Genomic DNA, 56,809 nt, shown 5'->3' with positions numbered 1-56,809 from the left:
CCAGGCGATTCCCCACGGCCAGTAGACCAGCCTGGAGTCGGGCTCCAGCCGAGTCGCGGTGGCCGCCTGCTGGTCACGGATCAGCCGGAGCGCGGCTGCGGCGTCGGTGGGCGGCGGATCATCGTCAAGTTCCACGCAAACTACTTTACGCCGCAAAGTCGACGCGCGGTGTCCCGCTGAGTGGTCGGGTCACCGACAGCGGCGCGCAGTGCCTATGGTGGGGAGTCGTTGCGGCTGATTCGTCGCACAGGACACAGGGGAGGATCCGTGTCGAGCCCGAGCAGTGAGCTGGAGGTCCAGCCGGAGGCGCTGGCGGCGTTCGCCAAGGCATCCACCGACCGGGCGGCCCGCTTTCGCGAGCTGAACCGTTCATTTGGCGACGGGCACGTGCCCCGCCACGCGTTCGGGGTGATGCCGGCGTCGTTCGGCCTCGCGGCGGCGTACGCCGAGCAGTTCGAGGCGTGCCTGCAGGGGCTGGCCGACGGCGCTGAGGTGATGGCGGACATCGCCGAAGGGCTCCGCGACACCGCCGACGCCTACACCGGCACCGACGTGGCCAACACCGACATGTTCGTACCCGGCCGCCCGGCCGCGCCCGACGTCATCGCCCCCGGCCCCTGGTCGCCGGGCGCCGGAAACCCGACCGGGCAGGTGCCGGCGTGAGCACCGAGGCGTTGCAGCGCAACAAGACCTACTTCGAGCAGATCGTCTCGGGCACGCCCGACCCGTTCAAGCCGCTGTCCAACGCGGTGCTCTGGCCCTTCGAGCAACTCCTCGAGTTTGTCGCGGGTGAGCCTGACGACCTGATGCGCGCCGCCCAGCTCTGCCTGAGCACCGGCGAGGCAGTCCGCGAGATCGCCGGTGAGCAGATGCAGGACCGGGCCCGACTGAGGGGCCACTGGACGGGTGACGCCGCCGAGAGCTTCCACGCCTCGATGGACTCGGTGGAGAAGGCGATCGAGGAGCTGGCTCAGGGGTTGGATGGCACCAAGGAAGTGCTGGTCGAGGCGGCCAACGCTGCGGTCGACGCGTTCAACCTGCTGGTCGAGCTGATCCTCGAGTTCCTGCTCTGGTTCCTCACCGAGGTGATCATCGCGGCGGTAGCGGCGGCCCTCAGCGCCGGCGTCTCGCTGGCCGCCACGGTGGTCCGGGTGCTGGCCAAGCTGGCCACCACCGTCGGCCGGATGGTCAAGATCGTCGCGCGGTTCGCCGAGGTGCTCACCCGCCTCGCCACCCGGCTGGCCAAGGTCGCCGGGCAGCTACGCAAGTACGCGGACACCGTCATGGAGCTGAAGCAGCGGAAGAAGCAGTACAAGATGTTGAGCAAGAATGGCTGGACGCCTGCGGGGCGTGCCTTCCAGGTCGAGAAGTTCAAGACTCTCTTTCCGGGCAAGTTCGTCATCAACCAGGTCTCGCCGGTCAACATCCCCGGCTTCGGCGGCGCGCTGCTCGACACCGGGGTGGGGCTGCACGACATCTCCGACGGGCACAAGGACCGCAACTACCTGGTGGACGGCACGTACCGAGAGGACCTGGGCCCGTACACCAGCGGTGTGCAGAATGTCTTCGACTCCATCGTGAACTGAGAGGCAGCCATGACCTTCCCCGGCCTGGACCGAATCGAGGCGCTGGCCCGCAACCTGGACGGGTGGCAGCGGCAACTCGCCGACCGGATGGCGGAGCTGGAGCAGACCAGCGCCGAGGGGGTGAGCGACTCCGGTCTGGTGCGGGTCACCGCCGCCGCAGACGGGAAGATCGTTTCTGCGGAGCTGAACGCGCGGGCAATGCGACTGGACTCCTACAGCCTGGCCGAGGAGTTCACCACCGCCGCCAACCGGGCGCAGGAGGCCGCCGCGGCACGGGTCCGGGAACTGGTCACTGAGGTGATCGGCGAGCCGGGTGGAGGCCCGCGCCAGCCCGACGGCCACGACGGGCACTGATGATGGCCGACGAGGTGCAGGCGCGGTACGTCGAGGGGGTCACCCGGCTGCTGCCGGCCGGAGAGCGGTTGCGTGCGGTGGCCCGGGTCCGAGCGGGCGGAGGGCTGACCCCGTCGGCCCCCCCGCAGCCGGCGGCGCCACCTGCCTCGGGCGGGCCGGGCTTCCTGGGAGCCCTGCTCAACGTGCTGTCACCAAACATCACCTTCGGTCGGGCGGACGATTTCGTCGACTGGCTCTTCTTCGGTGTCGGAGGTCGAGGCGAACCAGGTTCGGAGGCATCTTCGCTGCACCACGCCCTGACCGTGGCGGCGAAGGGTTCCGGTGTCCGGGACATCCTGCTGGCGGTCACCGACCAGCGGTTGCTGCTCGGCGCGACAGCGCCGGTCGGGCTGCTCTCCAGCGCCGCGACGGACGAACGGGCGCAGACCGACATCGAACTGCTCGGGTCGGTGCCGCGCACGACCGTAGCCGCCCGGGTCGGCCGGTACCGGTTGAACTGGAAGCGGCTGCGGCTCGACTTCGCCGACGGGTCGTGGCTGTCGTTCCACGTGCCGCTGGCTGACTCCGGCAGCCCACTGCGGGAGGTCGCGGCGGCCCTGTCAGCCGGCTGACCCGCCGACGAGCGGCGCGGGCAGCGGCTCCCGATGTAGCACCGTCAGCCGGGACACCGCCCGAGTGAGCACCACGTACAGCCGGTGCAGCCCACGCGGCTCGGCCGCGACGATCGCGGCTGGCTCAACCACCACCACGTGGTCGTACTCCAGGCCCTTGACCAGCGTCGCGGGCACCACGGTGACCCGCTCCGCGGCCGCCACGTCGTCGGCGGTCGCGGTCGCGACACCGGCGGCGGCCAGCGCCGCGCGCAACCCGTCGACCGCGTCGTCGGCGGCGATCACACCGACCGAGCCGTCGTGCGCGAGCGCCGCGCGCACCTCGGCCACCGTCGCCGAGGTCAGGTCGGTCACGGTACGCACGTCCAGGCCGCCGTCGTGGCGCAGCGACTCGGCCGGGGGTACGTCCACCGCGAGCGCGGGCAGCAGCAGGTTCGCGAACGCGACCACCGCAGCGGGCACCCGGAAACCGATCGTCAACGGGACCACCACGGCGTTCGGCTTGCCCAGGTGGGCCAGGGACTCCCGCCAGTCCGTCGCCGCCCACGGCGCGGTGCCCTGGGCGAGGTCACCGAGAAGGGTGACCGAGCCGTGCTCGCTGCGCCGGGCGATGGCCCGACACTGCATCGGGGACAGATCCTGCGCCTCGTCCACCACCACGTGCCCGAACCCGGAGGGCCGTTCCAGCAGGCCGGTCGCCTCGTCGATGAGCACCGCGTCGGCGGCGGTCCAGCGGGTCGCCTTCGCGGTGCGAGCCGGCTTCACCCAGGTGAGCAGCGCCTGCTCGGCGTCGCTGAGCAGCCCGTCCGCCGCAGCGGCGAGCCGAGTCGGGTCGGCCAGCAGGGCGTACACCAGCCCTTCGGGGGTGAGCGCCGGCCAGACCGCGTCCAGGAAGTTGGCCACCGGTTGGCAGCGGCCCATCCGACGCAGCCAGGCGTCGCTGGGCGACTCCGCTCGCCGCGCCTCGGCCTGCCGTTGCAGCAGGCTCACCACCCGAGCCCGAACCCGCTCCCGACCCGTGCCGTACGGCAGCCCTTCCCGCCGGGTCTCCTCGACGATCCGGTGCAACGGCTCCAGCCCGATCCGCCACCGGAACGAACCGTCCGACACGGTGATCGACTCGGTCGGCGTGCCGATGTGTGCCTGCACCGCGCGGCGCAGCACGCTCGCCATCCGTACGTCGTGCTTGAGCGCGGCGACCGTCGACGGCTCGACCGCCCGGACCGGCACCCGGGAGATCAACTCCTCCACGGTGGCCTGCTCGACCTCGACCTCGCCGAGCGCCGGCAGCACCGCCGCGATGTACGACATGAACGCCCGGTTCGGCCCCACGATCAGCACGCCCGCCCGCCGCAACCGCTCCCGGTGCAGATAGAGCAGGTACGCGGCCCGGTGCAGGCCAACCGCCGTCTTCCCGGTGCCCGGCGCGCCCTGCACGCAGATCGAGTCGGCCAGGTCAGCACGGACCAACTCGTCCTGCTCCGGCTGGATGGTCGCCACGATGTCCCGCATCGGCCCGACGCGCGGACGCTCGATCTCGGCGGTGAGGATCCGACTGGTCGTGCCCAACTCCTCGCCCCGGTCCAGTCGCTCATCCTCGAAGCTGGTCAGCACCCCGTTGCTGAACCCGAACCGGCGCCGGACCGCCACCCCCTGCGGATCGCGCGCACTGGCCCGGTAGAACGACCGGGAGACCGGCGCCCGCCAATCCAGCACCAACGGCTCGCCATGCTCGTCACTGACGTGCCGCCGCCCCACGTGATATCGCGGACCGTCATGATCGCTGCCGCTGCCGCTGCTGGTTGTGCCCGCGCGGCTGGTCGTGCTCGCGCCGCTGGTTGTGCTCGCGCCGCCGGTTGTGCTCGCGCCGCTGGTTGGGGCCGCGCTGCCGCCCGCGTCGCCGGTGGTGCCTGATCCGGCGGTCGCGATTGCGTCCAGGGTTGGGCCGCTGTCCGTGGTCGTGCTGTCCGTGGTCCCGCCGAAGTCGAGCCGGCCGAAGAAAAGGGGTGTGGTCGGGTCGTCGGCCAACTCGGCCACCCGGCGGGCCAGGGTGCGGCCGAGCGTCTCCGCCGCGTACGCATCGCCGGCCACCTGGTCACCGGTGGAGAAAAGGGCTTCGGCCCGCTCCCGCATCCGGCGTAGCGCCGCCCGAGAGGCGGTCAGGTGTGCGCGTTCGGCCGCTAGATCCGTGTCGAGGTGGGTGTGGAGGTCAAGTGCGGGCATGCTGACGTCCCATCGTTCACATCTGCTGCGCGCTCGCGTGTCCGGGGGCGGATGGCCGGCCGCCCGGCGCGGGGACGTCCGTTCCGGTGCAGATCACCTCGGCCGTCAAGCGGCCTGCAACCCTACGCTCCCAAACCCGCCCCTTCCACCGAATTACCCAAGCCACCACCCGTTAGAGACGGCGTGGCGGGCGGATGGCGCGGCTTAGCCGCGTGGCGCGGCGTGGCGGGGCGTAGCCGCGTGGCGGGGCGTGGCCGCGTGGCCGCGTGGGGCGGCGTGGCCGTGTGGGGCGGCGTGGCCGTGTGGGGCGGCGTGGCCGCGTGGCGTGGCATGGCCGCGTGGGGTGGCGGCGTGGCATGGTTTGGCCGTGGCGTGGCGCGGACCGCGTGGCATGGCCACGTGAGGTGGTGGCGCGGCGTGGGGTGGCGGGAGGGGCGGAGTCGCTGCTCCTCGGCGTCAGCAGCGCCGGTGGTAGAGATTGCGCCGTGGCGTGCGCAGTGGGTCGAGCCAGCGTGGCGGGAGGAAGTCGGGCCGGCCATCCGGCGCGATGAGGACCTCCCAGTCACCGCGGTGGACGAGCCGGTGGTGGTAGCCGCAGAGCAACACCGCATTGCCCAGTGCCGTTGCCCCACCGTCGGCCCAATGCCGAACATGGTGACCATCGCACCATCGGGATGGCCGGTCGCAGCCCGGGAATGCGCAGCCACCGTCGCGCAGCACCAACGCGCGGCGTAGTGGGCCGGTGAAGAGCCGGCGCTGGCGCCCGACGTCCAGGACCTGGCTGTTGCCGCCCAGCACGGCAGGCAGCACGCCCGCATCGCAGGCGAGGCGACGGACTGCGGACGGCGTGAGCCGCTCACCGGTCTCCAGAGTGCCGGCACGGACGCCGTTGACCAGCGCGTCCATGGAGACGGTCACCACGAGCTGTGGGCGGTCGCCGCCGCTGTCGGGCAGCTGGCCGGTGCGCAGCGCCAGCCGACAGACCTCTCCGAGCGCATCCGCTCGGCGCTGACCGGGACTGCGGTCGTCGTGCTCACCGGTCGGCGCGCAGAGTGGATCGATCGCCTCACGTATCAGGCTGGCGGTCTCGGTGTCGAGGCTCCCGCTGAGGCGTACCTGCCCATTCTGCTGCTCGGAGAGGGTGACGTGCCGGCGGGCCTCGGCCCGCTCGGTGGCCCGGTCAAGGGCTGCCAGCTCAGCCTGGTCGGCCAGGTCGGGCGCGACGTGTGTGAGGACGCGCTCGCCGAGCCGGCTCAGGGTTGTCGGGTCGAAGCGGTCGGCCCAGGCGACCAGGAGTTGGGTGGCCTTGTCCGCCACCTCCGGCCCGGCCTCGACCGGGAGGGCCGCGATCGTCTCTGCCACTACCCGGCCCTGCTCGACGGTGATGGCACCACTGAGCAGCGCGTCGCGCACCGCAGGTGGGGCGGCATCGACGGTGGCGGCGAGCTGGACCAGTTGACGGGCGGAGCGACCGGTGAGCCGGAGCCGCTCCCGTAGCCAGGCGGCGGTGGATGTGGCGCCCTGCGCGACCGCCAGGCCACGGGCGTCCAACTCGCGCACCAGGCCGAGCTGCACGGTGGCCAGCCGTTGCGCCAACACGTGTGCCGCATCGAGAGACGCGAGTAACTCTCTGTCGGAGAGCGCCCAGAGCGCCGCATCAGCGCAGTCGTCGACCGCACCGCCTGCCTGCGTAAACGCGCTCAACATAAAGACAGAATAGAACAGGTGTACGACACTTTCTGCCTGTCTGGACCGCAGGCTCGGCGCGCACTGGCCGCGTCTTTGCCGCTGCTCCAAACCCGGCCGCTGCCACCCGTGCTCGCTCCCTCGGCGGCGTCGAGCCGTCTGACCAACTCTCGGCACGAGTGGGTCGCCGCCGAGGATGCGGGGCGGTTCGGCGCGGAGCCTGTGGTGATGGCGGGTCGGGGGACCTGGCGGGATCATGGGGTCATGACCGAGGCCCGTCCTGAGTCGCGCCGGATGATGATCAGTGACCCGCAGGTGATGCGGGCGCTGGCCCATCCGGCCCGAATCGCGATCATCGAGTACCTGAGCAGTCGGGATGGTGGCGGGACTGCCACCGAGCTGGCGGAGATCGCCGAGCTGTCGCCGAGTGCGACCAGCTACCACCTGCGAGCGCTGGCGAAGTTCGGCCTGGTCGAGCAGGCGCCGAGTCGGGGCGACGCGCGGGAGCGGGTGTGGCGTGCGGTCAGCCCGGGCGTCATGTTCGACGCGGGCCGTGCGGCCGGGCCGGAGGCGCGCGCGGCCGAGCAGGCGCTGGTCGAGGCCCATGCGGCCCGCGACATGGAGCGGATCCGGGACTGGTTGCGGCGCGCCGGGAGCGAGCCGGCCGAGTGGTACGAGGTGGCGCTGTTCAGTGACACGTTGCTGCTGCTCACGGCGGAGGAGATGGCTGGGGTGAACGAGGCGGTTTCGGCGGTGCTGGAGCCGTACCGCCAGCGTCGGCGGCGGGCGGATCCGCCGCCTGGTGCGCGGACCGTCTCGGTGCAGTTCCACGCGGTGCCGCTGCCATAGGGGGTTGCGTCGATCAGTTGTGAAGGCTTATTTTCGAAGTATGTCCTTCACAACTGCTGAGTCGCGCTGGCCGGACGTCTGGCTCGCCGCCACCGCTCGGGGCACCACGATCTGCGGCGACTTCCTCGCCGCCACCGCGCTCGCGTTGGCTCTGCAGGGCGCCGGCGCCAGTGGGCTCGCCGTGTCGGGGCTGCTGCTCGCGGCCACCCTGCCCCTGGTGGTGTTCGCCCCACTCGCGGGCCGGCTCGCCGACCGGGTGGACAGCCGCACCCTGCTGGTGACCGTCGGGCTGGCCCAGGCCGGGATCTGCGTGCTGCTCGCCCTCGCCGACCACCCGGTCCTGGTGGTCGGGCTCGTTGCGCTGCTCGCGTGCGGGCTCGCGGTGACCCAGCCCTGTCTGGCGGCGCTACTGCCGGCGATGGTCCGCCCCGACGACCTGCCGCGGGCGAGTGCGATCAGTCAGACGGCCGTCTCACTCGGTGCACTCGGCGGGCCGGTGCTCGCTGGGCTGCTGGTGGGGCAGTTCGGCACCCGCGTACCGCTGCTGCTCGACGCCGCGACGTACCTGGCGCTGGTGGTCGCCGGCCTGCTGCTGCGGACCCGGCGCGGCGGTCGGCGGACCGCCACCACGCCGGCAAACCCACGCGGTACGGCTCACGGCTGGCGGCTGCGCCGGGACCCGCTGATGCTCGTCATGGTGGTCAGTACCGCCGTGGTGATCGCGGCGATCGGCGGCATCAACGTGATCGAGGTCTTCTTCATCCGGGAGACGCTGAACGGTTCAGCCACCACGTACGGCCTGGTCAGTGCCGCCTGGATGGCCGGCATGCTGCCCGGTGGCTGGCTGGCCGCCCGGCTCGCCCGCCGGCTCACCGACGACGCGGCGCTGGTCCGTGGGGTGCTGGCCACGCTGGCTGGTTGCAGCCTGATGGTGTTGTTCGCCGCGACGGTGCCGGCGGCGGGCCTGTTGGTGCCCCTCTGGCTGGTGGGCGGAGCGGCCAACGGCGGTGAGAACGTCTTCGCCAACCTGCTCACCGCTCGCCGGGTGCCGGAGACGATGCGCGCTCGGGCGTACGCCAGTTATGGCGCGGCGGTGCAGGGAGGCTCAATGGCCGGCTTCCTGATCGGCGGTGCGCTGCTCACGGTCGTCCCACCTCGGCCGCTGATCGCCGCCGCCGGCCTGGCCGGGCTCCTGGTGGTGCTGGTCTTCGTGCCGGTCGTTGCCCGGGCGGTACGCCGTCCGTCGTCGGACGGCCCAGCGGGACGACAACACCAGCTTCCGGAGGCGGCGGATGCGGGGTTGGCCACTTCCGGCCGGCCCGCCGAGCCGGCGCCGGAGGCCGGGGATACGGTCGGGTCATGGCTGAGCGCATCGCACGTCCCCGGGTCGGGCACATCCAGTTCCTGAACTGCCTGCCGATCTACTGGGGCCTGATGCGCTCGGGTGCCCTGCTCGACGTCGACCTGCACAAGGATTCGCCCGACCAGTTGAACGCCGCGCTGGTCGCCGGCGACCTGGACATCGGGCCGATCTCGCTGCTGGAGTACCTACGGCACGCCGATGAGTTGCTGCTTCTGCCGGACCTGGCGGTGGGTAGCGACGGGCCGGTGCTCTCGGTCAACGTGGTCTCCACCCGACCCCTCACCGAGTTGGACGGCGCCCGGGTGGCGCTCGGCTCGACCTCGCGTACCGGTGTGATGCTGGCCCAGTTGCTGCTCGGCGAGCGTTACCACGTGCGTCCCGACTACTACCGCTGCCCGCCGGACCTGACCCAGATGCTGCTGGAGGCCGACGCCGGGGTGCTGATCGGGGACGTGGCGCTGCGGGCGCTCCACGAGGCGCCGCAGCGGGGCCTCACCGTCACCGACCTCGGCCAGGCATGGCGTGAGTGGACCGGCCTGCCCATGGTCTTCGCGGTCTGGGCGGTTCGCCGCGACTTCGCCGCCGCCCATCCCGGCCTGGTCAAGGAGGTGCACGAGGCGTTCCTGCGCTCGCGTGACCTCTGCCTGGCCGAGCTGGACCAGGTCGCCGAGGCGGCGGCCCGGTGGGAGACGTTCGATGCGGCCACGCTGGCCACGTACTTCCGGACCCTGGACTTCTCGCTCGGCGACCGGCAGGTCGCCGGGCTGCGCGAGTTCGCTCGGCGCGCGGCCGCGATCGGCGCGGCCCCGGCACTGCCGGACGGCGGTCCGGAGTTCTTCGCCGGCTGAGCCCTCCGAGGGTGCCCGCTGCCGGCGGGGGCGGCCCCAGGCCAGCCAAGCGAGCCAAATCAGCCGAGAGGGCGAGTCGGAGACGCCGGGGCGGAGCAGCGCCAGAGGGCGAGTCAGACGCCGGGGCGGAGCAGCGCCTCGGTGATCTTCTCGCAGTTTTGCATGCCGTAGTCGTAGCCCTTGTCGATCGGGTACTTGACCATCACGCCCATCGTCCAGGTGTCGCCGATGGCCAGGCAGTTGATGTGCATCTCCTGCTCCCTGGTCCGGTCGATCCACCCGTTCTTGATGGCGATCTGCTTCTGCTCGGCGGCGGGGAAGGCCTTGCGGATGCCGAAGTCGCCCGCACCGCGAACCAGCTTCATCTCGTTGAGCAGCCACTTGGTCCACTTTGGGCCGGCGGCGGTGCCGGTGGCGATGCAGTTGCCGAGGCGGGCGGTGTCCCGGGGGGAGAGCGCGGTCCGGCTCCAACCCTTGTCGGGGGCGACGCTGCTGTCGGTCAGCTTGCACATGGAGATCAGCCTTTTGATCGAGGCGTCCCTGCCGACCAGGTTGTAGAACTGCTCGGCCCGGGTGTTGTCACTGTCCCGGATGATCCGCGTCGCGTCGGCGAGCTTCGCATCGCTCGGCGTCTGGCCGGCGTCGGCGGCGCGACGCAGGTAGTCAGCGACGATCCAAGACTTGATCATCGAAGCGGTGGTGCTGGTCTCGCCCATGTTCTTGGAGCCGATGATCTTCCCGGTGCGGCGGTCGAGCACGCTCCAGGAGTACCAGCCCTCGATGTCCAGGTTGAGATCCTTGGCCACGAACGGCAACGGCTCCACCGACGGGCTGGGGCTCGGCGATGGCGAGGACGGTTGGCGGGCGCTGCGATCGGTGGCCGCACCCGTGGACCGATCGTTGGTCGTCGTGCCGGCGTTGCCCCACTTGGCTGCGGCGGCGGACTCGAGCGGCGAACCGGGCAGCAGCCGCAGCGACACCAGTACCAGCCCGATCAGGATGACCGCGATGGCGATCAGCCGCAGGGGAGAGGCCTCGCCTCCGCCGCGCCGGTCGGCTCGACGATTGCCGGCCATCAGAGCTTCCCGACCGGCTGCTGCGGCACCTTGAGCGCGGCGCCGGGCTGCGGGGTGACCAGTTGGGTGGCCACGCTGGCGCAGACCTGCGCGCCGTCGTCCAAGCCGAACTTGACCGAGTAACGCAGCATCACCGCGAGGCTCCACTTGTCGGTGACCGCGAGGCAGTTGACGTGCCAGTTGCCGTCGTAGTTGAGCCGCGTCCAACCGTTCTTCATACTGACCGGGCCCTGCGAAGTGATCGATTTCGGCAGGCCGTCGATGATCCCCCAGCGCCCACCGCCCGAGCTGGACTTCTGGTCCTTGTCGGCGGTGCTGCCGCTAACCTGACTCATCTCGCTGAGCACCCACTTGGTCCATTTCGGGCCAGCGGCCTTACCGTCGGCGATACAGTCACCGAGCCGGACCGCGTCGCGGGGAGACATTCTGGTGAAGCTCCACCAGCCCTCGAACTTCGGCACGTTGCCCCGCTTGGTGTCGGTCAGCCCGCAGATCTTGATCGCTCGCTGGATGACCGGCCCGGGCTGTCCGTTCGGCGGTGTCCTGTAGGAGCCACCTGCCGCGGCGTAGACCAGGTTGGCCGCGTCGTCGTTGCTGTCCCGGATGGCGGTGCTGGCGGCCTTCTTGAGTGCCGCGGTCGGTTGCTTGTCGCCGAGCTGCCGCAGATAGTCCGAGACGATCCACGCCTTGATCATCGACTCGGTGGAGTTGGTCGCGGTCATGTTCGGCGACCCGGAGATCTTGCCGGTCTCCCGATCCATCAGCGCCCACGAGAAGAACTCACCCTTGAAGCTCACCGACACCGGGCCGGCCGCCAGCGTGGGCGGTGGTGGCGGGGTGGGTGAGGGTGCGGCGACGCTCGCGGCACCGCCGCCACTGCCTCCGCTGCTGTCGCCATCGGAGAGCCGGGCGTACGCGGCGGGGACCAGTAGGACGCCGCCGAGCAGCACCGCCGTGATGGCGAGCACCATGGTCACGCGAGATCGCATGAGTGGGTGAGCTCCAGGTGTCAGGGCCGGGGGGACCGGCTTGTTGTCCGGAAGATCGGCTGATCGCCGAGGCCGGGGGACATGGCCTCTGTCTGGCGGCGATCGTCTACAGCCGATCGGTGTGACGGCGGAAAGTCTACGTCCGGTTGCGGAACCCGCCAGGGTTCGACACTAGGCAACCTGCGATAAAGGCCGGATATGCAACCGGTATGCGGTTCTTGCGGTGATTCACCTTTGTTTCGTGGCCTAAGTCACGACGACATCCGACTGCCCGGGTAACGCAAAGCGCCCATTCCATCACGGATGGGATCCTCGGATTCCTGTTACACGCTCTGGTTTCTTAGGCCGCAAGCTGTAACACTTGTCCCCATGTATGGCAACGACTTCTCGACCCCGGCCGACGCCGCGGGTGACGCGCCGGGCGGCGGCCTGCTGGGCGAGGTCGAGGCCGCCGAGGCCGACCTGCGAGCGGCGGCTGCGCGCGGGCGGCGTGGTGGACCCGCACCGGACGAGGACCTGGCGGCGTACTTCGCCGAGGTGGTCGACGCCGAGCAGAAGATCGAGCCACGCGACTGGATGCCCGACGCGTACCGCCGGACGCTGATCCGGCAGATCGCCCAGCACGCCCACTCCGAGATCATCGGCATGCAGCCGGAGGGCAACTGGATCAGCCGGGCGCCGTCGCTCAAGCGCAAGGCGATCCTGCTGGCCAAGGTGCAGGACGAGGCGGGCCACGGCCTCTACCTCTACGCCGCCGCCGAGACCCTCGGCATCAGCCGCGACGAGCTGGTCCGGCTGCTGCTCGACGGGCGGCAGAAGTACAGCTCGATCTTCAACTACCCCACCCTGAGCTGGGCCGACATGGGCGCGATCGGTTGGCTGGTGGACGGCGCGGCGATCGTCAACCAGGTGCCGCTGTGCCGCTGCTCCTACGGCCCGTACGCGCGGGCGATGATCCGGGTCTGCAAGGAGGAGTCGTTCCACCAGCGTCAGGGCTACGAGATCCTGCACACTCTGGCGCACGGCACCCCTGGGCAGCAGGCGATGGCCCAGGACGCGGTGGACCGCTGGTGGTACCCGTCGCTGGCCATGTTCGGCCCGCCGGACGGCGACTCCACGCACTCCACCCAGTCGATGGCCTGGAAGATCAAGCGATTCTCGAACGACGATCTGCGTCAGCGCTTCGTCGACATGTGCGTGCAGCAGGCCGAGATCCTCGGGCTGCGCATCCCCGATCCGGACCTGCGCTGGAACGAGGAGCGGCAGGCGTACGACTACACCCAGCCGGACTACGACGAGCTGATGCGGGTGATCTCCGGCGACGGGCCGTGCAACCGGGAGCGGATGGCGCACCGCCGGGCCGCGCACACCAGCGGCGCATGGGTACGCGAGGCCGCCGCGGCGTACGCCGCCAAGCGGGCCGAGAACAGGGAAAAGGTGGCAGTCGCGTGAGTACCGAACATTCGCCTCTCTGGGAGGTCTTCGTGCGGGCCCGGCGCGGGCTGTCACACACCCACGTCGGCAGCCTGCACGCCCCCGACGCCGAGCTGGCCCTGCGCAACGCCCGGGACCTCTACACCCGCCGCCAGGAGGGCGTGTCGATCTGGGTGGTGCCGGCCGGCGCCATCACGGCGTCCAGCCCGGACGAGAAGGACGCCTTCTTCGACCCGGCCGCCGACAAGGTCTACCGCCACCCCACCTTCTACGAGGTGCCGGACGGGGTGGCACACCTGTGAACGGGCCTTTCGACTTCACTCTCGCCCTCGGCGACGACGCGTTGATCGCGGCCCAGCGACTGGCCGAATGGACAACGCGCGCCCCGGAGATGGAAGAGGACATCGCGCTGGCCAACATCGCCCTCGACCAGCTCGGCGCCGCCCGCCTGCTGCTGTCGTACGCGGGTGAGCTGGAGGGCGCCGGCCGCGACGAGGACGCGTTGGCGTACCTGCGTGACGACCGGGAGTTCCGCAACGCGCTCCTGGTCGAGCTGCCCAACGGCGACTTCGCGGTGACGATGGCGAAGCTGTTCTTCCTGGCGGCGTACCAGGTGCCGCTCTACACGGCGCTGGCTGGTTGCTCGGACGAGCGGCTGGCCGCGATCGGCGCGAAGGCGCGCAAGGAGTCGGCGTACCACCTGGACCATGGCGCGCTGTGGGTGAAGCGGCTCGGCGACGGCACCGAGGAGTCGCACCGTCGGATGCAGACCGCCGTCGACGAGGTGTGGCCGTACACCCATGAGCTGTTCGTCGCGGACCCGGCGGCGCCGGTCGACCCGGCCACCCTGCGGCCGGCGTTCGACGAGAGCGTCGGCTCGGTGCTGGCCGAGGCGACGCTCACCCGGCCGGAGAGCGGCTGGGCCCCGGCCGGTGGGCGGACCGGCGTGCACACCGAGCACCTGGCCTACCTGCTCGCCGAGATGCAGGTGTTGCATCGCGCCCATCCCGGAGCGAGATGGTGAGCGCGGCGCAGCGGAGTTCCGCAGTGGTGGACGGCACCGACCCGAGAACGGCCGTGGCGAGTGTGGTGGACCCGGAGATCCGGGTCATCACCATCGACGAGCTGGGCATCCTGCGGGCGGTCGAGGAGGATCCGAGCAGTGGTCGGGTCACCGTCACCATCACCCCGACCTACACCGGCTGCCCGGCGATGGACGTGATCCGGGCCGACATCCGCCGGGCGCTCGCGGTCGCGGGCCACCCCGACACCGAGGTCCGCACCGTCTACAGCCCACCGTGGAGCACCGACTGGATCTCCGAGGGTGGGCGGGCCAAGCTCGCCGCCGCCGGGATCGCCCCGCCCGCCCGGGTGCCCGCCGCCGGCGTGGTGTCGTTGACCCTCGCGGTCCGGTGCCCGCAGTGCGGCTCGCCGGAGACCGAGCAGGTCAGCCGGTTCGGCTCCACCGCGTGCAAGGCGCTGTGGCGTTGCCGCTCCTGCTCCGAACCCTTCGACCACCTGAAGGCGCTGTGACTGTCACCATCACCCGACCGGTCCGCCGTCGACCGGTCTTCCACCCGCTGTCCGTCGCCGCCGTCGACCGGCTCACCGACGACTCCGTGGCGGTCACCTTCGCCGTACCCGAGGAATTGCGGGAGACCTTCGCGTTCCGCGCGGGCCAGCACCTCACCGTGCGCCGGGTGACTGACGACGGCACGGACGTGCGCCGGTCGTACTCGATCTGCTCCACCCCCGACGACCTGGCCCGGCACGGCCGCCTGCGGATCGGGGTGCGGGAGATCCCGGGGGGCGCCTTCTCGGCGTTCGCGTGCGGGGCGCTGCGCGGTGGCGACACCGTCGAGGTGCTGCCGCCGCTGGGCACCTTCACCACGGCCTTCGCGCCGGACCGGGTGCGGCACTACGGCGCGGTCGTCGCCGGCTCCGGCATCACCCCGGTGCTCGGGCTGGTCGCGACCGCCCTGGCCGTCGAGCCGGCCAGCACCTTCACCCTGGTGTACGGCAACCGCACGGCGAACACGGTGATGTTCGCCGAGGAGTTGGCCGACCTGAAGGACCGCTACCCCACCCGGCTGCACCTGGTGCACGTGCTCTCCCGGGAGCAGGGTGAGTCGCCGCTGCTCTCCGGGCGGATCGACGCCGAGAGGCTGAGCCGTCTGCTGGACACGATCGTGCCGGGCGACGTCATCGAGGAGTGGTTCCTCTGCGGCCCGTACGCCATGGTGGTCGACGTCCGGGACGTGCTGACCGCACGCGGGCTGCCCGAGGCGGCGGTGCGCACCGAGCTGTTCCACGTCGACGCGCCACCGGAGCCGGTGCGCCGTCCCGTCGATCAGGCGGGTGCCGGTGCCGAGGTCACCATCGTGCTGGACGGCCGGTCGTCGAGCTTCACGATGGGCCGCGAGGAGCGGGTGCTGGACGCCGCGCTGAAGGTGCGTGGCGAGCTGCCGTACGCGTGCAAGGGCGGTGTCTGCTCGACCTGCAAGGCGAAGGTCGTCGACGGGGCGGTCACGATGGCCCGTAACTACGCCCTGGAGCCCGACGAGCTGGCCGCCGGCTACGTCCTGACCTGCCAGTCCAGCCCGACCACCGACAAGCTCACGGTTGACTACGACGCGTGAGGACGCCGAACGACCGGCAGTTCGTCGAGCGGTTCGCCGAGGTCACCGGCGGCCGAGGCCCCACCGGCTACGTGGAGGGGTGGGAGCAGTTCGTCGGGTTCTGCGAGGAGGGCTACCACGACAACCTCGACGAGTACTGGTTCGACCTGAGCGTCCGGCACGCGATCGAGAACGTGCTGACCGACGAGCGGTTGCGCGGCTTCCCGCAGATGGGGTGGTTCCGGGAGCAGGTCGGGGCGGTGGACGAGCGGTTCCGAGCGGTGCTCTCCGAGGAGCGGTTCCCGGCGCGGGCTGAGCTGCCGTGGTGGGAGGCGTACGTGCCGGCCTGGGCCGGCCCGGTGCTGGCGGCGGAGCTGTGGGACACCTACGGCGTACGCGTCGAGGTGCGCGAAAGCTGACGGTCGAAGGTGCGCGGTGCAAATCTTGGACACTAACCGTTCCGAGCTGACGGAAATTCTCCAAGGTCTGCTGTCCTGGGGCGCGCGTCACCGGCGGCGGAGGGGCGTGCCGGCCGCTGAGTGGGCGACGTAGGCTCGGGGGCGTGACGGTGAGCCGGGAGATCGACGACATCCTGCAGCGTGGCGCGGACGGTGGGCGGATCACGCCCGAGGAGGCATTGCTGCTCTACACCGAGGCGCCCTTCCACGCCTTGGGCGAGGCGGCGGACGCGGTGCGCCGACGGCGTTACCCGGACAACATCGTCACGTACCTGATCGATCGCAACATCAACTACACCAACGTCTGCGTGACGGCGTGCAAGTTCTGCGCCTTCTACCGCGCGCCCAAGCACAAGGAAGGGTGGACCCACCCGACCGAGGAGATCCTGCGCCGTTGCGGCGAGGCGGTCGAGCTGGGCGCGACCCAGGTGATGCTCCAGGGCGGGCACCACCCGGACTACGGCGTCGAGTACTACGAGGAGCTGTTCTCCTCGGTGAAGCAGGCGTACCCGCAGCTGGTCATCCACTCGATCGGCCCCAGCGAGATCCTGCACATGGCCAAGGTCTCCGGCGTGAGCCTGGACGAGGCCATCGCCCGGATCAAGGTCGCCGGCCTGGACTCGATCGCCGGTGCCGGGGCGGAGATGCTGCCCGAGCGGCCGCGTAGGGCCATCGCGCCCCTCAAGGAGTCGGGTGAGCGCTGGCTGGAGGTCATGGAGCTGGCCCACCGACAGGGCATCGAATCGACCGCCACCATGATGATGGGCACCGGCGAGACGCACGCCGAGCGGATCGAGCACCTGCGCATGATCCGCGACGTGCAGGACCGTACCCGCGGGTTCCGGTCCTTCATCCCGTGGACGTACCAGCCGGAGAACAACCACCTCAAGGGCCGCACCCAGGCGACCACGCTGGAGTACCTGCGGCTGGTCGCGGTGGCCCGGCTCTTCTTCGAGACCGTGCCGCACCTGCAGGCGTCCTGGCTGACTACCGGCAAGGACGTCGGGCAGCTTTCGCTGCACATGGGCGTGGACGACCTCGGCTCGATCATGCTGGAGGAGAACGTCATCTCCTCCGCCGGTGCGCGGCACCGCTCCAACCTGCACGAGCTGATCGGCATGATCCGCTCGGCGGACCGGATCCCCGCGCAGCGGGACACCCTCTACAACCGGCTGGCCGTGCACCACACGCCGGCCGACGACCCGACCGACGACCGAGTGGTCTCGCACTTCTCCTCGATCGCGCTGCCCGGCGGCGGCGCGGGCAAATCGCTGCCACTGGTCGAGGTCAACTGACGCGGGTCGACGTCCAGCCGTTCGGCTGACCGAGGCTCATGCTCCCGCCCGGACGCACCGGCGGTACGGGTGGTCCCCGCCGCCGCACCGTCAGGCTGCCCGGCGCGGGGGTGGTGGAGATGATCGTCGGCGGCTAGCGTCGCGGCTCATATCCGTCGCCACGGTGAACCGGTGAAATCAGCGCGACCGTGCTGGTGGCGGGTGGTCTGATGGTCCTGGTCGTGGGCTGTCCTCCATCGGCCCGCTGAGGGTCGTTCATATAACGCACGGCGGTACGGGCGGGATGGGTGACCATCCCGCCCGTACCGTCTGCCCAGCTCGCGCCGGACGGATGAAAACGGGTCCGCCGGCTGGCGTGGAACATCGACCTCCGATAACGTCCGCTCGTTCCGCAACCATTCTTTCTTCCCTACCCCCGGGGGACTGATGACAGCGTTCCACCGCTCGACCCTGGTTCGCGCCAGCGTCGTGGCGTTGCTCGCGGCCGGTGGCCTGGCTGCCGTGGCCGCCCCAGTGTTCGCGGCCGAACAGGCCGACCTGGCCCTGGTGCCGCTCAGCTACAACCTGGCCAAGGGCGTCACGGAGGCCAAGAGCAAGCCGTTCAAGTTCGTTGTCGACAACACCCGGAGCGAGGAAGACGCCAAGGGCGTCAGCTACACCGTCGACACCAGCAACCTGAAGAAGGGCAAGGTCGGGGTTGTGGTGCCCGACGGCTGCCGGGTGAACGGCAAGAAGTTCACCTGCCGTCTCGGCGACCTCGCGGCCGGCACCAGCGAGGACTTCGGCATCCCGATCTTCTCCACCGGTGGTCGAGGCGCGGCCGGCACGCTGGTGGTCACCATCCGCTCGGCCACCGATGACCCCAACAAGGAAGACAACAGGGTCGAGCACGACATCACCGTCACCGAGCCCGGCTACGACCTGACCAGTTGGGTGCAGGACGTCAACGCGAACGTCGTGGTGAATGGCGTCAAGGGCGACGACCCTGATCTTCGACCGGTGCGCCCGGGCGAGACGGTGCCGCTGGACTGGGCGGTCTACAACGACGGCAGCCGCAAGGCGACCGGCCTCTCCTACGTGCTCACGCTCCCGGCCGGAGTCACCTTCGACACCCTGCCGGACACCTGCACCTCGCAGACCTTCGGCGTCGCCCAAGCGCTCTGCCAGGACGACGGCGCGGTGATCCGCCCCGGCGAGTACTACACGGCGGACATCAAGGTGACGGTCGGCAAGGACGTCACCGAGCCGGTGCTGCGGGTCGGCGAGCTGGTGGCGCATGGTCTGGACGCTGCGGCGGGCAAGCCCGAGGAGCAGCCTGAGCGGGCCACCAGCGCCCAGCGGAAGACCTTCACCGAGGTCGACGAGAGTGACAACCAGGCGATCTTCGACGTCTTCGTCGACCTGACCGTGCAGCCGACGGCCACGCCGACCTCGACCCCCACGGCCACGCCGACGCCAACGGCCACGCCCACGGCTACCCCGACGCCGACCGCGACGGCCACGCCGACGCCAACGGCCACGCCGACGGAAACCCCGACGCCGACCGAGACGCCGGCGCCGACGGAAACCCCGACGCCGACCGAGACGCCGACGCCGACCGAGACGCCGACGCCGACGGAGACGCCGACGCCGACGGAGACGCCGACGCCGACGGAGACGCCGACGCCGACGGAGACGCCGACGCCGACGGAGACGCCGACGCCGACGGAAACCCCGACGCCGACCGAGACGCCGACGCCGACGGCCACGCCGACGGAAACGCCGACTCCGACGGGCACGCCAACGCCCACCGCGACGGGCACGCCAACGCCGACTGCGACGGCCACGCCGACTGCGACCGCGACTGCCACTCCGACGCCGGGCGGCACGCTGAGCCCGGGCGGTACGACGACACCGGGCGTGCCCACGTCGCCGGTCGCCGGTGGCGGCGGCTCCGGCGGTGGTGGCCTGCCGGTGACCGGTGTGCAGGTCGGCCTGATCGGCGGCATCGGCGCGATCATCCTGCTCGTGGGTGGGGCGCTGCTGGTGCTCTCCCGCCGGCGCAAGGTCGTCCTGGTCGCCCCGGGTGACGAGACGTCGACCGACTGACAGAGGAGCGACGGCAACCGGCGCGATGACAGAGGCGCCGTGACGCCGGCATGACGAAAGGGCGGGGTGGGCGACCACCCCGCCCTTTCGCGTACCGGGTGCGTGCCGCGCCACCCAACGGCCGCTGGTCGGATGGTGGCTGGCAGAGTGGAGGCGTGAGCCGTACCCCGCAGGGCCAGCGCGCCAGTCTGGACAAGCAGCCGCACGAGGTCGCCGCGATGTTCGACGACGTGGCGGAACGTTACGACCTGACCAACACGGTGCTCTCCTTCGGTCAGGATCGTTCCTGGCGCCGGGCCACCCGGGCGGCACTCGGGCTGCGGCCGGGCGAGCTTGTGCTGGACGTGGGCGCGGGCACCGGTGTCTCGACGCAGGAGTTGGCGCAGTCCGGGGCGTACGCGGTCGGCGCCGACCTGTCGCTGGGCATGCTGTACGCCGGCAAGCGGGCCCGTCCCGAGGTGCCGCTGCTGGCCGGAGACGCGCTGCGGCTGCCGTTCGCCGACGCCAGTTTCGACGCGGTGACGATCTCCTTCGCCCTGCGCAACGTCAACGACACCGACGCCGCCCTGCGGGAGTTGGCTCGGGTGACCCGGCCGGGCGGGCGGCTGGTGGTCTGCGAGTTCAGCACCCCGGTCAACCCGGCCTTCCGGACGGTCTACCTGTCGTACCTGATGCGGTCGCTGCCGGCGGTGGCCCGCACGGTGTCCAGCAACCCCGAGGCGTACGTCTATCTCGCCGAGTCGATCCGGGCCTGGCCGGCGCAGGCCGCGCTGGCCGGGCGGGTCGCCGCAGCCGGGTGGGGACGGGTGGCGTGGCGCAACCTGACCGGTGGTGTGGTGGCCCTGCACCGGGGGATCCGCGAGTAGCGGCGGACGGTGCGTGAGGATAGGCACGGACATTATTCAGGTTTCGTGAATATCGGTCTTTAGTCCACTTTGCCCCGTACGCTCGTCCGCATGACCGGATCACACCCGGCGGACCCGGTGGCCGCCACCGACGACGACGCGGCCGAACTCATCGCGCAGTTGCGCGCGTTGGCCGGAGCCGATCCGGCGGAGGTCCGGCAGGTGGTCGCCGAGGTGTTGGCGGCGCTGGATCGAGCGGCGGGTGGTGCGCTCCGCGAGCATCTGCCGGAGACCATCCGGGTCGATGCGGGCCTGGATGCCCCCAGCCCGGCCTGACACCTGACTGCTGTAGACGGTCAAGAGCTGTCACATCGGCGAGTTAGGTACCCCTGATCCTGCGCAGGTATGACGCCGGTCATACACTCGTCCCGTTGAGCTTGTGAAGCAATTCACGAGCGTGCGGGAGGAGGCGCGAATGACCGCGGTAGAACACGACGCCGACGTCATTGTCGTGGGCGCCGGTCCCGGTGGATCAGCGACTGCGTACCACCTGGCCCGGCACGGCGTACGGGTGCTGATGTTGGAGAAGACCGAGTTCCCCCGGGAGAAGGTCTGCGGCGACGGGCTGACCCCCCGCGCGGTGCGCCAGCTCATCCGGATGGGTGTGGACACGTCGCCCGAGGCTGGCTGGCTGCACAACCGCGGCCTGCGGGTCATCGGCGGTGGGGTACGCCTCGAACTGGACTGGCCGGATCTCGCCAGCTTCCCCAACTACGGCCTGGTGCGCACGAGGCTGGACTTCGACGACCTGCTCGTCCAGCGGGCGGTGGCCGCCGGCGCCAAGCTGCGGACCAGCGTCAACGTGCTGGGCCCGGTGCTCGACGGCGACGGCCGCGTCACCGGCGTCGAGGCGGAGGTCGGCCCGGGCAAGGAGCCCGCCACCTTCCACGCCCCGCTGGTCGTTGCGGCCGACGGTGTCTCCGGCCGGTTCCCGCTCGCGCTCGGGCTGGCCAAGCGGGAGGACCGGCCGATCGGCGTGGCCGTCCGCCGCTACTACCACTCGCCGGCCAAGCACGACGACAACTACCTGGAGTCCTGGCTGGAGCTGCGCAGCAAGGACAGCGGAGACAACCTGCTCCCCGGGTACGGCTGGATCTTCGGTCTCGGTGACGGCCGGGTCAACGTCGGCCTCGGCGTGCTCAACTCGTCCTCCGCGTTCGGCAAGACCAACTACCGCCGGCTGCTCACCGACTGGCTCGCCAACACCCCCGAGGACTGGGGGATGACCGACGAGACCAACGCCGACGGCCCGATCCTCGGCGCCGCGCTGCCGATGGGCTTCAACCGGGTGCCCCACTACACCCGCGGCGTGATGCTGGTCGGCGACTCCGGCGGCATGGTCAACCCGTTCAACGGTGAGGGCATCGCGTACGCGATGGAGTCCGGCGAGCTGGCCGCGGAGGTCGCGGTCCAGGCCCTCGCCCGGCCGGCCGGCCCGGAGCGCGAGCGGGCGCTGATGGCGTACCCGAACGAGCTGAAGGCCCGGCTCGGCGGCTACTACCGGTTGGGTGGCATCTTCGTGAAACTGATCGGCCGCCCGGAGATCATGCGGATCGCCACCAAACACGGCATGCCGCATCCGACGCTGATGCGTTTCGTGCTCAAGCTGTTGGCCAACCTGACCGACCCGCGCGGCGGGGATGCGATGGACCGGGTCATCAACGCGATGACGAAAGCAGCACCAGCCGTATAGATGACTGGCGTCCTGGCTGGTCACAGCCCCGACGCCGACAAAGATCGACCCCCGCTGGCTGCCACTGCGAGGGACGTGAATAGTGTGATTTTCGTCAAGCACCGAGGGCAGGGAAGGACGAGCAGGAGAAAACGATGTCGCTCTCGCCTTACGCACCGATCATCGGGCTGTTCGCCCTCGCCGCGGCGTTCTCGCTGTTTTCCGTTGGCGCCGCCCGCTTCGCCGGTCCCCGTCGCTACAACAAGGCCAAACTCGAGGCATACGAGTGCGGCATCGAGCCCAGCCCGCAGCCGGTCGGCGGCGGACGGTTCCCGATCAAGTTCTACCTGACGGCGATGCTCTTCATCGTCTTCGACATCGAGATCATCTTCCTCTACCCCTGGGCGGTCTCGTTTGACGCTCTGCCGATCTTCGGCTTCGTGGAGATGGTCCTGTTCATCGTCGCGGTCTTCGTCGCGTACGCCTATGTGTGGCGGCGCGGCGGCCTGGACTGGGACTGAGGAAGGAACGTCAGATGGGCATCGAGGAGAAGCTTCCCGCCGGCGTCCTGCTCACCTCGGTGGAGAAGCTGGTCAACTGGTCCCGGAAGTCGTCCGTGTGGGGCGCTACCTTCGGCCTGGCCTGCTGCGCCATCGAGATGATGGCCGCCGGTGGTCCCCACTACGACATGGGCCGCTGGGGCATGGAGGTCTTCCGGGCGTCGCCCCGGCAGGCCGACCTGATGATCGTGGCTGGCCGGGTGAGTCAGAAGATGGCCCCGGTGCTGCGCCAGATCTACGACCAGATGGCAGAGCCCCGCTGGGTGCTCTCGATGGGCGTCTGCGCCAGCAGCGGCGGCATGTTCAACAACTACGCCATCGTGCAGGGCGTCGACCACGTGGTGCCGGTCGACATGTACCTGCCCGGCTGCCCGCCCCGGCCGGAGATGCTCATCGACGCGATCCTCAAGCTCCGCGAGAAGATCATGTATGAGCCGTTGGGCCCGAACGGCCGCAAGATGCTGGCTGCCCGCCAGGAGCGCGGCGATGTTCCGATCGTCCCCTACGGCTCCATGCCCTCCTCGTACCGGAGCGACAAGGCCCGGCGTGCCGAGTGGACCCGGGCGGTCCGCGAGGGCCGCGAGGAGCAGTTGCGGATCGAGAACTGGATGAACGCTCAGAACCACCTCCACCCGCAGGCAGGCCCCAAATGACGTCACCCACCGACAAGCCCAACGACGGCGGCGTGCCGGTGCCGGTCACGCCGGTCGGCGCCAGCACCACCGCCCCGGCCGAGTACCCGCCGGCCAGCCCGGCGGGGCGCGGCATGTTCGGCAACCAGGGCACGGGCGACGTGTCCGGCTACGGCGGGCTGATCCGCCAGCGCCAGCCCATCGAGGAGGCGCCCCGGCCGTACGGGGGCTACTTCGACGAGGTCCGCGACGCGTTGGAGGAGGCGTACCCGGCCTTCGGCGACGCGATCGAGAAGGTCGTGGTCGACCGGGGTGAGCTGACCCTGCACGTACGCCCGGAGCGGATCGCCGAGGTCTGCCAGGTGATGCGGGACGACCTGGCGCTGCGTTTCGAGCTGTGCTCGTCGGTGTCCGGTGTGGACTACCTCGGTGCCGACGAGCGCCGGCTGCACGTGGTGTACCTGCTCACCTCGATGACCTACCGGCGTCGGGTCCGGCTGGAGGCCGCGGTTTCCGTCGAGGCCCCGCACCTGCCCAGCGTGACCGCCATCTACCCGACCGCGGACTGGCAGGAGCGGGAGGCGTACGACATGTTCGGCATCGTCTTCGACGGCCACCCCAACCTGACCCGGATCCTCATGCCGGACGACTGGGAGGGCCACCCGCAGCGCAAGGACTACCCGCTCGGTGGCGTGCCGGTCGAGTACAAGGGCGCCGAGATCGCGCCGCCGGACCGGAGGAGGTCCTACCAATGACCACGTCGAACTATGCGACCGAGCGCGAGACCACCGAGGGCCGGGTCTTCACCGTCACCGGTGGGGACTGGGACACGATCGTCTCGGGCACCGACCCGATCAACGACGAGCGGATCGTCGTCAACATGGGTCCGCAGCACCCGTCCACGCACGGGGTGCTGCGGCTGATCCTGGAGCTGGAGGGCGAGACGGTCCGCGAGGCCCGCTCGGTCGTCGGCTACCTGCACACCGGCATCGAGAAGAGCCTCGAATACCGCAACTGGGTCCAGGGCTCGACGTTCGTGACCCGGATGGACTACCTCGCCCCGATCTTCAACGAGACGGCGTACGCGCTGGCGGTCGAGAAGCTGCTCGGCATCACCGACGACGTCACCGAGCGGGCCACCACCATCCGCGTGCTGATGATGGAGCTCAACCGGATCTCGTCGCACCTGGTCTGGCTGGCCACCACCGGCATGGAGCTGGGCGCGATCTCGATCATGCTGTACGGCTTCCGTGAGCGGGAGTACATCCTCGACATCTTCGAGACCATCACCGGTTTGCGGATGAATCACGCGTACGTCCGGCCGGGTGGTGTGGCGCAGGACGTGCCGGACGAGGCCATCGTCAAGATCCGCGAGTTCCTCAAGATGATGCCGAAGAAGCTCAAGGAGTACGAGGACCTTCTCTCCGGCCAGCCGATCTGGACCGAGCGCACGAAGAACGTCGCGGTGCTGGATGTGACCGGCTGCGTGGCGCTCGGCATCACCGGGCCGGTACTGCGCTCCGCCGGCCTCGCGTGGGACCTGCGCAAGACCATGCCGTACTGCGGTTACGAGACGTACGAGTTCGACGTGCCGACCCACCCCGACGGTGACGTGTGGGGCCGCTACCTGGTCCGGCTCGCCGAGATCCGGGAGTCGATGAAGCTGGTCGAGCAGGCGCTGGACCGGCTCCGGCCGGGCCCGGTGATGGTCGCCGACCGCAAGATCGCCTGGCCGGCGCAGTTGGCCATCGGCGTCGACGGCATGGGTAACTCGCTGGAGCACGTCGCGAAGATCATGGGTCAGTCGATGGAGTCGCTGATTCACCACTTCAAGCTGGTCACCGAGGGCTTCCGGGTCCCGCCCGGCCAGGTGTACGTCGGCATCGAGTCGCCCCGCGGCGAGTTGGGCGTGCACGCGGTCTCCGACGGTGGCACCCGGCCGTACCGGGTGCACTACCGGGAGCCGAGCTTCGTCAACCTCCAGGCCCTCCCGGCGATGGCCGAGGGCGGTCTGATCGCCGACGTGATCGCCGGCGGCGCCTCGTTGGACCCGGTGATGGGTGGTTGTGACCGATGAGTGTTGTTTTCACTGACGAGACCCGGGAGCGGGCGCGCGAGATCATCGCCCGTTACCCGGCGGACCGATCCCGCTCGGCGTTGCTGCCGCTGCTGCACCTGGTGCAGGCGGAAGAGGGGTACGTCTCCCCGGCCGGGGTCGCGTTCTGCGCCGAGGTGCTCGGGCTGAACAAGGCCCAGGTCGGCGCGGTGGCCACCTTCTACACCATGTACAAGCGCAAGCCGACCGGTGACTTCCTGGTCAGCGTGTGCACCAACACCATGTGCAATGTGCTCGGTGGCCAGGAGGTCTACGACACCCTCTCGGAGCACCTGGGCGTCGGGCACGACGAGACGACCGCTGACCAGAGGATCACGCTGGAGCACGCCGAGTGCCTGGCGGCGTGCGACTACGGCCCGGTGATGACGGTCAACTACGACTTCTTCGACGGCGTGGACCCGTCCACCGCGGTCAGCGTGGTCGACGAGCTGCGGGCGGGCGGGCGGCCGATGCCGACCCGCGGTGCCCGGCTCTGCACGCTCAAGGAGATGGCGGTGCAGCTCGCCGGTTTCGCCGACGAGCGCGACGGCGCGGTCGCCGACGGCGGGCCGGGCGAGCCCACCCTGCGCGGGCTGCGGCTGGCGCAGCAGCACGGCGTGTCGGTGCCGGGCTTCGACCCGAACACCCCGATCCGTAGCAAGGCGGAGGCGGACAAGGCGGCGGCGAAGGCGAAGGCCACCGAGGCCGCCGCGAAGCCTGCCGCTGAGCCCGCCGCGCCGACCAGCCCGGTGAAGGGCGGCGACGGCGCCTCCGCCACGGTCCCGGCGGAGACCTCGCCACCGGGCCCGCGCGACGCGCAGGAGGCGGAGGCCGCCGGCGTGGCGGCCAACGCGCCGGCCAGCGACCGCAAGCCCGCCGGTGACTCCACCGGTGCGCAGGAGCGCAACCTCAACGAAGCGTCGGCAGGCGCCGGTGGCGCGAACTCCGCCGCCGCGAGCGAAACGGGGGCCCAGAAGTGACCACTCCCCGCCCGGAGACGCTGGCCAAGCTGACGCCGGTGCTGACCAAGCGCTGGCTGTCGCCGGACGCCTGGCGCATCGGCACGTACGAGCAGTTGGACGGCTACGCCGCCCTGCGCAAGGCGATCAAGGCCCACCCGGACGACCTGATCCAACTGATCAAGGACTCGGGTCTGCGCGGCCGGGGTGGCGCAGGCTTCCCCACCGGTCTCAAGTGGGGTTTCATCCCGCAGGGCGACGGCAAGCCGCACTATCTGGTGGTCAACGCCGATGAGGGCGAGCCGGGCACCTGCAAGGACCTGCCGCTGATGACCCACGACCCGCACGCGCTGGTCGAAGGCGTGATCATCGCGTCGTACGCGATCCGGGCCAACCGCGCCTACATCTACATCCGGGGCGAGGCGGTGCACGCCGCGCGCCGGCTGCGCAACGCCGTCCAGGAGGCCTACGACAAGGGCTACCTCGGCCGGAACATCCTGCGCAGCGGGTACGACCTGGAGCTGGTGGTGCACTCCGGCGCCGGGGCGTACATCTGCGGCGAGGAGACGGCGCTGCTGGACTCGCTGGAGGGGTTCCGGGGTCAGCCCCGGCTGCGCCCACCGTTCCCTGCCACCCACGGCCTGTACGCGAGCCCGACGGTGGTGAACAACGTCGGCACCATCGCCAGCGTGCCGCCGATCGTGCTCGGTGGGGCCGACTGGTGGAAGAGCATGGGCACCGAGAAGTCCTCCGGGCCGATGATCTACTCGCTCTCCGGCCGGATCGCCAACCCGGGCCAGTACGAGTGCTCGATGGGCGTCACGCTGCGCGAGCTGCTGGAGCTGGCCGGTGGGATGCAGCCCGGGCACAACCTGCGGTTCTGGACCCCGGGCGGTTCGTCCACCCCGTTGCTCGCCGCCGAGCATCTGGACGTGCCACTGGACTTCGAGGGGGTGGCGGCGGCCGGCTCGATCCTCGGCACCACGGCCACCCAGATCTTCTCCGACCAGGACTGCCCGGTCTACGCGACGTACCGGTGGCTGGAGTTCTACCACCACGAGTCGTGCGGCAAGTGCACCCCGTGCCGCGAGGGCAACTACTGGATGGTCCGGGTCTACCGGCGGATCCTCGCCGGTCAGGGCACCCACGAGGACCTGGACACCCTGCTGGACACCTGCGACAACATCCTCGGCCGCTCGTTCTGTGGCCTGGGTGACGGCGCGACCAGCTCGGTGACCTCGTCGCTGCAGTACTTCAAGCAGGACTACCTCGACTACATCGAGGGACGTACCGCACCCAAGCTGTCGGACAAGCAGCTGGTTGGAGCGCACTGATGCGAGTGCGAGGCGTGAGCGGAGCGAGCCCCGCAGTCGCGAGCGAAAGGCAAGCACTGTGACCGACGTAGCCAAGCAGACCGAGACCGTCACCCTCACCATCGACGGCGTCGAGGTCACCGCCCCCAAGGGGACGCTGCTGATCCGGGTCGCCGAGCAGATGGGCACCGAGATCCCCCGCTTCTGCGACCACCCGCTGCTGGCCCCGGCCGGCGCGTGTCGGCAGTGCCTGGTCGAGGTGGAGGGGCAGCGCAAGCCCGTCGCCTCCTGCACCCAGGCCGTCGCCGACGGCATGGTCGTGCGTACCCAGATCACCTCCCCGGTGGCCAAGAAGGCGCAGGAGGGGGTGATGGAGCTGCTGCTGCTCAACCACCCGCTGGACTGCCCGATGTGTGACAAGGGCGGCGAGTGCCCGCTCCAGAACCAGGCGATGTCCACCGGCCGCACCGACTCGCGCTTCCACGAGCACAAGCGGGAGTACGAGAAGCCGATGGCGATCAGCAGCCAGGTGCTGCTGGACCGCGAACGCTGCGTGCTCTGCCAGCGGTGCACCCGGTTCTCCGATGAGATCGCCGGCGACAAGTTCATCGACCTGATGGGCCGGTCGTCCGCCGAGGAAATCAACATCTACCGGGACGACACGTATAGCGGGAATGCGGACGACGGCAGTGCTGGCCGCACCGACTCGGCCTCCGCTGGCGCTCCGGCTTTCGCCGGTGGGGATGTCCCGTTCAACTCCTACTTCTCCGGCAACACCGTGCAGATCTGCCCGGTGGGTGCGCTGACCGGTGCCCAGTACCGCTTCCGGGCCCGCCCGTTCGACCTGGTCTCCAGCCCGAGTGTCTGCGAGCACTGCTCGGCGGGCTGCGGACAGCGCACCGACTGGCGGCGCGGCAAGGTGCTGCGCCGGCTGGCCGGCGACGAGCCGGCGGTGAACGAGGAGTGGAACTGCGACAAGGGCCGGTGGGGCTTCCAGTACACCCGGGCCACGGACCGGCTGACCACCCCGCTGGTCCGCGACGAGCACACCGGTGAGCTGCGCGAAGCGTCCTGGAGTGAGGCGCTCACCAAGGCCGCCGAAGGGCTGCACGCGGCTCGGGAGAGCGGGCAGGGCACGGCGGTCCTCACCGGCGGTCGGCTGACCGTCGAGGACGCGTACGCGTACGCGAAGTTCGCCCGGGTCGCGTTGAACACCAACGACATCGACTTCCGGGCCCGGCCGGTCTCCCGCGAGGAGGCCGACTTCCTGGCCAGCTCGGTCGCCGGGGTCACCGACGTCACCTACACCGACGTGGAGAACGCGCCGGCGGTGGTGCTGGTCGGCCTGGAGCCGGAGGAAGAGTGCCCGATCCTCTTCCTGCGGTTGCGCAAGGCGTACCTGAAGAAGACCCTCACGGTGTACGCGCTGGCGCCGTTCGCCACCCGTGGCCTGGAGAAGCTCGGTGCCAAGCTGGCCCGGGTGGTGCCGGGCGAGGAGGCCAGCGTGCTCGCCGAGCACGCCACGGTCGCCGATGCCCTGAGCGCACCGGGCGCGATCCTGCTCGTCGGCGAGCGGTTGGCCACTGTGCCGGGTGGGCTGTCCGCCGCGGCGGACATCGCTCGGCGTACCGGCGCGAAGATGGCCTGGGTGCCGCGGCGCGCGGGTGACCGTGGCGCGGTCGACGCGGGCTGCCTGCCCAACCTGCTCCCCGGTGGACGGCTGGTCACCGAGCCGGCCGCTCGGGCCGAGCTGGGTGAGGCGTGGGACATTCCGGCCGGGGTGATCCCGAGCCAGGCCGGTCGGGACACCGACGGGATCCTCGCCGCCGCGGCCAACGGGCAGCTCGGCGCGTTGGTCGTCGGTGGTGTCGACCCGGCCGATCTGGCCGACCCGCGCCTGGCCGAGGCCGCCCTGGACGCGGTGCCGTTCCTGGTCAGCCTGGAGTTGCGCGGCAGCGCGGTGACCCGGCGGGCGGACGTGGTGCTTCCGATCGCCCCGGTGGTCGAGAAGGCCGGCAGCTTCCTGGACTGGGAGGGTCGGCTGCGCCCGTTCGAGCCGGTGCTGGACACGGCGGCCATGACCGACGGTCGGGTGCTCGACGCGCTGGCCGCACTGCTCGACGTGCGGCTCGGCACCGCGGACGTGCCGAGCGTGCGTCGCGAGCTGGGCACGCTGCCGGCGACGCGTACGTCTCGGCCGGCCGCGCCGTCGGTGGCACCGGGCCGGGTGCCGCAGCCTGGTGACGGGGAGGCCGTGCTGGCCACCTGGCACCAACTGGTGGACCTCGGCACGCTGACCGACGGCGACGAGAACCTTGCCGGCACCGCCCGCCCGCCGGTGGTCCGGCTGGGTAAGGGCACCGCCGAGGCACTCGGTGTCGCCGACGGCGACGCGGTCACGGTGGGCACCGACCGGGGGGCACTGACCCTGCCGGCGGAGCTCACCGAAATGCCGGACGGCGTGGTCTGGCTGCCGACCAACTCACCCGGCTCGACCGTGCGACGCAGCCTCGGGGCGACGTCCGGCGCGGTCGTCCGGCTCTCCGTCCCCGCACCGCGCGTGGCCGTCCCGGCCGGGCGGGTGGCGGCCGACGAGACCGGCCTTCCGGGTCCGCTCCTCAACACCGGGGGTAACCAGTGAGTCCGATCTACCTGGCCCAGGACCCGACGCTGGCCGACTTCGGCCGGGATCCGTGGTGGCTGGTTCTCGGCAAGATTGTCTTCGCGTTCGCCTTCGGTCTGCTGGCCACCCTGCTCGGTGTCTGGTTCGAGCGGCGCGTGGTCGGTTACATGCAGGTGCGGCCGGGCCCCAACCAGGTCGGTCCGTTCGGCCTGCTGCAGACCCTCGCCGACGGCCTGAAGATGGCCTTCAAGGAGGACATCCTGCCGAAGGCGGCCGACAAGGTCGTCTACTTCTTCGCCCCGACCATCTCGGTGATCTGCGCGGTCACCGCTCTGTCGGTGGTGCCGTTCGGTCCGATGGTGAGCATCTTCGGCCACCACACGCCGTTGCAGGTCACCGACGTGCCGGTGGCGGTGCTGCTGCTGCTGGCCTGCTCCTCGATGGGCGTCTACGGCATCGTGCTGGGCGGCTGGGCCTCCGGCTCGACGTACCCGCTCCTCGGTGGTCTGCGGTCGACCGCCCAGATGATCTCCTACGAGGTCGCCATGGGGCTGAGCATCGTGGCGGTCTTCATGACCGCCGGCACGATGAGCACCAGCGGGATCGTCGCGGCGCAGGGCGACGCCACGCGGCTGACCATCTTCGGCACCGAGATCCCGGCGCCGGGCTGGTACGCGATCCTGCTGCTGCCGAGCTTCATCATCTTCTTCATCGCCACCGTCGGTGAGACCAACCGGGCGCCGTTCGACCTGCCCGAGGCCGAGTCCGAGTTGGTCGCGGGCTTCATGACCGAGTACAGCTCGCTGAAGTTCGCGCTGTTCATGCTCAGCGAGTACGTCGCGATGGTGACCATGTCCGCGGTCACCACCACGCTGTTCCTCGGTGGGTGGCGGGCGCCGTGGCCGATCACCATCTGGGAGGGCGCCAACTCCGGTTGGTGGCCGATGCTCTGGTTCTTCGGCAAGGTGATCGCGCTGGTCTTCGTCTTCGTGTGGCTGCGCGGCACGCTGCCCCGGCTGCGCTACGACCAGTTCATGCGCCTCGGTTGGAAGGTGCTGCTGCCGATCAACCTGGTCTGGATCCTGGTCCTGTCGGGCCTGCGCTCCATCGAGGACTGGGACACGCGCGGCAAGGTGATCGCCGTCGGCATCCCGGCCGGCCTCCTGCTGATCGCCACGCTGTTCTGGCCCAACCGCCGGCCGCAGCCGAAGCCGACGCCGCAGGAACAGGTCGACAACCGGCCGTACGGGAGCTTCCCGCTGCCACCGATGGATCTTCAGGTACCACCGAGCCCGCGTATCACGCGCGTGGTCGCCGAGCGGGAGCCGGCCAACATCGTTGCCGGCTCGGACTCCAGGGAGGTGTGACGTGGGCTCGATCACCGGAACGTTCAAGGGATTCGGTGTCACCTTCTCGCACATGTTCAGGAAGGTCGTCACCACCGACTACCCGTTCAAGCCGCCGGTGTCGGCGCCGCGCTACCACGGGCGGCACATCCTGAACCGGCACCCGGACGGCCTGGAGAAGTGCATCGGCTGTGAGCTGTGCGCCTGGGCCTGCCCGGCGGACGCGATCTACGTCGAGGGTGGCGACAACACCGACGAGCAGCGCTTCTCGCCGGGTGAGCGGTACGCCAGCATCTACCAGATCAACTACGCCCGGTGCATCTTCTGTGGGCTGTGCATCGAGGCCTGCCCGACCCGGTCGCTCACCATGAGCAACGAGTACGAGCTGGCCCGGGACAACCGGCAGGACCTGATCTTCACCAAGGAGCAGTTGCTCGCACCGTTGCTCGAGGGCATGGAGCAGCCGCCGCACCCGATGCGGCTGGGTGACAGCGAGAAGGACTACTACGTCGGCGCGCTGACGAACCCGGGCACCTCCGCCGGTGCGGAGACGTCGCCGATGGGCCCCGGCCGCTACGAGGTCGAGGAGCACCCCGGCGTGACGTTCCCGGGCGCCGAGCAGGCCGCCCAGCGGGTGGCGGCCGGCAAGGGAGAGGGAGCATGACCACGTCTACGGTGCTCGCCGCGGCGGGTTCGGTGCCCGGCGGTGAGGCGGTCACCTTCTGGATCCTCGCCCCGCTCGCGCTGGTCGGCGCGATCGGGATGGTGGCCGCGCGCAATGCCGTGCACTCGGCGCTCTGGCTGGTCCTGACCATGCTCTGTCTGGGCGTGTTCTACGTGCTCCAGGCCGGTCCGTTCATCGGCATGGTGCAGATCATCGTCTACACCGGCGCGATCATGATGCTCTTCCTCTTCGTGCTGATGCTGGTCGGTCGGGACTCGACGGACTCGCTGATCGAGACGCTGCGCGGCCAGCGGGTCGCCGCGATCGTGCTCGGCCTGGGCTTCGCCGGCCTGGTCGGCAGCGGCCTCTACCAGGCGCTGGACAAGACCACCGCGGTCGGCCTGGAGCAGGCCAACGCGGAGGGGAACGTGCAGGGCATCGCCCGGCTGCTGTTCACCAAGTACGTCTTCGCGTTCGAGCTGACCTCGGCGCTGCTGATCACCGCGGCGGTCGGTGCCATGGTGCTGGCCCATGTCGAGCGGCGTAAGCAGGACAAGATCGACCAGCCGTCGACCATGCGGGCTCGCTTCGCCCCGGGCAACTACCCCGGCCCGAAGCCGGGCCCCGGCGTCTTCGCGACCTCATCCTCGGTGGCCACCCCGGCCCGGTTGCCGGACGGCCGCCTGACCGACCGCAGCACCCCGGCGATCCTTCCGCAGCGCGAGCTGACCGCCGAGGAGACCTCGCTGAAGGGGACGGACAAATAATGGAGAAGTTCTTCTCGGTCGAGCCGAACTACTACCTGGTCCTCGCCGCGGTGCTGTTCACCATCGGTGCTGCCGGCGTGCTGGTCCGGCGCAACGCGCTCGTGCTGTTCATGTGCGTGGAGCTGATGCTCAACGCGGCCAATCTGACGCTGGTCACCTTCAGCCGGATCAACGGTGACCTCAACGGTCAGATCATGGCGTTCTTCGTGATGGTGGTGGCGGCGGCCGAGGTCGTGGTCGGTCTCGCGATCATCATGTCCATCTTCCGGACGCGACGCTCGGCGAGTGTCGACGACGCCAACCTGCTCAAGTACTAAGGGGCAAGCAAGTGGAAGAGAATCTGGCGCACGCCTCAGCGGCGCCGTTCGGCGCCGTCGCTTACGCTCCGGCAGGTGGCTTGCTCGGCAGCGTCTGGCTGCTGGTGGCGATCCCGCTGGTCAGCGCCGCCATCCTGCTGCTGCTCGGCCGGCGGGCCGACCGCTGGGGGCACTGGCTGGGCGTCGCCTCCATCGGTGCCGCGTTCGTGCTCGGCCTGTCCTTCTTCTTCCAGCTTCGTGGCCTGGAGAACAAGTCGGTCGAGCTGAGCCTCTGGGACTTCATCGCGGTCGGTGATCTGCGCGTCGACTTCGGCCTGCTGTTCGACCCGCTGGCCGCGGTCTTCGTACTGCTGATCACCGGGGTGGGTTTCCTGATCCACCTGTACGCGGTGGAGTACATGGCGCACGACGCGGGCCGTCGTCGGTTCTTCGCGTACTTCAACCTGTTCGTCGCGGCGATGCTGCTGCTGGTGCTCGGCAACAACTACGTGATGCTCTACTTCGGCTGGGAGGGCGTCGGTCTGGCGTCGTACCTGCTGATCTCCTTCTGGACCGAGCGGCCGAGCGCGGCCACCGCCGGCAAGAAGGCGTTCCTGATGAACCGGGTCGGCGACGCCGGCCTGGCCATCGGCATCTTCATCATGTTCGCCACCCTGGGCACCACCCAGTACGACGAGGTGTTCAACGGCGTCGGCGCGCTGACCGGCACCACCGTGCTGGTGCTCGGCCTGCTGCTGCTGCTCGGCGCGGCCGGCAAGTCCGGTCAGTTCCCCCTACAGGCGTGGTTGCCGGACGCCATGGAGGGCCCGACTCCGGTGTCGGCGCTCATCCACGCGGCCACCATGGTCACCGCGGGCGTCTACCTGATCGCCCGCTCCAACCCGATCTTCTCGGCGAACTCGACGCTCCAGCTCGTGGTGGTCAGCGTCGGCGCACTCACGCTGCTGATCGGCTGCATCATCGGCGCGGCCAAGGACGACATCAAGCGGGTGCTCGCCTGGTCGACGGTGAGCCAGATCGGCTACATGTTCCTCGGCGTCGGCCTGGGCGGTGGCGCGTACGCGCTGGCCATCGTGCACCTGCTGGCGCACGGCTTCTTCAAGGCCAACATGTTCCTGGGCGCCGGCTCGGTGATGCACGGGATGAAGGACCAGGTCGACATCCGCCGCTTCGGCGGGCTGTCGAAGTACATGAAGATCACCTGGCTGACGTTCATGATGGGCTGGCTGGCCATCATCGGCATGTTCCCGTTCTCCGGCTTCTTCTCGAAGGAGCCGATCATCGTGGCCGCCTTCGAGCGGGCCGACTGGACGGCCTGGCTCTTCGGCGGGGCCGCGCTGCTCGGCGCCGGGCTGACCGCGTTCTACATGACCCGGCTGTTCGTGCTCACCTTCCACGGCCCGAAGCGGTGGACCGAGGACATCGAGCACCCGCACGAGTCGCCGAAGCTGATGACCATCCCGCTGATCCTGCTGGCGGTCGGCTCGGTCGGTGCTGGTTTCCTGCTCTCCACGTCCGTACCGGACTGGCTGACGGAGACCGCCGGGCTGGGTGGCGAGCACGCGGAGCACGAGGCGGTCCTCTCGCACGCCGTGATCACCACGCTGTCGCTGCTGGTGACCGTGCTCGGTGCGGGGCTGGCCTGGTTCCTCTTCCGGGCCGGTACGGCCACCGCGCCGCAGCCGGCCGGGGTGCTGGTCACCGCCGCCCGACGCAACCTCTACACGGACGCGGTCAACGAGGCGGTCTTCGAGAAGCCCGGCATCTTCCTCACCCGGGCGCTGGTCTACCTCGACAACCGGGGCATCGACGGGCTCGTCAACGGGCTCGCCGCCGCGGTCGGCGGTGGCTCGGGTCGGCTCCGGCGGTTGCAGACCGGCTTCGTCCGCTCGTACGCCACCTCGATCCTGGCCGGTGCGCTGCTGGTGATGGCGGCGTTCCTGGCGGTGCAGGCCGGGTGGTTGGCGTGATCGACCTCTTCCCGGCCGCCCCCGCCGGCGGACCAGGCATCCACGACGGAGGTAAGGCCGCATAATGTCCAACTTCCCGTTCCTCTCGGTGCTCACCGTGGCGCCGCTGGTGGGCGCCCTGGTGGTGGCCTTCCTGCCGCGCCACCGGCCCGAGCTGGCCAAGCAGGTGGCGTTCGCCTGGTCACTGCTCGTGCTGGTGCTCTCGGTGGTGATGTGGGTCAGCTTCAACGCCGGCGGTGACCGGTTCCAGTTCCGCGAGTCGTACTCGTGGATCCCGAACTGGGGTGTGAGCTTCACCTTCGCCGCCGACGGCATCGCGCTGGTGATGCTGATGCTGATCGCGGTGCTGGTGCCGTTGGTGATCCTGGCCTCCTGGCACGACGCGGAGTCGTCGAAGCGGTCGGTGCCCGTCTACTTCGCACTGCTGCTGGTCCTCGAGTGCACGATGATCGGCGTCTTCGCTGCCGCCGACGTCTTCCTGTTCTACGTGTTCTTCGAGGTCATGCTGGTCCCGATGTACTTCCTGATCGGCAGCTACGGCGGCCACCAGCGGCAGTACGCGGCGGTGAAGTTCTTCCTCTACTCGCTCGTCGGCGGTCTGTTCATGCTGGCCGCGGTGATCGGCCTGTGGGTGGTCGGCGGGAAGACCTTCGACTGGCAGGCCCTGTCGCAGGTCGACATCAGCACCGGCACCGAGCGTTGGCTGTTCCTCGGCTTCTTCCTCGCGTTCGCCATCAAGGCGCCGTTCTTCCCCTTCCACACCTGGCTGCCCGATGCCGGTGGCGCCGCCCCGGCGGGCGCCGCGGCGCTGCTCGTCGGTGTGCTGGACAAGGTCGGCACGTTCGGCATCCTGCGCTACTGCCTGCCGCTGTTCCCCGAGGCGTCGAAGTGGTTCGCGCCGTGGGCGCTGGCGCTGGGCGTGATCGGCATCGTCTACGCCGCGCTGCTGGCGGTCGGCCAGAACGACCTCAAGCGGCTGGTGTCGTACACCTCGATCGCGCACTTCGGCTTCATCGGGGTGGGCATCTTCGCCTTCACCACCCAGGCGGGCACCGGGGCGGTGCTCTACATGCTCAACCACGGGCTGGCCACCGGTCTGCTCTTCCTGGTGGTGGGCATGCTGATCTCCCGGCGCGGCTCGTCGCTGATCAGTGACTTCGGTGGCGCCGGCAAGCTGGTCCCGGTGCTCGCCGGGGTGCTCTTCTTCGCCGGTCTCGCCTCGCTCGCGCTGCCCGGGACGGCACCGTTCATCTCCGAGTTCCTGGTGCTGATCGGCACCTTCACGGTGAACAAGCCGGTCGCGATCATCGCCACGCTCGGCATCATCCTGGCCGCCGCGTACGTGCTGTGGATGGTGCAGCGCACCACTCAGGGCACGCTCAACCCGGCGCTGACCGAGGTCGAGGGCATGCGCCGGGACCTCAACCTGCGTGAGAAGTTCGTGGTCGCCCCACTCATCGCGCTGATCGTGCTGCTCGGCTTCTTCCCGAAGCCGGTCACCGACGTGATCAACCCGGCCGTCCAGGCGACCATGGACGACATCGGCAGGACCGACCCCGCTCCATCATCGGTGGGCACCGTCCAGGAGGCGGCAAAGTGACCGAGTTGAAACTGCCGTCGATCGACTACGCGGCGCTCGCTCCGATCCTGATCATGCTGGGCACCGCCCTGCTCGGTGTGTTGGTCGAGGCTCTAGTGCCCCGGCGCTCGCGGCACGTGGTGCAGTTGACGCTGGCGTTGTTGGCGGTGCTCGCGGCGCTGACCATGGTGGTCCTCAACGCCGACGTCCGAATCATCACCGCCGGTCAGGCCCTCGCGGTGGACGGGCCGACGCTCTTCCTCCAGGGCGCGATCCTGGTGCTGGCCGCGATGGCGCTGCTGCTGATCGGTGACCGCTCGGTCGAGCGGGGCGGGGCGTTCGTCGCCCAGGCCGCGGTGACCGCCGAGTCGGCCGACGACCGGCGACAGGCCGAGGGGCGTAACGGCCTCACCGAGGTCTACCCGCTCACCACGTTCGCGATCGGCGGCATGCTGATCTTCGTGGCGGCGAACGACCTGCTGACCATGTTCATCGCGCTGGAGGTCTTCTCCCTGCCGCTCTACCTGCTCTGCGCGCTGGCCCGTCGCCGGCGGCTGCTGAGCCAGGAGGCGGCGATGAAGTACTTCCTGCTCGGCGCGTACGCCTCCGCGTTCTTCCTGTTCGGCGTGGCCCTGATCTACGGCTTCACCGCCGGCATCCCGGGCCGTACGGCCGGCGTCGACTTCGCCACGGTCAACGCGGCGGTGAGCGAGTCGCCGGCCAGCCCGGTGCTGCTCTTCGCAGGTATGGCGCTGCTCTCCATCGGTCTGCTCTTCAAGGCCGCGGCGGCACCGTTCCACGTCTGGACCCCGGACGTCTACCAGGGTGCGCCGACGCCGGTCACCGGCTTCATGGCGGCCTGCACGAAGGTCGCCGCGTTCGGTGCTCTGCTGCGCGTCTTCCACGTCGCGTTCGCCGACGCCAGCTGGGACTTCACTCCGGTGCTCGGCGTGGTGGCGGTGCTGACCATGCTGGTTGGCGCGGTGCTCGCGGTCACCCAGACCGACATCAAGCGGCTGCTCGCGTACTCCTCGATCGCCAACGCCGGCTACCTGCTGGTCGGTGTGCTCGCGCCGAGCCGCGACGGGCTCTCCGGCACGATGTTCTACCTGGTTGCGTACGGCTTCTCGGTGCTGGCCGCGTTCGCGGTGGTGACCCTGGTGCGGGACGCCGACGGGGAGGCCACCCACCTGTCCCGCTGGGCTGGGCTGGGCCGGCGTTCGCCGTTCTTCGCCGCACTGTTCACCTTCATCCTGCTGGCCTTCGCCGGTATCCCGCTCACCAGCGGCTTCACCAGCAAGTTCGCCATCTTCGGGCCGGCGCTGGAGAGTGGCCATGCCTGGCTGGTGATCGCCGGTGTGCTGACCAGCATGGTGCTGGCGTTCCCGTACCTGCGGGTCGTGGTGATGATGTGGCTCTCCGAGCCGGGCGAGTCCACCCCGACCGTCACGGTGCCCGGTGGGCTCACCTCCGCCGCACTGATGATCGGTGTGCTGGCCACCCTGGTGCTGGGCATCGCCCCGGCGCCGCTGCTCGACCTGGCCACCGGAGCTGCCGAATTCGTGCGATGACCGAAGGATCGATCACTGGGGGTCGGCGCGTGTTCACGTGCCGGCCCCCGGTGCGTATCCCCGGCCCGGAGCAGGTCGAACGGGTGTGGCATGGTTGATAGCGTGGTGAATCCGGCTGGCGAGCGTTCAGGTGCCTCCGGCTCCGGCGGTCGTCGGGGTCGGGCGAGCACGAGTCAGTTCGGCGCGCTCGGCCTCAACCTCGCCGATCCCCGCGTCGAGGCGTCCGTGCTGGGTCTGCTGGACACGGTCGAGGTCGAGTTGCGGGCCAGTGTGGCCAGCGCCGATCCGTTCGTCACCGAAGCTGCCAGGCACCTCGTCGAGGCCGGCGGGAAGCGCTTCCGGCCGCTGTTGGTGGCGCTCGGCGCCCAGTTCGGGGACCCCACCAGCGCGCAGGTGGTCCCGGCTGCCGTGGTGATGGAACTCACCCACCTCGCCACCCTCTACCACGACGACGTGATGGACGAGGCTGCCGTCCGCCGGGGCGCGCCGAGTGCGAACTCCCGCTGGACCAACTCGGTCGCCATCCTGGTCGGCGACTACCTCTTCGCCCGTGCGGCGGACATCGCCGCCGATCTGGGCCCCGAGGCGGTCCGGTTGCAGGCGCGCACCTTCGCCCGGCTGGTGCACGGCCAGATCGCGGAGACCGTGGGGCCGCGTGCCGGCGACGACCCGGTGGCCCACTATCTCCACGTGATCGCCGAGAAGACCGGCTCGCTGATCGCCACGTCGGCCCGGTTCGGCGGCATGTTCGGTGGTGCCTCCGTCGAGCACGTCGAGGCTCTCGCCGGGTACGGCGAGACGATCGGCGTCGCCTTCCAGCTCTCCGACGACCTGCTGGACATCGCCTCCGAGTCGGTGCAGTCGGGCAAGACGCCCGGCACGGACCTGCGTGAGGGCGTCCCGACACTGCCGGTGCTCTACGCTCGCGCCTCGGACGACTCCGACGCGTCCTCGGTGCGTCTGCGGGAGATCCTGGCGATCGGCCCGCTGACCGACGACGCGCTGCACGCCGAGGCGCTGGGGCTGCTCCGGGAGAGCCCAGCGCTCAAGCGGGCCCGCGAGACCGTGCGCAGTTACGCCGAGGACGCCCGCGCGCGCCTGGCTCCGCTTCCGCAGGGCCCGTCACGCCGCGCTCTCGAATCGCTCTGCGACTACATCGCCGACCGCACCAGCTGATCCACGCCCAGGCCCGCCCCAGCGGCGGCGCGGGTCAACAGGCGGCTGCCGACGAGCATGAGGGCGGCGGCGAGCAGCATGGCGACCGCCGCGGTGGTCCACATCGCCGGGTAGCCGACGTGGGCGGCGAGTGGGCCGAGGGTCAGCGGGCCGAGACAGCCGCCCGCGTACACCCCGGTCTGTGTGATCGAGGTGGCGGCGGCCGGTGACTGCGGGTGAAGCCGGACCACCGCGAAGTTCATCAGGCCGGGCCAGGCCCAACCCAGGCCGAAGCCGAGCACCACGCCGACCACCAGCGGCACCGAGCCGCTCACCGCGAGCAGGCCCAGCCCGGCCGCACCGACGACCAGCATCGCGGCGATGAGGGCGACGTGACCGGTGTCGCGGCGATCGGCCAACCAGCCGGCGCCCACCCGGGCCGTCATGCAGACCGCGCTGCCCAGGGTCAGGGTGAGGCCGGCGAGGCCCGGCGACAGGCCCCGGGCCGCCGCGGAGTCCACCAGGAAGGTGCCCAGCGCGTTGGCCGCGGCGGCGGCCAACGTCGCCGCCGCGCCGATCACCACCAGCGCCGTCGTCGCCCGGCCAGCGCGCGTGGCGCCGGCCCGCCGCGCCAGACCGGGCAACTGCCGGGGTACGGCGGGCAGCGTCGTCAGCGCAGCCACGGCGGCGGCCACGAACGCCCAGCGCCAGCCGACGGTGAGCGCGATGGTGGGCACCGCCGCCCCGGCCAGCAGGGTGGAGACCGGGATGGCGGCCTGCTTGACGCCGAACGACAGCCCTTGCCGTCGGGCGGGCACGTGCTGGGCCAGCGCCGCGTTGCTGGCCAACTGGCCTAGCGCGTTCGCGGCGGCGCTGAGCGCCAGCAACCCGACCAGCACCGGGTACGACCGGGCGAGAGCGGCCACGGCCAGCATCGACCCGGCGGCCAGCAGGATGCCGCAGCGGGCCACCAGGGCCGGCCCGTACCGCTCGACCAGGCGGCCGGAGGGCACCGAGGCCAGCGCGCTGACCCCGAAGTAGACGGCCACGGCCAGGCCCAGGCCGGCCGGGGAGAAGCCGAGGTCCGTGCCCATCTGCACGGCGAGACCACCAAGAAGGAAAACGGGCAGTACGCAGGCCACGGTGGTGACGACTGCGCCGGCACTCGCCCTGATCGGGCGGGGTCGGGCGATGGTCGGATTGGAGGTGGAGACGGTGTTGGTCATCGTCCGGCAAACCTACGCGAGCCCTCCTCAGACCACTCCTGGTGACCGGCGGGGCACCAGCTGTGGATGGTGATCTGGCATCCTCGACCCGAACAGGCATTTCGCACCGGGCCTGTTTTTCATATGGTGTAAGTCCCCGGCGGCGGAGGTGGTTGTGCGCGACCCCTTGGCAGAACCTTCGGACCTGATCCGCAGCGTGTCCCGAGCGCTGCGGGTGCTGGAGTCGGTCGGTCGCGCCCCGAAAGGCCTGACCGTCAAGCAGATCGCCCGGCGGTGCGAGCTGACCGTGGCCACCACCTACCACCTGGTCCGCACACTCGCCTACGAGGGCTACGTGATCCGTCGCGAGGACGGCACGTACATCGTGGGGTTGGAGGTGGCCGACCGGTACCGGGAGCTGGTGACCGCGTTCCGGGGCCCGCCAGCGGTCGGTGAGACGCTGCGGCGGGCCGCTCTGGACACCGGCTACAGCCACTACCTCGGTCGCTTCGTCGGCGGTCAGGTGGCCCTCACAGCGGTCGCCGAGGGGCACCGCTCGCCCTACCTGGAGGACCTGGTCCCCGGCTTCGACGAGGGGGCGCACGCGACCGCCCTCGGCAAGTCGCTGCTCGCCACCCTCACCAGCGACCAGCGCTACCGCTATCTGCGGGAGTACGGCATGCGCCCGTTCACCACCTCCACGCTGACGACCAACGAGACGTTCGAGGCCGACCTTGCCGCCGGCGACCGCCGCGGGATGCAGTTGGAAATGGGGCAGTTCCGTCAGGGGGTGGCCTGCGCGGCGGTGCTCGTCGCGCCGGACAAGGACATGGAACGCCGGGTCGTGCTGGCCTGCGCGTTGCCGGCCGGCGAGATGATGACCGCCGCTCGGGTGGTGCGGGCCAAGCTGCTCACCGTGGCCCGCAGCGTCGCCGACGGCATCGCCGCCGACAACTGACCGCGCCAACGCTGAGAGGCCCTCTCCGGCGCGCAACCGGCCTGACCTCGGGCTGAACCGATCGGCGTGACCGCACGTATTCACGAGCGGACGCACCGCCGGACGCGCGCCGGAAGCGAGGAGACCGCCATCAGCGACCATGACGCCCAACTGCTGCGCGCGCTGCACGACGAGCACGCGGACGCGCTGTACGCCCACGCCCTGCGGTTGGTCAACGGGGACCGGCAGCGGGCCGAGGACCTGGTGCAGGAGACGCTGCTGCGCGCCTGGCGACACCCGGAGTCACTCGACCCGCGACGCGGTTCGGTGCGGTCCTGGCTCTTCACCACCGCCCGCAACCTGGCCATCGACGCCTGGCGGCGGCGGTCCACCCGGGTCGGCGAGGTGTTCACCGACGATCTGCCCGAGCCGCCGGATGCGGTCGACGAGGCCGAGCGGGCGGTGGAGGCGTGGACCGTCGCCGAGGCGCTGAACAGGCTCAGCCCGACCCATCGGGAAGTGCTGGTCGAGTGCTTCTATCAGGGACGGTCGGTGGCCGAGGCGGCGTCCCGCCTGGGCGTACCGCCAGGGACCGTGAAGTCCCGCACCCACTACGCGCTGCGGTCTCTACGGTTGGTCCTGGCTGAAATGGGGGTGACGGGATGACCCGGTGCGAGTTCGCGCACGACGACGGCGCGTACGTGCTGGGTGCCCTGGCCCCCGCCGAGCGGGCGGCCTACGAGCGGCACCTCGCCGGCTGCGCCTCCTGCCGGGAGGCGGTCGCCGAGATCGCCGTCCTGCCCGGGTTGCTCGGGCGTCTCGACCCGACGGGGTTGGAGCAGATCCTGCCGCCACCGGCCCCACCCCGGGTGCCCGCGCTCCTGGAGGAGGCCCGGCGCCGTCGGCGACGGGAACGCTCCGCGGACCGGCGACGGTACGCGCTGACCACGCTGGCCGCCGCCGGGCTGGCCCTGATGGTCGGTGTGGGCGCAGCCGTGGTGCTGCCTCGACCCGCCGGTCCACCCGGCCCTCCCGGGGCACAGGGCACCACCCCCGCCCCGCAGCTGTCGATGGTCGCCATGCGACCGGTGGCCGCCGCCGGGCCGGTGCACGCCGACATCGGGCTGACCGGCACCGAGTGGGGCACCGAGGTGACCATGCGCTGCGGGTACGACGCGCGGACGAGCTATGGCAAGGCGTACCCGTTCCGGCTGGTGGCGCACGGCCCGAACGGCACCAGCGAACAGATCGGCTCCTGGCTCGCCGCACCCGGCGACGCCCTCCAGTTCACCGGTGTTTCGCGGTTCACCGACGCGGAACTGGTCAGCGTCGAGCTCCAACGAGCCGACGGCACACCGATCCTCACCTACGCCGTCCCCTGACCCCGCCCCCGCCGATCTTGCACTTTCTGCCCAGCCGTAAAGGGCACATCGCCTATCTCGGCGACCGAAGCTGCAAGATCGCGCGGGGCTAGGGGGCGGGGACGGGGACCGCGGGGGTGGGGGTTTGGGTGCGGGTACGGCGGGACTGGCGGGAACTGCGGACGGCGTCAGCGGTGAAGACGATGAGGGCGAGCCACACCAGCGCGAAGCCGGCGAGGCGGGCCGGAGGCATCGGCTCGTGGAAGATCAGCACACCGCAGCCGAGCTGAAGGATCGGCGCCAGATACTGGACCATGCCGAGGCTGCTCAGCGGCAGCCGGTTGGCCGCCCCGGCGAACAGCAGCAGCGGGATCGCCGTCGCCGCACCGGCCAGCACCAGCAGTGCCGTGTGCCCGGCCGAGACGTGCCCGAAGGTCGAGTCGGCTCTGCTCATCAGCCAGCCGAGGTAACCCAGCGCCGGCAGTGCCAGCACCGCCGACTCGACGAAGAGCCCCTCCGCCGGCGGTAGCCCCAACCGCTTCTTGACCAGGCCGTAGCCGGCGAAGCTGAACGCCAGCGTCAACGCCAGCCAGGGCAGCCGGCCGTAGTCCACCGCGAGCACCGCGACCGCCGACGCGCCGATCCCCAGCGCCACCCACTGCGCCGGGCGTAGCCGCTCCCGCAGCACCGTCACCCCGAGCAGCACCACGACCAGCGGGTTGATGAAGTAGCCGAGCGCGGTCTCCACCACCCGGTCGGAGTTGACCCCGTAGATGTAGGTGCCCCAGTTGACCGCGATCAGCGCGGAGGCGGCGACGATCCCGGCCATCGCCCAGGGGCGACGCAGCAGCGCCCGCAGGAAGCCGACGTTGCGCAGCGCGGCCAGCAGCAGGGCCACGAAGACCACCGACCAGACGATCCGGTGGGCCAGGATCTCCATCGGACCAGCCGGTCGCAGCAGCTTGAGGTAGAGCGGAAAGAAACCCCAGAGCAGGTACGCGCCGAGGCCGTAGAGGTATCCCAGGCGGAGTGGCGTCACGCGTCCACCGTAAGGGGCGTACCGCCGCTTTGTTCCTTTCCGGTGACCGGGGTCACCGGCGGGCGCTGGTCGAGCTGCATCCACCGCTGCGGGACGTCCAGCGGCGTGAAACCCGCTCGCGCGTACACCTGGTGTGCGTCCCTGGTGATCAGCAGGATCCGGCGTACGCCCAGCTCGGCCAGGTGGTCGCGGACCGCGCTCACCAGCCACCCGCCCAACCCGCTGCCCCGGGCGGCGCGGTCGACGTACACGTCGCAGAGCCACGCGAAGGTGGCACCGTCGGTGACCACCCGGGCCACCGCCACCTGGCGGTCGTCCTCGGGCCGGTAGACACCGAACGGCAGTGAGCCGGCGAACGCCCGCGCGGTGGTCTCCCGGTCCCGTCCCAGCGCCCAGTACGCGTCGGTGGACAACCAGTGGTGCACCAGGTCCAGATCGAGCCGGGCGGGGTCGATGCTGAGCAGGTGGCCGTCGGTGCGCGTCAGCGAGAACACCCTGCGACGCTAGCGGCCGAGATGGGCGCCCATGCCGGCCAATTCCCGAACTCTGGTCATTGGCCCGCCCGGGCCCCGGCAGTGGTCGGAGCCCGGGGCGGGCCAGGTCGGTGCCGGCCGTTCGCCGGTCAGTCCCGGTCGAGGATGGCGCCGAGGACCCAGGTCACGATGCTCACGAAGAGGGCACCGAGCACGGCTGCCGGCCAGAAACCGTCCACCGTGAACGGCAGCCCGGCCTGGTCGGCGATCCAGCTCGTGAGCAGGAACAGCAGTCCGTTCACCACCAGCGCGATGAGACCCAGGGTCAGTAGGTAGAAGCCACAACCGACGGTCTTGATGATCGGCTGGAGAACCGCGTTGACCACGCCGAAGATCACCGCCACCAGGAGCAGCGTGGTCAGCGTCTCGCCGGTGGAGTTCGACTCCAGAGAGATGCCCGGAATGAGGAGTGTGGCCAGCCAGAAAGCCAGCGCTGTGCTGGCCAGCCGAATCAGCAGACCTTTCAGAAAACCCATGGCGGGGATCGTGCCACGGACCGCGCACCGACGTAACCCGGCAGTTGACCATCCTGGCGGATCAGCCGCGCGTCGGCCGCCCGATCAGTTGCGACTCGATCGGAGTGGGTGAGAGCAGCGCCCAGCGCAGCGCCCGGCGGTTGACCACGGCCACCATGTCGTCCCGGATCCGGGTCAGCCACTCGGCCGAGCCGCCCAGCCCCAGCGCAGCGCCGGCCAACGTGGCTTCGGCGGCGCTCAACGGCTGGAGCACCGCCAGGTCGGCCCGGCTCAACGCGTCCACGTCCGCTGGAGTCAGCTCGTCCCGTACGACCAGAGTTGCCCTCCACGGCGGGCCCGGCTCGGCTTCGGCCGACACCGGTCCGGAGTCGACGACCAGCAGCAACGGACGCAGCGCGGTGCCCACCCCGTCGGCGACCGGTCGACCCGGTGGGATCAACGGGATCGTCCCGCCCGGCGCGCCCACCCCCCGGACGAACGGCTCCCAGGCGCGCGGCCGTGCGGTCTGCACCACCACGAGGGCACCGAGTGCCAAGGCACGCAAGGCCACCAACTGGGCGGCACGCACCCCGCCGACCAGCAGCACCCGGGTGCTCTCCGGCCGGAACAGCCGCACAGTGACGGCCCCGCCGCTCCGGTTCGTGCCGACCATCATTCCCGCGTCGCCCAGGGTCAGTGCCCAGTCGTCCATCGCAGGGCGCAGCTGCGCCCCGGGTGCGGCCAGCGCCAACGGCAGTGTGGCGGCCAAACCGCCCAGGTGCGCGCCGTCGAGCCGCTGCAGCTCACCTCCCAGGCCGGTCACCAGGCGGTCCAACGCCTCGGTGGCCGCGGCCAGCTCGGTCGCCGTCCAGGCGGCCACCCGGACGGTCAGCTCGGTCGGCACTCCGAGGGCGCCGGTGATCGGCGACGGACCCGCAGAGATCGACACTGTCGTCGCGGTCGCCGGCAGCGCGAGCAGCCGGGGCACCAGCCGCTGTCCACCCGTACCGCCCGCAGGCGGCCACTGGATCAGTCGGAAGGTGGCCTGGACCAGGGTGCCGGACCGGAGCGTCGGCCAGGACTCCCGTACCGGATGACCGTCGTGGTGGGCCAGTTCGCCCAGGACGCGCAGCGCCGCGGGTACGCCGAGCGGGCGCGCGGTCAGCGACCCCAGCCGGCGGACGATCCGGCGGACCGTGCCGGCGAGCACGCGGCGCAGATCCTCCTCAGACCAACCGTCCACCCGCAGCACCCGGACCGCCACCACCGCCCGCTCCCGCCCGGCGAGCCGTCCGTCGGTGAGCTGCCGGTACGAGGTGCCGACCGTGCCACCCGCGGCGGGCACCGGCGCCGGTGCTCCCGCGAGCAGCAGTTGGACCCGCAGCGGGGGCACTTCCGGCCCGGCCGGGGGCAGCAACGCGGACGGCGCGGGGATCGTCCGGGACGCGTCGCCGAGCAGGTCGCCGGGGTCGCCGAGCTCCAGTAGCGCCACCAGGCCCGTGGTGTCCTCCAGCACCGCCGCCGGCCCGCCGGTCAGCTCCGTCGACCGGATGACGGTGCCCGGAGCGACCAGGTCGAGCAGTTCGGCCGCTCCGGCCGGCCCGGCCAGCGCCCGACGACGCGTCAGGTGCCCGACGGCGGTGCCCAGCCACTCGAAGAGCCACCGGCCCCGGACCCGGACCCAGGCGGCCGCCACCAGCAGCACGGCCACCAGCACGGCCGCTGCGGTGACCGGTGCGGCCCGGCCGAGCGCGGTGAGGACGAGCGCCGCTGCGACCTGCGCGGTGACCAGTTGGCCGGCCCGCACTCCCTCGCCCGCGCGCCGACCGAACGAGGCCCAGCGGCCGAAGGGCGAGCGGGGAAGAACTGTGCCGTCGGCTGAGCCCAGGCCGCGGTCGGCAGAACCATCCGGCCCGCCTGGACCGCTTGGCCCGCCTGACCAGCTCGGCCCGCTCGGCCCGAGTGCTCGCGGCACGGGGTTCGGTCCGGACCCGACCGGGGTCGCCGGGTGCGGCCCTCCGGAGGTGATCGCCGGCACCGCGCCTCCTCGACCAGTGGGGACCGTGTCGGGCGGCCGGCCGCCCTCGGACGGCCCGTCACGCGCCGCGACGTGGCTGCGGCACATCGTAAGCGACCGATGGCTGTCGTGGTTGTCCACAGGGGAGGTGTGTGGGGTAGCAGAACCGCTACCCGGCCGCTACCGTCAGCCACGAAGTTCATCGCTGACCCGCGTCTCAGTGCTCGATGACCGGGCCAAGCGAACGACGCGTCCCCAGAGCGGGCGCGTCGACGGCCAGGTGCGATCAGAGAGATGAGGTGACGTCCTGGTGTCCCAGACCCAGGCAGAAGCAGCGGTGATGCACCAGACAGCCGCGAAGTTCGAGCAGGTGGACCAGTCGTTGCAGTCCATGCTGACCGGCCTGCTGGCCGAGTTGGAGGTGTTGCAGCAGGCCTGGCGTGGTGCCGGTGGCCGGTCGTTCGAGCAGGTCAAGCAGCAGTGGTCACAGGACCAGGCGGCATTGCACCGGGCGCTGCGCGAGACCGCCGGCGCGGTCCGCACCGCCGGCCGGCAGTACAACGTCTCCGACGACGAGGTGGCCAGCCGGGTGGCCGGCACCAACCGCGGCGGCATCCAGCTGCCGCTCTGATCCCGCTCGGGAGGGGAATCCGATGGACCATGGTGTGCTGGTCGTCAACTTCGCCGCGCTTCAGCAGGCCGGCGCGGACATCCAGAAGGCGTTGAAGACACTCGACTCGCAGCTCGGCCAACTCGAACGTGATGCCGCCCCGCTGGTGGCGAGCTGGACGGGCGAGGCCCGACAGGCCTACGAGCAGCGGCAGGCGCGGTGGCGGTCCGCCTCGCAGGACCTCCAGGCGATGCTGCGTGACATCAAGTTGGCGGTGGACGATTCCGCCACCGACTACCTGGACACCGAAAAGAAGAACACCGGGCTGTTCCAGTGACCGCGGTGGGCCGGGAGCGCTGACCGTGGCCGGGTCGGCGCCCCGACCTCTGCGGGTCGGCGGTCACGGCAATGGGCCGGCGGGGTCAGGCCTGGTCGGCCGGGCGCCAGCGTCGGCGGGCACCGCGGGGCAACACCAGGGCGAACAGCGCCACGGTGGCCGCCGTCGTGCCGACCACCGCACCGATCAGCAGGGCCCGGTCCCGCGCGATCGCCCGGCGGGCCTGGCGGGCGAGCACTGCCGGGTCGGCCCGGTCGTCGGCGAGTGCGGCGGCCGGGCGAGGGTCGGTCGCTCGACCGCCGCTGGTCTCGGTGACCGCCCGGTACGGGTTCAGCACGCCGGCGCCGTACCCGCCGTGGCTCGCGCCAGGAGCGGGATCGGCGGTGGCGATGATCCGTTCCATTACCTGGGTGGCGGTCAACTCGGGCCGATACTCGCGCACCAACGCAGCGGTGGCGGCCACGAACGGTGCCGCGTAGCTGGTGCCCTCGACCCGGTGGTGACCCGCACCGGGTGCGGCGGTCAGCACCTCACTGCCCGGTGCGACCAGGTCGACGTACGAACCGGTCTGCGAGAAGGTCGCCCGCCCACCGTCCGCGCCGATCGCCCCCACGCCGAGCACCCCGTCGTAGCCGGCGGGGAACGGTCGGGGATCCCCGCTGTCGTGCAGGTTGCCGGCGGCGGCCACCAGCACCACGTCCCGGTCGACCGCGTACCGCACGGCCGAGCGGACTTCCGGATCGTCCGCGTACAGCACCACGGACAGGTTCACCACGTCGGCGTCATGGTCGACGGCCCAACGGATGGCCCGGGCGAATTCGTCGGCGGTGACCGTACGCCCCGACTCCCGCCCCTGCACCACCTGCTGCTCACTCACCCGCACCGGCAGAATCCGGGCACCCGGAGCCAGGCCGCGGAAGGCGACTCCGGGGCGGGGTGCCGCCGCGATGATGCTCGCCACGCCGGTGCCGTGCCCGGCGCAGTCCCGACTGCCGTCCCCACCGGGGTCGAGCAGGTCGGTGCCGGCCAGCACGCGCCCGGCCATCTGCGGGTGCATCCGGTCCACCCCGGAGTCGACCACCGCGACGGTCACCCCGGCGCCAGTGGCCAGTGGCGCGAGCCGGGCGGGGTCGTACCGTTGCTGCGGCCAGGGCACGGCCGTGACCGGCCGGACGGGGGCGAGCGCGGTCGCGCAGGCCGGTGCCGCCCGGAGGCTGCCGGCGGCGGCGGCGGTTGGGAGGGCCGGTACGGTCAGCAGGCTGACGGCCAGACCTGCGAGGACCGGGCGCATGATCGACCGGGACATCGACAGCCTCCGTATCGTGTCGGCTCCGGGACGGGATGTTATCGCCTCGCCCTCGCCAGGGCAGACCGCCGATGGCCAGCAATTGTGATCTTGGTACCACCTTGTAGGTTGTACGCGATACCTGTGGCCTGTTCTCGGAAGGGGAGGTGGCCGTGACCGAATGGGAGCCGGCCACGGAGGCCGAGGTGGCGATGCGCGACGCGCTGCGCGCCAACGATCAGGAGCTCTACTTCCGGCTCCTGTCCCGCACCGATCTGTTGTTGCCGGTCTCCGCGCCGGCGCAGCCCGGCCAACCACCTGCCGGCTGGGGCACCTGGACCACCGGTGGTCGGACGCACGTGCTGGCCTTCACCTCCGCCGCCGCACTGCGGGCCTGCCTGGGAGAGCACCCCGGCAGCAACCGCCGCATCCCCTTCGCCGACCTCGCGGTCAGTTGGCCCAACGACGAGTGGTGGCTCGCCGTCAACCCGGGTCTGCCGGTCGAGGGCTACCTGCCGGCCTGGTTCGTGTCGCAACTCTCCCGGGGTGACGTGCGGCTGCCCGGTCGCGCCATGGGTGCCCGCGCCCGCCTGGAACGGGTGGAGAACCTGGCCCGCACCCGGACCGGCACGCCCGGCCGGGACGCCGCGCCGGCCGCTGGATCGCCTCCCGCAACGAGTGCGGCGTCGGCCGGCCCCGACCCGACCCCGCCCGCCCCGATCCCGCCTCGGCGGCCCGCGCGGGGTGCGGTGCCCCGGGTGAGCGCCCCGTCGGCGCCGGGCACGGCGTCCCCGACGCCCGGCCCCGTTGAGCCGTCGCGCCGATCCGGTGCGGAGGACATGCCCGCCGCCGGTCAGCGACACCCGACCGACCCGCCCCGACCCGGCGCCTCGGGCCCCGGCGCCCTGCCCCGCTCGGGCCGGCCGTCCCGGTTCGCACCGTCGGCGCCCTCCGACCGTCCTCGTGTCGGTCCGGCCGATCAATCGGGCCCGGGTGCGGGCTGGCCGGCAGCTAATCGGCCGGGCGACGTCGACGGCCTGGCCGCCGGCAACGGCAACGGCGGTCCCGAGGCCGCTCGGCGCTCCTTCTTCGAACCATCGTCCGGGCGGGATCGGGCATCCGACCCAACGCCGGGCGGAGGTCGTTCCGGCGACCGTGCCGCCCCACCGACCCGGTTCGGGCCAGGCAGCCAGCCCTTCCCACGCCGCCGTCCGGCCGACGAGACCGCTACGCGGGCCTTTCCGATGACGGATCCCGACACCACCCGGCCGCTGCGGCAGCCGGCGGGCGACCTCGGCGCGTCCCGAAAGGTACGAGCACCGGCACCCGACGAGCAAGCCACCCAGCCCCTGCCTCCACGACGGCCCGACCCGCTGGCAGAGGAGCCGACCCGCGCCTTCCGGATGACCGGTGAGCCTCCGGCCAGGGCGGCGGGCCGGCCCAGCCCTCAGGCGGATGAGACTCAGGCGATCCGGCGCGACCGGCCGAGCCGATTCGGGCCGGTGGAGGAGCTGCCCGCGTCCGTCGCGGAACCGGTGTCCGGCCCGCCCGCGCCGCGCCGCGGCTTCACGCCCATCGTCATCGAGGGCACCATCATCGAGTCCCGCGACCTCACCGACCCGGTCGAGACCAGCGGCCCGGTCGACGCGGCCCGGCGGCCCAGCCCCGCCGAGGCCCCTTCGCCATCGTTCGGCTCGGCGACCTCCGGTCCGGGCCTGTTCGGTCCGTCGTCGTTCAGTCCGGGCCGGGCAGGTCCCTCGTCGTTCAGCCCCAGTCAGCCCGGTCCAGGCCCGTCCGCTCCGCGCCCCTCCGCACCGGACGAGACCGGCCGCACCGGCGGTGACCTGGGCGGTGGCAGTTCGGCCGGTGGTGGTTCGGGCGGTGGCGGCTCGTCGGTCGGAGTGACCGGCGTGGATCGGGCCGGCAGCGATTTTGGCGGCGTACCGGTCAACGCGGACCTCGGCGGGCAACCACCGCGACCCGACGCTCACAGCAACCCGGTGCCGGCGCAGCCCGCCGCCGACGTCAGCGGCGAGGACACGATCGCGGACGGCGACGGGCAGCGACCGCCGACCGCCGAGCCGGCGCCGGTCGAGTTCGAGCCGGCCAACACGGTCGAGGAAGACCTGCTCGGCGCCGCCGGTTCCGGCAGCACGGACACGTTCCTGTCCACCCTGCTGCTGGCCCGGGTGCTGCTGCCGGCGGCACCGGAATCGACGCGGGGGAGTCGCCCCGGGGATCCGGGCTTCGTCTGGCGTACGGGGCAGCTCGACGGCGAGACGTACGTGGTGGTCTACACGTCGCCGGAGCGTCTCGCCGACCATGCCGAGGGTGACGTCGACACGGTCCGGGTGAAGTTCGCCCAACTGATCCGGCGCTGGCCGGACGAGGACTGGTCGTTCGCCGTCAACCCGGGCACCCCGGTCGGTGCCAAGTTGCCCGGGGAGCAGATCGTCGCGTTGGCCAACTGGGCCGCCGAGGTGGGGCTCGGTGACGACCTGGAGGTGGACCCGGAGGAGGCGCCGGCCGTGGCGGAGCCCGCCGCCCGCCCCCGGTACGCCCCAGCGGTGGTCGACCCGACCCGACCGACGGTCATGCAGAAGGCGATCGCGCCCAGTCAGCTCGCGTACTACCTGGATCGGGGGTACGACCGGGTCTCCGGCTTCGTGCACCGGGCCGGTGAACTGGCCCACCTGACCACTCCGGCTCAGGTGCACGACGCACTCGGCCTCAGCTACCCCGGTTCGCCGTTCGCCCGGGACGCCGAGGAGATCTACGTGCTGCGCTGGCCGGCGCACCGGCCGAGCCTCTACCGGATCCCGTACGGCGGTCAGAACGAGCCGGCGATGCGGGCCATGGAGGGCTGGGTCATCGAGCGTCCGCCATTCCGGGGCAACGGCTTCGCCCCGGGCGAGAGCAGCGACGTGGTGGCGGAGTTCAAGGTGGACAGCGCGCGCCTCCCGCACGGCACACAGCTCTGGCGGATCGGCGCGGACGGCACCGAGCGGGTGGTCGCGAAGCTCGACACCGACGCGGTGGTCTGGCGACGGGTCGGTGAGGCGTGATGCGCGATGGATACGTGGCCCGTTGGCAGGGCCGGGAATACCAGGCCAGCCCGGACGGCGACGACATCCGCCTCTACCAGCCCGAGCCGGGCGAGGGCTTCGAGGAGATCCGCGCGGGCCGGTATGTCCGAGTGCTGCCGGCGAGCGAAATCGAGGATCTGGCGTACGTGCGGACCACCTGCACCTGGCAGGGGCAGCCGTTCATCGTGCTCGGTGAGCACGACGCCTGGCTGCGGGTCGAATACACCGGTGGCCGCTGGCCGGTGGCTGAGACGATGCGGCTGGAGGTCTTCGACTTCGGCGTCTACCAGGGTTGGGCACCGGCCGCCGAGGTCACCGACCTACGGGAGCAGCGGGTCTGACCGATCAGGTCTTGGCCCAGCGCAGGATTTCGCCGAGCACCAGCTCCGGTGCCTCCAGGTGCGGAAAGTGCCCCACCCCGTCGAGCAGCCGCCACTCGTACGGGGCGACGACGTAGCGGCCGGAGCCCAGGGCGGTCCGCGGCAGGGAGGCGACGTCCAGAGCGCCGTGCAGTTGCAGGGTCGGCGTGGACAGCGGCTTCTGCATCTGGCGGACGAACCGGTAGCCCTGGAGCCGCAGCAGCGAGCGGAACGCCCAGCGGTACCCCTCCAGCGCGCAGAACGCGGCCTGGGGGATGCACATGGCCTCCCGGCACCGCTCGGCGTACGCCTCGAAGTCCGGCCCGGCCACCCAGCGTGGCCCGCCCCAGCGGTGCAGGATCTCCGCGACGGCCGCCGCGCCGTCCCGGGTCAGCACGTGCTCGTAGCGGGGTAGCTGGAACTTCAGCGCCGGGGTGGAGGCGGCGAACTGCCCGCGCGGGTCGGCGAAGATGCCGGCGCGCAGCCGCAGCGGGTGCGGCGCCCCCAGCACCACGAGCCGGCGGACCAGGGACGGGTGGAACGAGGCCACCGTCCAGCCCACCATGCCGCCGACGCCACTGCCGACGATCGTCGTCGACCGCTCACCGAGCGCCCGGATCAGCCCGGCGATGTCGGCGGCGAGGGTGTAGCCGTCGTACCCCCGGGGTGGTTTGTCGCTGGCGCCGTAACCGCGCAGGTCGACGGCGACCGCCCGGAAGCCGGCGTCGGCGACCGCCGGCAGCATCTGGTGCCATGCCCACCAGTGCTCCGGGAAGCCGTGCAGGAAGAGCACCATCGGGCCGGTGCCGGCCTCGACCACGTGGAACCGGGTGCCGTTGGCGCCGACGAAGCGGTGCGTCCACGGCCCCTCGGTGAGGACGCGGGACTCGTCGACGGCTCCGCCGCGCTGGTCGGTCATGCGCCCAGCCTAGGGCCCCTGGCACAGGATGCGGTCCGGGCCGTCCGGCGTGGCCGCTGCTCAGCCCGACACGGTACGACGGCTCACTGCGACACGATGCTCATCGGGAGGCCCGGCCCGCAGTTGATGCGAGCTCGCGCGATGGTGATCCGCAGCGTGACGAAGCTCCCGGCCCGCAGCTCGCCGGCGTCCGGACCGTGCAGCGCGTACTCGGTGCCGTCCTCGGCGACGAGCCCGTAGCAGGGGCCGGTTCCGCCCCGGGTGACGGTGCCACTGACCAGGTCGGTCTGCCGCAGGTCGCTGGGTGGGCTCGGCTTGACGACGGGTGGGCGCATCGTCGGCGGCTCGGTGGCGGACAACGGCGGCCGGGCTCGCGACGCGGTGGCGGCCGGTGCTGGCGGGCTGCTCGGCTCCGGCGATGGCGTCGGGGTCACGCTCGGCGTGGGCGCGATGGTGGACGGGGTGGGTCGGTCCTGGGGTGGCGTACCGCCGTCCCCGGTGCTGGCGCACGCGACCATCGTCAGCAGCGGGATGAGCAGGAGCAGGGCACGGGGGGCTGTGGGCACGCCTCTTCGACGCTGGTCGTGACGCCCTGGTTCCGGCGGACCGCGGTGCTCAGTACTGGGGCGGCCGGCAGCGAGCCTCGGAAACGGCAACGGCGCCCGGGGAATCCCGGGCGCCGCTGCCGTCTACTGCTGAAGAAACTAGGAGATACGGATCTTCATCGCGGTGCCGTCCTGCTCCAGAACCTTGATCTTGACACCGGCTGCGGGGAGCGTGACGCCGTGGTTCGGCAGCTCCGCGTAGAAGTACTTCTTGGTGTCGTCGAACAGCGGCTCGGCAGCCTGGCCACGGATGTACTGCGGCTGGCTGTTGAGGTGCAGGGTGAACGAGTCGGCCTTCTTGAGGCTGAACGGTGCGTCGTACACCTGGACGCGGGCGCGCCACGGAGCGCCGGTCAGGTTGTAGATCGGGCGCGGGTGCGCGTCGATGTACAGGTTGCGACCCTCACCCGGGTGGGCGACCGTGTTGTTGTCGGTCCAGCGGGTGTTCCAGTACGAGATGAGCAGGCCCTCCTGGTACGCGTAGTGGTCCACCCAGTCCGGGCGGGTGTTCGCGTAGCCGAAGAAGTACGGGCCGGTCTTCAGGTACTTGTCGTACGAGACGTACGACCGGTTGCCGGCGATGTAGAAGTTGTCGAACAGGCGGGTGTACGTCGCGCCGACGGCCTCCCAGCCCTTGAGCGCCCACCCGGCGTCCGTCTCGGCGCCGTCACTGAGCACCGTCTGGCCGTCAGCCGTCACGGTGATCGCGTCGCCGAAGAAACCGCCCTCGGAGACGCCACCGTCGGTGACGTAGTGCAGGCGAACCTGAGCGACCTTGCCGGCGATCGAGGTGAGCGGGATGTTGATGTCCGCCCACGCGCCGTTGCTGCTGCCGTCGAGGGCCGGTCGGTTGGCGCCGTCGACGCCGATCGGCTGGCCGTTGACGGTGCCGTCCAGGTCACTCCAGGTCTGCCCACCATCGGTGGACGCCTCGAAGTAGAGGTAGTCGTATCCCTCCTCGATGGCGTACTTGCCCTTGAGGGACATCGAGGCAGCCGACTTGCCGGTGAGGTCGAACGTCCTCGTCATGGTCTGGTTGAGGTCGTCGTCGTTACCGGAGAAGTACTGCTTCGCGCCTTCGAATGGTGCGCCGTAGTTGAACGTGTATTCCTTCTGGGGCAGCACGACCACGGCGGCCTGTGCTTCCTTCGAGTTGTACTCCTGCGGGCCGAGCTTCAGCGTGCGCTTGTCCCCGGCCACGATCACCTCGTAGTCGAGCCAGCCGAGCTGGAGCTTGTTCCACGCGCCGAGGTCGCCGCCACGGTCGCCGATGCCCACGTCGTTCTTGGCACCGAGCCGGCTCTGGGCCATCAGGGTCCAGTGCTCGTTGTTGTTGTCCGCCGGTCCGTAGTCGTCCGGCAGGCCCAGGTCGTGGCCGTACTCGTGGTAGAAGACGCTGCGGCCGCCGTTTTCCGGCTGGATCGTGTAGTCGCGGATCCAGACGCCGGTGTTGCCGATCTGGGTGCCGCCGATCGGGAAGTTCGGCGGGCCGACGGGCGAGCTGTTGAAGGCCGACCAACGGTGGCTCCAGATGGCGTCCTCACCCTGCTGCGGGTCACCGTCGGCCTGGTCGCCGCCGGAGTGGACGATCTGGAAGTGGTCGATGTAGCCGTCCGACTCGTTGAAGTCGCCGTCACCGTCGAAGTCGAACCGGTCCCACTGGTCGAAGGACTTCATCTCCGTGGCGATCTGCGCGTCCGTCCGGCCCTTGGCCTTCTGGTCGACGACCCACTGGTTCGCGGCGTCGCGGATCAGAGCCCAGGTGTTCGAGCAGACGTTGTCGCCGCAGACGGCGGGGTCGCCGGTCGGGTCGTCGTCGGCCTTCGGGTCGTCGGAGCGACCGTAGCGGGCCTCGTTGTACCGGACCTTCACCCAGTCGGTCACCTCACCCTCGACGGTGTAGCGACCCGAGGACTGTGCCTCGTAGTACTGCTTGAGCGACTCGTCGCCCGGGTTGGTGCCGAAGTAGACCTGGCGGAAGTGCTCCGGGCTGAAGTCCGGCTGCCAGATGGTGGAGTTGTCCACGGCCCGGTTGGGCTCCGGGATCTTGTTGTGCAGCGGCCCCTCGAACGTCGCCGGACCGGCGATGCCCGGGTTCATGTCCTTGTCCGGGTAGGACGGGTGCCGCTCGTCACCGAACTCGGCCAGGATCACGAAGATCTTGTCGGTCCGCTCACGCTTGAGCTCGACGTACTGGTCCTTGGTCTTCTTCGCGCCAGCGGCGGAGCGGGCGTTGACGCCCGTCCCGCTCGTCTCGCCGACCTTGACAACCGTGCTTCCGTTGCGCTCGATCGGCTTGCTGCGACCGCTCAGCACGTCGCTGAGACCCTGCTGAAGCATCGCGCGGCGCTTGTCCTCGAGCTTGTCGGGGAGTTCGTCCTTCAGCGCCTGCGGTTCGGCAGCAGTCGGTGCTGCTGCCGGCAGTTTGGGCGCAGGCGCCGCCGAGGCGGACGGG

54 protein-coding genes (2 of these 54 running past the window's edge) are annotated in these 56,809 nt (G+C 70.9%); 40 read left to right on the top strand and 14 right to left on the bottom strand.

All coding sequences use genetic code 11. The features are described from left to right. On the bottom strand, window positions 1–135 hold the 5' end (the start) of the coding sequence (locus tag ABZT18_RS14590) for a transporter (protein WP_354992715.1). The gene continues 504 nt to the left of window position 1, outside the view; the window shows 135 of its 639 coding nt (coding positions 1–135); the start codon lies at window positions 133–135; the stop codon falls past the left edge of the window. A 132-nt stretch (window positions 136–267) separates the two neighbouring features. Between ABZT18_RS14590 and ABZT18_RS14585 the strand changes: the two genes are divergently transcribed. From ABZT18_RS14585 to ABZT18_RS14570, 4 genes are read left to right on the top strand one after another with little or no spacing between them, the layout of a single operon-like run. Beyond that, a complete protein-coding gene (locus ABZT18_RS14585) occupies window positions 268–663 on the top strand; it encodes a type VII secretion target (protein ID WP_354992714.1) in 396 nt (131 codons plus the stop codon). Beyond that, a complete protein-coding gene (locus ABZT18_RS14580) occupies window positions 660–1,586 on the top strand; it encodes a WXG100 family type VII secretion target (RefSeq protein ID WP_354992713.1) in 927 nt (308 codons plus the stop codon). Before ABZT18_RS14585 ends, ABZT18_RS14580 begins: the two co-directional genes overlap by 4 nt. Window positions 1,587–1,595: 9 nt before the next feature. Further along, the gene (locus ABZT18_RS14575) at window positions 1,596–1,940 is read left to right on the top strand and encodes a YbaB/EbfC family nucleoid-associated protein (protein WP_354992712.1); all 345 of its coding nucleotides are present in this window, start codon (window positions 1,596–1,598) and stop codon (window positions 1,938–1,940) included. Next, the gene (locus tag ABZT18_RS14570) at window positions 1,940–2,551 is read left to right on the top strand and encodes a hypothetical protein (RefSeq protein WP_354992711.1); all 612 of its coding nucleotides are present in this window, start codon (window positions 1,940–1,942) and stop codon (window positions 2,549–2,551) included. The genes ABZT18_RS14575 and ABZT18_RS14570 overlap by 1 nt, the downstream gene beginning before the upstream one ends. On the opposite strand, the gene ABZT18_RS14565 is transcribed toward ABZT18_RS14570, so the two are convergent. Continuing rightward, window positions 2,540–4,774, bottom strand: a complete 2,235-nt coding sequence (locus ABZT18_RS14565) for an AAA family ATPase (protein WP_354992710.1) — start codon at window positions 4,772–4,774, stop codon at window positions 2,540–2,542. The genes ABZT18_RS14570 and ABZT18_RS14565 overlap by 12 nt on opposite strands. Window positions 4,775–5,230: 456 nt before the next feature. Continuing rightward, window positions 5,231–6,481, bottom strand: a complete 1,251-nt coding sequence (locus ABZT18_RS14560; protein ID WP_354992709.1) for a DUF222 domain-containing protein — start codon at window positions 6,479–6,481, stop codon at window positions 5,231–5,233. A gap of 243 nt (window positions 6,482–6,724) precedes the next feature. On the opposite strand from ABZT18_RS14560, the gene ABZT18_RS14555 reads away from it, so the two are divergent. From ABZT18_RS14555 to ABZT18_RS14545, 3 genes are read left to right on the top strand one after another with little or no spacing between them, the layout of a single operon-like run. Then, window positions 6,725–7,309: a metalloregulator ArsR/SmtB family transcription factor gene (locus ABZT18_RS14555; RefSeq protein WP_354992708.1), complete on the top strand. Its 585-nt coding sequence runs from the start codon at window positions 6,725–6,727 to the stop codon at window positions 7,307–7,309. 40 nt (window positions 7,310–7,349) lie between these two features. Further along, window positions 7,350–8,717 (top strand): MFS transporter, encoded by a 1,368-nt coding sequence (locus tag ABZT18_RS14550; RefSeq protein WP_354992707.1) that lies wholly within the window; start codon window positions 7,350–7,352, stop codon window positions 8,715–8,717. Continuing rightward, the gene (locus ABZT18_RS14545; RefSeq protein WP_354992706.1) at window positions 8,669–9,520 is read left to right on the top strand and encodes a menaquinone biosynthesis protein; all 852 of its coding nucleotides are present in this window, start codon (window positions 8,669–8,671) and stop codon (window positions 9,518–9,520) included. Before ABZT18_RS14550 ends, ABZT18_RS14545 begins: the two co-directional genes overlap by 49 nt. Window positions 9,521–9,633: 113 nt before the next feature. Here the strand turns inward: ABZT18_RS14545 and ABZT18_RS14540 are convergent, their stop codons facing one another. Next, entirely contained in the window at window positions 9,634–10,596 is a 963-nt protein-coding gene (locus tag ABZT18_RS14540) for a hypothetical protein (RefSeq protein ID WP_354992705.1), read from the bottom strand. Beyond that, complete coding sequence (locus tag ABZT18_RS14535) at window positions 10,596–11,585, bottom strand: hypothetical protein (protein WP_354992704.1); 990 nt, start codon at window positions 11,583–11,585, stop codon at window positions 10,596–10,598. The genes ABZT18_RS14540 and ABZT18_RS14535 overlap by 1 nt, the downstream gene beginning before the upstream one ends. Before the next feature lie 369 nt (window positions 11,586–11,954). On the opposite strand from ABZT18_RS14535, the gene paaA reads away from it, so the two are divergent. From paaA to ABZT18_RS14405, 26 genes are all read left to right on the top strand, one after another. Next, the gene (gene paaA / locus ABZT18_RS14530) at window positions 11,955–13,037 is read left to right on the top strand and encodes a 1,2-phenylacetyl-CoA epoxidase subunit PaaA (protein WP_354992703.1); all 1,083 of its coding nucleotides are present in this window, start codon (window positions 11,955–11,957) and stop codon (window positions 13,035–13,037) included. Further along, on the top strand, window positions 13,034–13,321 hold the full coding sequence (gene paaB, locus ABZT18_RS14525; protein ID WP_139585175.1) for a 1,2-phenylacetyl-CoA epoxidase subunit PaaB: 288 nt from the start codon (window positions 13,034–13,036) through the stop codon (window positions 13,319–13,321). The genes paaA and paaB overlap by 4 nt, the downstream gene beginning before the upstream one ends. After that, window positions 13,318–14,043, top strand: a complete 726-nt coding sequence (paaC, locus tag ABZT18_RS14520) for a 1,2-phenylacetyl-CoA epoxidase subunit PaaC (RefSeq protein WP_355251512.1) — start codon at window positions 13,318–13,320, stop codon at window positions 14,041–14,043. The genes paaB and paaC overlap by 4 nt, the downstream gene beginning before the upstream one ends. Then, window positions 14,037–14,552 carry a 1,2-phenylacetyl-CoA epoxidase subunit PaaD gene (paaD, locus tag ABZT18_RS14515; protein WP_354992701.1) on the top strand — a complete coding sequence of 172 codons (516 nt, stop codon included), beginning with the start codon at window positions 14,037–14,039 and terminating at the stop codon, window positions 14,550–14,552. The genes paaC and paaD overlap by 7 nt, the downstream gene beginning before the upstream one ends. Continuing rightward, complete coding sequence (gene paaE, locus ABZT18_RS14510; protein ID WP_355251509.1) at window positions 14,549–15,658, top strand: 1,2-phenylacetyl-CoA epoxidase subunit PaaE; 1,110 nt, start codon at window positions 14,549–14,551, stop codon at window positions 15,656–15,658. Before paaD ends, paaE begins: the two co-directional genes overlap by 4 nt. Beyond that, on the top strand, window positions 15,655–16,056 hold the full coding sequence (locus tag ABZT18_RS14505) for a hypothetical protein (RefSeq protein WP_354992699.1): 402 nt from the start codon (window positions 15,655–15,657) through the stop codon (window positions 16,054–16,056). The genes paaE and ABZT18_RS14505 overlap by 4 nt, the downstream gene beginning before the upstream one ends. A 143-nt stretch (window positions 16,057–16,199) precedes the next feature. Beyond that, a complete protein-coding gene (mqnC, locus tag ABZT18_RS14500; RefSeq protein WP_354992698.1) occupies window positions 16,200–17,390 on the top strand; it encodes a cyclic dehypoxanthinyl futalosine synthase in 1,191 nt (396 codons plus the stop codon). Between the two features lie 426 nt (window positions 17,391–17,816). Further along, window positions 17,817–19,478 carry a hypothetical protein gene (locus ABZT18_RS14495; RefSeq protein ID WP_355251506.1) on the top strand — a complete coding sequence of 554 codons (1,662 nt, stop codon included), beginning with the start codon at window positions 17,817–17,819 and terminating at the stop codon, window positions 19,476–19,478. A 155-nt stretch (window positions 19,479–19,633) separates the two neighbouring features. Beyond that, a complete protein-coding gene (locus ABZT18_RS14490; RefSeq protein WP_354992697.1) occupies window positions 19,634–20,344 on the top strand; it encodes a demethylmenaquinone methyltransferase in 711 nt (236 codons plus the stop codon). Between the two features lie 90 nt (window positions 20,345–20,434). Further along, entirely contained in the window at window positions 20,435–20,659 is a 225-nt protein-coding gene (locus ABZT18_RS14485; RefSeq protein ID WP_354992696.1) for a hypothetical protein, read from the top strand. 139 nt (window positions 20,660–20,798) lie between these two features. Continuing rightward, complete coding sequence (locus ABZT18_RS14480) at window positions 20,799–22,076, top strand: geranylgeranyl reductase family protein (RefSeq protein WP_354992695.1); 1,278 nt, start codon at window positions 20,799–20,801, stop codon at window positions 22,074–22,076. 134 nt (window positions 22,077–22,210) lie between these two features. After that, window positions 22,211–22,576 carry an NADH-quinone oxidoreductase subunit A gene (locus tag ABZT18_RS14475; RefSeq protein ID WP_007454588.1) on the top strand — a complete coding sequence of 122 codons (366 nt, stop codon included), beginning with the start codon at window positions 22,211–22,213 and terminating at the stop codon, window positions 22,574–22,576. A 14-nt stretch (window positions 22,577–22,590) separates the two neighbouring features. Beyond that, the gene (locus tag ABZT18_RS14470; protein WP_124821345.1) at window positions 22,591–23,268 is read left to right on the top strand and encodes an NADH-quinone oxidoreductase subunit B; all 678 of its coding nucleotides are present in this window, start codon (window positions 22,591–22,593) and stop codon (window positions 23,266–23,268) included. Then, complete coding sequence (locus tag ABZT18_RS14465; RefSeq protein WP_354992694.1) at window positions 23,265–24,002, top strand: NADH-quinone oxidoreductase subunit C; 738 nt, start codon at window positions 23,265–23,267, stop codon at window positions 24,000–24,002. The genes ABZT18_RS14470 and ABZT18_RS14465 overlap by 4 nt, the downstream gene beginning before the upstream one ends. Continuing rightward, complete coding sequence (locus tag ABZT18_RS14460) at window positions 23,999–25,324, top strand: NADH-quinone oxidoreductase subunit D (protein WP_354992693.1); 1,326 nt, start codon at window positions 23,999–24,001, stop codon at window positions 25,322–25,324. Before ABZT18_RS14465 ends, ABZT18_RS14460 begins: the two co-directional genes overlap by 4 nt. After that, complete coding sequence (gene nuoE / locus ABZT18_RS14455) at window positions 25,321–26,322, top strand: NADH-quinone oxidoreductase subunit NuoE (protein ID WP_355251503.1); 1,002 nt, start codon at window positions 25,321–25,323, stop codon at window positions 26,320–26,322. The genes ABZT18_RS14460 and nuoE overlap by 4 nt, the downstream gene beginning before the upstream one ends. Further along, window positions 26,319–27,635, top strand: coding sequence for an NADH-quinone oxidoreductase subunit NuoF (gene nuoF / locus ABZT18_RS14450; RefSeq protein WP_354992691.1), 1,317 nt, complete (start codon window positions 26,319–26,321; stop codon window positions 27,633–27,635). The genes nuoE and nuoF overlap by 4 nt, the downstream gene beginning before the upstream one ends. A gap of 58 nt (window positions 27,636–27,693) precedes the next feature. Continuing rightward, window positions 27,694–30,255 (top strand): NADH-quinone oxidoreductase subunit G, encoded by a 2,562-nt coding sequence (locus ABZT18_RS14445; RefSeq protein ID WP_354992690.1) that lies wholly within the window; start codon window positions 27,694–27,696, stop codon window positions 30,253–30,255. Then, window positions 30,252–31,604 (top strand): NADH-quinone oxidoreductase subunit NuoH, encoded by a 1,353-nt coding sequence (gene nuoH / locus ABZT18_RS14440; protein ID WP_354992689.1) that lies wholly within the window; start codon window positions 30,252–30,254, stop codon window positions 31,602–31,604. The genes ABZT18_RS14445 and nuoH overlap by 4 nt, the downstream gene beginning before the upstream one ends. 1 nt (window position 31,605) lies before the next feature. Continuing rightward, window positions 31,606–32,247 (top strand): NADH-quinone oxidoreductase subunit NuoI, encoded by a 642-nt coding sequence (nuoI, locus tag ABZT18_RS14435; RefSeq protein WP_354992688.1) that lies wholly within the window; start codon window positions 31,606–31,608, stop codon window positions 32,245–32,247. Beyond that, a complete protein-coding gene (locus ABZT18_RS14430) occupies window positions 32,244–33,014 on the top strand; it encodes an NADH-quinone oxidoreductase subunit J (RefSeq protein WP_354992687.1) in 771 nt (256 codons plus the stop codon). Before nuoI ends, ABZT18_RS14430 begins: the two co-directional genes overlap by 4 nt. Continuing rightward, window positions 33,014–33,331: an NADH-quinone oxidoreductase subunit NuoK gene (gene nuoK, locus ABZT18_RS14425; protein WP_354992686.1), complete on the top strand. Its 318-nt coding sequence runs from the start codon at window positions 33,014–33,016 to the stop codon at window positions 33,329–33,331. Before ABZT18_RS14430 ends, nuoK begins: the two co-directional genes overlap by 1 nt. A 23-nt stretch (window positions 33,332–33,354) precedes the next feature. After that, window positions 33,355–35,301: an NADH-quinone oxidoreductase subunit L gene (gene nuoL / locus ABZT18_RS14420; protein ID WP_355251524.1), complete on the top strand. Its 1,947-nt coding sequence runs from the start codon at window positions 33,355–33,357 to the stop codon at window positions 35,299–35,301. A gap of 64 nt (window positions 35,302–35,365) precedes the next feature. Next, window positions 35,366–36,901 (top strand): NADH-quinone oxidoreductase subunit M, encoded by a 1,536-nt coding sequence (locus tag ABZT18_RS14415; protein ID WP_354992685.1) that lies wholly within the window; start codon window positions 35,366–35,368, stop codon window positions 36,899–36,901. Beyond that, window positions 36,898–38,451 (top strand): NADH-quinone oxidoreductase subunit NuoN, encoded by a 1,554-nt coding sequence (gene nuoN, locus ABZT18_RS14410; RefSeq protein ID WP_354992684.1) that lies wholly within the window; start codon window positions 36,898–36,900, stop codon window positions 38,449–38,451. The genes ABZT18_RS14415 and nuoN overlap by 4 nt, the downstream gene beginning before the upstream one ends. A gap of 90 nt (window positions 38,452–38,541) precedes the next feature. Then, window positions 38,542–39,627 (top strand): polyprenyl synthetase family protein, encoded by a 1,086-nt coding sequence (locus ABZT18_RS14405; RefSeq protein ID WP_354992683.1) that lies wholly within the window; start codon window positions 38,542–38,544, stop codon window positions 39,625–39,627. Here the strand turns inward: ABZT18_RS14405 and ABZT18_RS14400 are convergent. Continuing rightward, on the bottom strand, window positions 39,603–40,832 hold the full coding sequence (locus ABZT18_RS14400; protein ID WP_354992682.1) for an MFS transporter: 1,230 nt from the start codon (window positions 40,830–40,832) through the stop codon (window positions 39,603–39,605). The two genes, ABZT18_RS14405 and ABZT18_RS14400, sit on opposite strands and share 25 nt — an antisense overlap. 154 nt (window positions 40,833–40,986) lie before the next feature. Here ABZT18_RS14400 and ABZT18_RS14395 point away from each other — a divergent pair, with 154 nt between their 5' ends. The 3 genes from ABZT18_RS14395 (at window position 40,987) to ABZT18_RS14385 (ending at window position 43,130) form a co-directional block, all read left to right on the top strand. Next, window positions 40,987–41,769, top strand: a complete 783-nt coding sequence (locus tag ABZT18_RS14395) for a helix-turn-helix domain-containing protein (protein WP_354992681.1) — start codon at window positions 40,987–40,989, stop codon at window positions 41,767–41,769. A 129-nt stretch (window positions 41,770–41,898) separates the two neighbouring features. Beyond that, window positions 41,899–42,414: a sigma-70 family RNA polymerase sigma factor gene (locus tag ABZT18_RS14390; protein WP_354993109.1), complete on the top strand. Its 516-nt coding sequence runs from the start codon at window positions 41,899–41,901 to the stop codon at window positions 42,412–42,414. Beyond that, window positions 42,411–43,130 carry a zf-HC2 domain-containing protein gene (locus ABZT18_RS14385; protein ID WP_354992680.1) on the top strand — a complete coding sequence of 240 codons (720 nt, stop codon included), beginning with the start codon at window positions 42,411–42,413 and terminating at the stop codon, window positions 43,128–43,130. Before ABZT18_RS14390 ends, ABZT18_RS14385 begins: the two co-directional genes overlap by 4 nt. Before the next feature lie 88 nt (window positions 43,131–43,218). On the opposite strand, the gene rarD is transcribed toward ABZT18_RS14385, so the two are convergent. The 4 genes from rarD to eccE form a co-directional block, all read right to left on the bottom strand. Next, window positions 43,219–44,148, bottom strand: a complete 930-nt coding sequence (rarD, locus tag ABZT18_RS14380) for an EamA family transporter RarD (protein ID WP_354992679.1) — start codon at window positions 44,146–44,148, stop codon at window positions 43,219–43,221. After that, window positions 44,145–44,642, bottom strand: coding sequence for a GNAT family N-acetyltransferase (locus ABZT18_RS14375; protein ID WP_354992678.1), 498 nt, complete (start codon window positions 44,640–44,642; stop codon window positions 44,145–44,147). The genes rarD and ABZT18_RS14375 overlap by 4 nt, the downstream gene beginning before the upstream one ends. A gap of 128 nt (window positions 44,643–44,770) precedes the next feature. Continuing rightward, window positions 44,771–45,157 (bottom strand): phage holin family protein, encoded by a 387-nt coding sequence (locus ABZT18_RS14370; protein ID WP_354992677.1) that lies wholly within the window; start codon window positions 45,155–45,157, stop codon window positions 44,771–44,773. A gap of 61 nt (window positions 45,158–45,218) precedes the next feature. Further along, complete coding sequence (eccE, locus tag ABZT18_RS14365; RefSeq protein ID WP_354992676.1) at window positions 45,219–47,174, bottom strand: type VII secretion protein EccE; 1,956 nt, start codon at window positions 47,172–47,174, stop codon at window positions 45,219–45,221. 289 nt (window positions 47,175–47,463) lie between these two features. On the opposite strand from eccE, the gene ABZT18_RS14360 reads away from it, so the two are divergent. Next, window positions 47,464–47,784: a WXG100 family type VII secretion target gene (locus tag ABZT18_RS14360; protein ID WP_354992675.1), complete on the top strand. Its 321-nt coding sequence runs from the start codon at window positions 47,464–47,466 to the stop codon at window positions 47,782–47,784. Window positions 47,785–47,806: 22 nt separating this feature from the next. Beyond that, window positions 47,807–48,100, top strand: coding sequence for a WXG100 family type VII secretion target (locus ABZT18_RS14355; protein WP_354992674.1), 294 nt, complete (start codon window positions 47,807–47,809; stop codon window positions 48,098–48,100). 85 nt (window positions 48,101–48,185) lie between these two features. Here ABZT18_RS14355 and mycP read toward each other — a convergent pair whose 3' ends face one another. Then, complete coding sequence (mycP, locus tag ABZT18_RS14350) at window positions 48,186–49,406, bottom strand: type VII secretion-associated serine protease mycosin (RefSeq protein ID WP_354992673.1); 1,221 nt, start codon at window positions 49,404–49,406, stop codon at window positions 48,186–48,188. A gap of 152 nt (window positions 49,407–49,558) precedes the next feature. Here mycP and ABZT18_RS14345 point away from each other — a divergent pair, with 152 nt between their 5' ends. After that, the gene (locus ABZT18_RS14345) at window positions 49,559–52,450 is read left to right on the top strand and encodes an SseB family protein (RefSeq protein WP_354992672.1); all 2,892 of its coding nucleotides are present in this window, start codon (window positions 49,559–49,561) and stop codon (window positions 52,448–52,450) included. Next, entirely contained in the window at window positions 52,447–52,812 is a 366-nt protein-coding gene (locus ABZT18_RS14340; protein ID WP_354992671.1) for a hypothetical protein, read from the top strand. The genes ABZT18_RS14345 and ABZT18_RS14340 overlap by 4 nt, the downstream gene beginning before the upstream one ends. 4 nt (window positions 52,813–52,816) lie before the next feature. Here ABZT18_RS14340 and ABZT18_RS14335 read toward each other — a convergent pair whose 3' ends face one another. The 3 genes from ABZT18_RS14335 to ABZT18_RS14325 all read right to left on the bottom strand — a co-directional run. Beyond that, entirely contained in the window at window positions 52,817–53,749 is a 933-nt protein-coding gene (locus tag ABZT18_RS14335; RefSeq protein WP_354992670.1) for an alpha/beta hydrolase, read from the bottom strand. Between the two features lie 83 nt (window positions 53,750–53,832). Then, window positions 53,833–54,315, bottom strand: coding sequence for a hypothetical protein (locus tag ABZT18_RS14330; RefSeq protein WP_355251500.1), 483 nt, complete (start codon window positions 54,313–54,315; stop codon window positions 53,833–53,835). A gap of 138 nt (window positions 54,316–54,453) precedes the next feature. Further along, window positions 54,454–56,809: the 3' portion of an immune inhibitor A domain-containing protein gene (locus tag ABZT18_RS14325; RefSeq protein WP_354993108.1), read on the bottom strand. Its footprint extends 47 nt past the window's final position; the window shows 2,356 of its 2,403 coding nt (coding positions 48–2,403); its start codon lies beyond the right edge, outside the window — the gene reads right to left on this strand; the stop codon is at window positions 54,454–54,456.

The sequence above is a fragment of the Micromonospora sp. NPDC005291 genome (assembly GCF_040607415.1).
Taxonomy (GTDB): domain Bacteria; phylum Actinomycetota; class Actinomycetes; order Mycobacteriales; family Micromonosporaceae; genus Micromonospora.
Note: the sequence above shows the minus strand (reverse complement) of the source record. Positions and strands in the feature narration are given on the sequence as shown.

Excerpts from the sequence above, each read along its gene's own strand:
- ABZT18_RS14575 (WP_354992712.1), top strand. The coding sequence starts at position 1,596 with ATGACCTTCCCCGGCCTGGACCGAATCGAGGCGCTGGCCCGCAACCTG.
- ABZT18_RS14570 (WP_354992711.1), top strand. The coding sequence starts at position 1,940 with ATGATGGCCGACGAGGTGCAGGCGCGGTACGTCGAGGGGGTCACCCGG.
- ABZT18_RS14565 (WP_354992710.1), bottom strand. The coding sequence starts at position 4,774 with ATGCCCGCACTTGACCTCCACACCCACCTCGACACGGATCTAGCGGCC.
- ABZT18_RS14560 (WP_354992709.1), bottom strand. The coding sequence starts at position 6,481 with ATGTTGAGCGCGTTTACGCAGGCAGGCGGTGCGGTCGACGACTGCGCT.
- ABZT18_RS14555 (WP_354992708.1), top strand. The coding sequence starts at position 6,725 with ATGACCGAGGCCCGTCCTGAGTCGCGCCGGATGATGATCAGTGACCCG.
- ABZT18_RS14550 (WP_354992707.1), top strand. The coding sequence starts at position 7,350 with ATGTCCTTCACAACTGCTGAGTCGCGCTGGCCGGACGTCTGGCTCGCC.
- ABZT18_RS14545 (WP_354992706.1), top strand. The coding sequence starts at position 8,669 with ATGGCTGAGCGCATCGCACGTCCCCGGGTCGGGCACATCCAGTTCCTG.
- ABZT18_RS14540 (WP_354992705.1), bottom strand. The coding sequence starts at position 10,596 with ATGGCCGGCAATCGTCGAGCCGACCGGCGCGGCGGAGGCGAGGCCTCT.
- ABZT18_RS14535 (WP_354992704.1), bottom strand. The coding sequence starts at position 11,585 with ATGCGATCTCGCGTGACCATGGTGCTCGCCATCACGGCGGTGCTGCTC.
- paaA (WP_354992703.1), top strand. The coding sequence starts at position 11,955 with ATGTATGGCAACGACTTCTCGACCCCGGCCGACGCCGCGGGTGACGCG.
- paaD (WP_354992701.1), top strand. The coding sequence starts at position 14,037 with ATGGTGAGCGCGGCGCAGCGGAGTTCCGCAGTGGTGGACGGCACCGAC.
- ABZT18_RS14495 (WP_355251506.1), top strand. The coding sequence starts at position 17,817 with ATGACAGCGTTCCACCGCTCGACCCTGGTTCGCGCCAGCGTCGTGGCG.
- ABZT18_RS14485 (WP_354992696.1), top strand. The coding sequence starts at position 20,435 with ATGACCGGATCACACCCGGCGGACCCGGTGGCCGCCACCGACGACGAC.
- ABZT18_RS14480 (WP_354992695.1), top strand. The coding sequence starts at position 20,799 with ATGACCGCGGTAGAACACGACGCCGACGTCATTGTCGTGGGCGCCGGT.
- ABZT18_RS14475 (WP_007454588.1), top strand. The coding sequence starts at position 22,211 with ATGTCGCTCTCGCCTTACGCACCGATCATCGGGCTGTTCGCCCTCGCC.
- ABZT18_RS14470 (WP_124821345.1), top strand. The coding sequence starts at position 22,591 with ATGGGCATCGAGGAGAAGCTTCCCGCCGGCGTCCTGCTCACCTCGGTG.
- ABZT18_RS14465 (WP_354992694.1), top strand. The coding sequence starts at position 23,265 with ATGACGTCACCCACCGACAAGCCCAACGACGGCGGCGTGCCGGTGCCG.
- ABZT18_RS14460 (WP_354992693.1), top strand. The coding sequence starts at position 23,999 with ATGACCACGTCGAACTATGCGACCGAGCGCGAGACCACCGAGGGCCGG.
- nuoE (WP_355251503.1), top strand. The coding sequence starts at position 25,321 with ATGAGTGTTGTTTTCACTGACGAGACCCGGGAGCGGGCGCGCGAGATC.
- ABZT18_RS14430 (WP_354992687.1), top strand. The coding sequence starts at position 32,244 with ATGACCACGTCTACGGTGCTCGCCGCGGCGGGTTCGGTGCCCGGCGGT.
- nuoK (WP_354992686.1), top strand. The coding sequence starts at position 33,014 with ATGGAGAAGTTCTTCTCGGTCGAGCCGAACTACTACCTGGTCCTCGCC.
- ABZT18_RS14415 (WP_354992685.1), top strand. The coding sequence starts at position 35,366 with ATGTCCAACTTCCCGTTCCTCTCGGTGCTCACCGTGGCGCCGCTGGTG.
- ABZT18_RS14405 (WP_354992683.1), top strand. The coding sequence starts at position 38,542 with ATGGTTGATAGCGTGGTGAATCCGGCTGGCGAGCGTTCAGGTGCCTCC.
- ABZT18_RS14400 (WP_354992682.1), bottom strand. The coding sequence starts at position 40,832 with ATGACCAACACCGTCTCCACCTCCAATCCGACCATCGCCCGACCCCGC.
- ABZT18_RS14385 (WP_354992680.1), top strand. The coding sequence starts at position 42,411 with ATGACCCGGTGCGAGTTCGCGCACGACGACGGCGCGTACGTGCTGGGT.
- ABZT18_RS14370 (WP_354992677.1), bottom strand. The coding sequence starts at position 45,157 with ATGGGTTTTCTGAAAGGTCTGCTGATTCGGCTGGCCAGCACAGCGCTG.
- ABZT18_RS14355 (WP_354992674.1), top strand. The coding sequence starts at position 47,807 with ATGGACCATGGTGTGCTGGTCGTCAACTTCGCCGCGCTTCAGCAGGCC.
- mycP (WP_354992673.1), bottom strand. The coding sequence starts at position 49,406 with ATGTCCCGGTCGATCATGCGCCCGGTCCTCGCAGGTCTGGCCGTCAGC.
- ABZT18_RS14335 (WP_354992670.1), bottom strand. The coding sequence starts at position 53,749 with ATGACCGACCAGCGCGGCGGAGCCGTCGACGAGTCCCGCGTCCTCACC.